The organism is Brevibacillus sp. NRS-1366 (assembly GCF_050467985.1).
The window spans coordinates 1-57153 of sequence record NZ_JBITPN010000029.1 but is presented as its reverse complement, the minus strand read 5'-3'; the positions used below and the strand labels follow the sequence as shown (position 1 = coordinate 57153).

At 48.5% G+C, this 57153-nt stretch carries 59 protein-coding genes and 1 riboswitch (1 of these 60 only partly in view); of the genes, 11 read left to right on the top strand and 48 right to left on the bottom strand.

What is annotated here, in order from left to right; genetic code table 11:
* Positions 1–708, top strand: partial view of a hemolysin family protein gene (locus tag ACIFQN_RS24055; RefSeq protein ID WP_429835571.1) — the 3' portion only. The gene continues 633 nt to the left of window position 1, outside the view; only the last 708 of its 1341 coding nucleotides appear in the window; its start codon lies off the left edge, out of view; its stop codon occupies positions 706–708.
* Between the two features lie 67 nt (positions 709–775).
* Here ACIFQN_RS24055 and ACIFQN_RS24050 read toward each other — a convergent pair whose 3' ends face one another.
* From ACIFQN_RS24050 to atoS, 6 genes are all read right to left on the bottom strand, one after another.
* Positions 776–1753 (bottom strand): cation diffusion facilitator family transporter, encoded by a 978-nt coding sequence (locus ACIFQN_RS24050; protein ID WP_429835570.1) that lies wholly within the window; start codon positions 1751–1753, stop codon positions 776–778.
* Positions 1754–1852: 99 nt separating this feature from the next.
* Positions 1853–2167, bottom strand: a complete 315-nt coding sequence (locus tag ACIFQN_RS24045) for a DMT family transporter (protein WP_429835569.1) — start codon at positions 2165–2167, stop codon at positions 1853–1855.
* Entirely contained in the window at positions 2164–2517 is a 354-nt protein-coding gene (locus tag ACIFQN_RS24040; protein WP_429835568.1) for a DMT family transporter, read from the bottom strand. Before ACIFQN_RS24040 ends, ACIFQN_RS24045 begins: the two co-directional genes overlap by 4 nt.
* 112 nt (positions 2518–2629) lie before the next feature.
* Positions 2630–2733, bottom strand: a riboswitch (guanidine-I (ykkC/yxkD leader).
* Positions 2734–2803: 70 nt separating this feature from the next.
* Positions 2804–4129 carry a short-chain fatty acid transporter gene (locus ACIFQN_RS24035; RefSeq protein WP_429835567.1) on the bottom strand — a complete coding sequence of 442 codons (1326 nt, stop codon included), beginning with the start codon at positions 4127–4129 and terminating at the stop codon, positions 2804–2806.
* Positions 4130–4300: 171 nt separating this feature from the next.
* Positions 4301–5695: a sigma-54-dependent transcriptional regulator gene (locus ACIFQN_RS24030; protein ID WP_429835566.1), complete on the bottom strand. Its 1395-nt coding sequence runs from the start codon at positions 5693–5695 to the stop codon at positions 4301–4303.
* Positions 5696–7561 (bottom strand): two-component system sensor histidine kinase AtoS, encoded by a 1866-nt coding sequence (gene atoS, locus ACIFQN_RS24025; RefSeq protein WP_429835565.1) that lies wholly within the window; start codon positions 7559–7561, stop codon positions 5696–5698.
* A gap of 60 nt (positions 7562–7621) precedes the next feature.
* On the opposite strand from atoS, the gene ACIFQN_RS24020 reads away from it, so the two are divergent.
* On the top strand, positions 7622–8083 hold the full coding sequence (locus ACIFQN_RS24020) for a low molecular weight protein-tyrosine-phosphatase (protein WP_429835564.1): 462 nt from the start codon (positions 7622–7624) through the stop codon (positions 8081–8083).
* A 284-nt stretch (positions 8084–8367) separates the two neighbouring features.
* Here ACIFQN_RS24020 and ACIFQN_RS24015 read toward each other — a convergent pair whose 3' ends face one another.
* The 14 genes from ACIFQN_RS24015 to ACIFQN_RS23950 all read right to left on the bottom strand — a co-directional run bounded on the left by ACIFQN_RS24015 (position 8368) and on the right by ACIFQN_RS23950 (position 23271).
* Positions 8368–9186 carry an alpha/beta hydrolase family protein gene (locus ACIFQN_RS24015; RefSeq protein ID WP_429835563.1) on the bottom strand — a complete coding sequence of 273 codons (819 nt, stop codon included), beginning with the start codon at positions 9184–9186 and terminating at the stop codon, positions 8368–8370.
* 101 nt (positions 9187–9287) lie between these two features.
* The gene (locus ACIFQN_RS24010; RefSeq protein ID WP_429835562.1) at positions 9288–9713 is read right to left on the bottom strand and encodes a PaaI family thioesterase; all 426 of its coding nucleotides are present in this window, start codon (positions 9711–9713) and stop codon (positions 9288–9290) included.
* Positions 9714–9997: 284 nt separating this feature from the next.
* Positions 9998–11272: a TRAP transporter large permease gene (locus ACIFQN_RS24005; RefSeq protein ID WP_429835561.1), complete on the bottom strand. Its 1275-nt coding sequence runs from the start codon at positions 11270–11272 to the stop codon at positions 9998–10000.
* Positions 11273–11276: 4 nt separating this feature from the next.
* Complete coding sequence (locus ACIFQN_RS24000) at positions 11277–11768, bottom strand: TRAP transporter small permease (protein ID WP_429835560.1); 492 nt, start codon at positions 11766–11768, stop codon at positions 11277–11279.
* Between the two features lie 60 nt (positions 11769–11828).
* The gene (gene dctP / locus ACIFQN_RS23995; RefSeq protein ID WP_429835559.1) at positions 11829–12860 is read right to left on the bottom strand and encodes a TRAP transporter substrate-binding protein DctP; all 1032 of its coding nucleotides are present in this window, start codon (positions 12858–12860) and stop codon (positions 11829–11831) included.
* A 17-nt stretch (positions 12861–12877) separates the two neighbouring features.
* The gene (locus ACIFQN_RS23990) at positions 12878–13993 is read right to left on the bottom strand and encodes an NAD(P)-dependent alcohol dehydrogenase (RefSeq protein ID WP_429835558.1); all 1116 of its coding nucleotides are present in this window, start codon (positions 13991–13993) and stop codon (positions 12878–12880) included.
* Between the two features lie 106 nt (positions 13994–14099).
* On the bottom strand, positions 14100–15134 hold the full coding sequence (locus ACIFQN_RS23985) for a zinc-dependent alcohol dehydrogenase (RefSeq protein ID WP_429835557.1): 1035 nt from the start codon (positions 15132–15134) through the stop codon (positions 14100–14102).
* Positions 15135–15661: 527 nt separating this feature from the next.
* Positions 15662–16663, bottom strand: a complete 1002-nt coding sequence (locus ACIFQN_RS23980; protein ID WP_429835556.1) for a LacI family DNA-binding transcriptional regulator — start codon at positions 16661–16663, stop codon at positions 15662–15664.
* Positions 16664–16847: 184 nt separating this feature from the next.
* Positions 16848–17924, bottom strand: coding sequence for a tartrate dehydrogenase (locus ACIFQN_RS23975; protein ID WP_429835555.1), 1077 nt, complete (start codon positions 17922–17924; stop codon positions 16848–16850).
* A 29-nt stretch (positions 17925–17953) separates the two neighbouring features.
* The gene (locus tag ACIFQN_RS23970) at positions 17954–19150 is read right to left on the bottom strand and encodes a 6-phosphofructokinase (RefSeq protein ID WP_429835554.1); all 1197 of its coding nucleotides are present in this window, start codon (positions 19148–19150) and stop codon (positions 17954–17956) included.
* A 17-nt stretch (positions 19151–19167) separates the two neighbouring features.
* Positions 19168–20604, bottom strand: a complete 1437-nt coding sequence (locus ACIFQN_RS23965) for an aldehyde dehydrogenase family protein (protein ID WP_429835553.1) — start codon at positions 20602–20604, stop codon at positions 19168–19170.
* A complete protein-coding gene (locus tag ACIFQN_RS23960) occupies positions 20601–21581 on the bottom strand; it encodes a transketolase family protein (protein ID WP_429835552.1) in 981 nt (326 codons plus the stop codon). Before ACIFQN_RS23960 ends, ACIFQN_RS23965 begins: the two co-directional genes overlap by 4 nt.
* Before the next feature lie 4 nt (positions 21582–21585).
* The gene (locus ACIFQN_RS23955) at positions 21586–22428 is read right to left on the bottom strand and encodes a transketolase (RefSeq protein WP_429835550.1); all 843 of its coding nucleotides are present in this window, start codon (positions 22426–22428) and stop codon (positions 21586–21588) included.
* Between the two features lie 282 nt (positions 22429–22710).
* Positions 22711–23271 (bottom strand): DJ-1/PfpI family protein, encoded by a 561-nt coding sequence (locus ACIFQN_RS23950; protein ID WP_429835549.1) that lies wholly within the window; start codon positions 23269–23271, stop codon positions 22711–22713.
* 144 nt (positions 23272–23415) lie between these two features.
* Here ACIFQN_RS23950 and ACIFQN_RS23945 point away from each other — a divergent pair, with 144 nt between their 5' ends.
* The 3 genes from ACIFQN_RS23945 to ACIFQN_RS23935 all read left to right on the top strand — a co-directional run bounded on the left by ACIFQN_RS23945 (position 23416) and on the right by ACIFQN_RS23935 (position 25068).
* Positions 23416–23820, top strand: a complete 405-nt coding sequence (locus ACIFQN_RS23945) for a winged helix-turn-helix transcriptional regulator (protein WP_429835548.1) — start codon at positions 23416–23418, stop codon at positions 23818–23820.
* A gap of 117 nt (positions 23821–23937) precedes the next feature.
* Positions 23938–24450, top strand: a complete 513-nt coding sequence (locus ACIFQN_RS23940; protein WP_429835547.1) for a hypothetical protein — start codon at positions 23938–23940, stop codon at positions 24448–24450.
* Between the two features lie 15 nt (positions 24451–24465).
* On the top strand, positions 24466–25068 hold the full coding sequence (locus ACIFQN_RS23935; protein ID WP_429835546.1) for a YqaA family protein: 603 nt from the start codon (positions 24466–24468) through the stop codon (positions 25066–25068).
* A gap of 88 nt (positions 25069–25156) precedes the next feature.
* On the opposite strand, the gene motB is transcribed toward ACIFQN_RS23935, so the two are convergent.
* From motB to ACIFQN_RS23915, 4 genes are all read right to left on the bottom strand, one after another.
* On the bottom strand, positions 25157–25966 hold the full coding sequence (gene motB / locus ACIFQN_RS23930; RefSeq protein WP_429835545.1) for a flagellar motor protein MotB: 810 nt from the start codon (positions 25964–25966) through the stop codon (positions 25157–25159).
* Positions 25959–26762: a flagellar motor stator protein MotA gene (motA, locus tag ACIFQN_RS23925; RefSeq protein WP_429835544.1), complete on the bottom strand. Its 804-nt coding sequence runs from the start codon at positions 26760–26762 to the stop codon at positions 25959–25961. The genes motB and motA overlap by 8 nt, the downstream gene beginning before the upstream one ends.
* A gap of 113 nt (positions 26763–26875) precedes the next feature.
* The gene (locus ACIFQN_RS23920) at positions 26876–27607 is read right to left on the bottom strand and encodes a ZIP family metal transporter (protein ID WP_429835543.1); all 732 of its coding nucleotides are present in this window, start codon (positions 27605–27607) and stop codon (positions 26876–26878) included.
* Between the two features lie 98 nt (positions 27608–27705).
* On the bottom strand, positions 27706–28308 hold the full coding sequence (locus ACIFQN_RS23915) for a flavin reductase family protein (RefSeq protein ID WP_429835542.1): 603 nt from the start codon (positions 28306–28308) through the stop codon (positions 27706–27708).
* A 298-nt stretch (positions 28309–28606) separates the two neighbouring features.
* Here ACIFQN_RS23915 and solA point away from each other — a divergent pair, with 298 nt between their 5' ends.
* Complete coding sequence (gene solA / locus ACIFQN_RS23910) at positions 28607–29755, top strand: N-methyl-L-tryptophan oxidase (RefSeq protein ID WP_429835541.1); 1149 nt, start codon at positions 28607–28609, stop codon at positions 29753–29755.
* 66 nt (positions 29756–29821) lie between these two features.
* On the opposite strand, the gene ACIFQN_RS23905 is transcribed toward solA, so the two are convergent.
* The 12 genes from ACIFQN_RS23905 to ACIFQN_RS23850 form a co-directional block, all read right to left on the bottom strand.
* On the bottom strand, positions 29822–30652 hold the full coding sequence (locus ACIFQN_RS23905; protein WP_429835540.1) for a protein-glutamine gamma-glutamyltransferase: 831 nt from the start codon (positions 30650–30652) through the stop codon (positions 29822–29824).
* Positions 30653–30790: 138 nt separating this feature from the next.
* Complete coding sequence (locus tag ACIFQN_RS23900; RefSeq protein WP_429835539.1) at positions 30791–31702, bottom strand: DMT family transporter; 912 nt, start codon at positions 31700–31702, stop codon at positions 30791–30793.
* Positions 31703–31744: 42 nt separating this feature from the next.
* On the bottom strand, positions 31745–32014 hold the full coding sequence (locus ACIFQN_RS23895; protein ID WP_429835538.1) for a hypothetical protein: 270 nt from the start codon (positions 32012–32014) through the stop codon (positions 31745–31747).
* A gap of 189 nt (positions 32015–32203) precedes the next feature.
* Entirely contained in the window at positions 32204–32902 is a 699-nt protein-coding gene (locus tag ACIFQN_RS23890; RefSeq protein ID WP_429835537.1) for an LrgB family protein, read from the bottom strand.
* Positions 32880–33275 (bottom strand): CidA/LrgA family protein, encoded by a 396-nt coding sequence (locus ACIFQN_RS23885; protein ID WP_429835536.1) that lies wholly within the window; start codon positions 33273–33275, stop codon positions 32880–32882. The genes ACIFQN_RS23890 and ACIFQN_RS23885 overlap by 23 nt, the downstream gene beginning before the upstream one ends.
* Positions 33276–33373: 98 nt before the next feature.
* Positions 33374–34258: a LysR family transcriptional regulator gene (locus ACIFQN_RS23880; RefSeq protein ID WP_429835535.1), complete on the bottom strand. Its 885-nt coding sequence runs from the start codon at positions 34256–34258 to the stop codon at positions 33374–33376.
* 18 nt (positions 34259–34276) lie between these two features.
* Positions 34277–35461, bottom strand: a complete 1185-nt coding sequence (locus ACIFQN_RS23875) for an ROK family protein (protein ID WP_429835533.1) — start codon at positions 35459–35461, stop codon at positions 34277–34279.
* 141 nt (positions 35462–35602) lie between these two features.
* Positions 35603–36523 (bottom strand): homoserine O-acetyltransferase MetA, encoded by a 921-nt coding sequence (metA, locus tag ACIFQN_RS23870; protein WP_429835532.1) that lies wholly within the window; start codon positions 36521–36523, stop codon positions 35603–35605.
* Positions 36524–36617: 94 nt separating this feature from the next.
* Positions 36618–37277 carry a hypothetical protein gene (locus ACIFQN_RS23865; protein ID WP_429835531.1) on the bottom strand — a complete coding sequence of 220 codons (660 nt, stop codon included), beginning with the start codon at positions 37275–37277 and terminating at the stop codon, positions 36618–36620.
* Positions 37278–37311: 34 nt separating this feature from the next.
* On the bottom strand, positions 37312–37740 hold the full coding sequence (locus ACIFQN_RS23860) for a hypothetical protein (protein ID WP_429835530.1): 429 nt from the start codon (positions 37738–37740) through the stop codon (positions 37312–37314).
* An 18-nt stretch (positions 37741–37758) separates the two neighbouring features.
* The gene (locus ACIFQN_RS23855; protein WP_429835529.1) at positions 37759–38103 is read right to left on the bottom strand and encodes a hypothetical protein; all 345 of its coding nucleotides are present in this window, start codon (positions 38101–38103) and stop codon (positions 37759–37761) included.
* Positions 38104–38266: 163 nt separating this feature from the next.
* Positions 38267–39715 carry a nicotinate phosphoribosyltransferase gene (locus ACIFQN_RS23850; RefSeq protein ID WP_429835528.1) on the bottom strand — a complete coding sequence of 483 codons (1449 nt, stop codon included), beginning with the start codon at positions 39713–39715 and terminating at the stop codon, positions 38267–38269.
* Positions 39716–39857: 142 nt separating this feature from the next.
* On the opposite strand from ACIFQN_RS23850, the gene ACIFQN_RS23845 reads away from it, so the two are divergent.
* Positions 39858–40502 carry an MOSC domain-containing protein gene (locus ACIFQN_RS23845; protein ID WP_429835527.1) on the top strand — a complete coding sequence of 215 codons (645 nt, stop codon included), beginning with the start codon at positions 39858–39860 and terminating at the stop codon, positions 40500–40502.
* A 21-nt stretch (positions 40503–40523) separates the two neighbouring features.
* Positions 40524–41210, top strand: coding sequence for a 23S rRNA pseudouridine(2604) synthase RluF (gene rluF / locus ACIFQN_RS23840; RefSeq protein WP_429835526.1), 687 nt, complete (start codon positions 40524–40526; stop codon positions 41208–41210).
* Between the two features lie 437 nt (positions 41211–41647).
* On the opposite strand, the gene ACIFQN_RS23835 is transcribed toward rluF, so the two are convergent.
* The 9 genes from ACIFQN_RS23835 to ACIFQN_RS23795 all read right to left on the bottom strand — a co-directional run bounded on the left by ACIFQN_RS23835 (position 41648) and on the right by ACIFQN_RS23795 (position 51216).
* Positions 41648–42865 carry a M20 metallopeptidase family protein gene (locus ACIFQN_RS23835; protein WP_429835626.1) on the bottom strand — a complete coding sequence of 406 codons (1218 nt, stop codon included), beginning with the start codon at positions 42863–42865 and terminating at the stop codon, positions 41648–41650.
* A 50-nt stretch (positions 42866–42915) separates the two neighbouring features.
* A complete protein-coding gene (locus ACIFQN_RS23830; protein ID WP_429835525.1) occupies positions 42916–44481 on the bottom strand; it encodes an ABC transporter substrate-binding protein in 1566 nt (521 codons plus the stop codon).
* Positions 44482–44508: 27 nt separating this feature from the next.
* Entirely contained in the window at positions 44509–46050 is a 1542-nt protein-coding gene (locus tag ACIFQN_RS23825) for a gamma-glutamyltransferase family protein (protein ID WP_429835625.1), read from the bottom strand.
* A gap of 81 nt (positions 46051–46131) precedes the next feature.
* Entirely contained in the window at positions 46132–46677 is a 546-nt protein-coding gene (locus tag ACIFQN_RS23820; RefSeq protein WP_429835523.1) for a chromate transporter, read from the bottom strand.
* Positions 46674–47276, bottom strand: a complete 603-nt coding sequence (locus ACIFQN_RS23815) for a chromate transporter (RefSeq protein WP_429835522.1) — start codon at positions 47274–47276, stop codon at positions 46674–46676. Before ACIFQN_RS23815 ends, ACIFQN_RS23820 begins: the two co-directional genes overlap by 4 nt.
* A 13-nt stretch (positions 47277–47289) precedes the next feature.
* Positions 47290–47739, bottom strand: coding sequence for an Lrp/AsnC family transcriptional regulator (locus ACIFQN_RS23810; RefSeq protein ID WP_429835624.1), 450 nt, complete (start codon positions 47737–47739; stop codon positions 47290–47292).
* Between the two features lie 57 nt (positions 47740–47796).
* Positions 47797–48708 carry an ABC transporter permease gene (locus ACIFQN_RS23805; protein ID WP_429835521.1) on the bottom strand — a complete coding sequence of 304 codons (912 nt, stop codon included), beginning with the start codon at positions 48706–48708 and terminating at the stop codon, positions 47797–47799.
* 3 nt (positions 48709–48711) lie between these two features.
* Complete coding sequence (locus tag ACIFQN_RS23800; protein WP_429835520.1) at positions 48712–49662, bottom strand: ABC transporter permease; 951 nt, start codon at positions 49660–49662, stop codon at positions 48712–48714.
* Between the two features lie 15 nt (positions 49663–49677).
* A complete protein-coding gene (locus ACIFQN_RS23795) occupies positions 49678–51216 on the bottom strand; it encodes an ABC transporter substrate-binding protein (protein ID WP_429835519.1) in 1539 nt (512 codons plus the stop codon).
* A 174-nt stretch (positions 51217–51390) separates the two neighbouring features.
* On the opposite strand from ACIFQN_RS23795, the gene ACIFQN_RS23790 reads away from it, so the two are divergent.
* The 3 genes from ACIFQN_RS23790 (at position 51391) to thrC (ending at position 54826) form a co-directional block, all read left to right on the top strand.
* Positions 51391–52386 (top strand): ABC transporter ATP-binding protein, encoded by a 996-nt coding sequence (locus ACIFQN_RS23790; RefSeq protein WP_429835518.1) that lies wholly within the window; start codon positions 51391–51393, stop codon positions 52384–52386.
* Entirely contained in the window at positions 52383–53345 is a 963-nt protein-coding gene (locus tag ACIFQN_RS23785) for an ABC transporter ATP-binding protein (protein ID WP_429835517.1), read from the top strand. The genes ACIFQN_RS23790 and ACIFQN_RS23785 overlap by 4 nt, the downstream gene beginning before the upstream one ends.
* 212 nt (positions 53346–53557) lie before the next feature.
* Positions 53558–54826 (top strand): threonine synthase, encoded by a 1269-nt coding sequence (gene thrC, locus ACIFQN_RS23780; RefSeq protein WP_429835516.1) that lies wholly within the window; start codon positions 53558–53560, stop codon positions 54824–54826.
* Positions 54827–54891: 65 nt separating this feature from the next.
* Here thrC and ACIFQN_RS23775 read toward each other — a convergent pair whose 3' ends face one another.
* The 3 genes from ACIFQN_RS23775 to ACIFQN_RS23765 form a co-directional block, all read right to left on the bottom strand.
* On the bottom strand, positions 54892–55866 hold the full coding sequence (locus ACIFQN_RS23775; protein ID WP_429835515.1) for a DUF4367 domain-containing protein: 975 nt from the start codon (positions 55864–55866) through the stop codon (positions 54892–54894).
* Positions 55847–56419: an RNA polymerase sigma factor gene (locus tag ACIFQN_RS23770; protein WP_429835514.1), complete on the bottom strand. Its 573-nt coding sequence runs from the start codon at positions 56417–56419 to the stop codon at positions 55847–55849. The genes ACIFQN_RS23775 and ACIFQN_RS23770 overlap by 20 nt, the downstream gene beginning before the upstream one ends.
* 243 nt (positions 56420–56662) lie before the next feature.
* A complete protein-coding gene (locus ACIFQN_RS23765) occupies positions 56663–56989 on the bottom strand; it encodes a DUF1904 family protein (protein ID WP_429835623.1) in 327 nt (108 codons plus the stop codon).
* Positions 56990–57153 lie beyond the last annotated feature (164 nt).

Genomic DNA, 57153 nt, shown 5'->3' with positions numbered 1-57153 from the left:
CACGTTTTTGACTTTTCCGAAACCTTGGCTCGGGAGACCATGATCCCTCGCATAGACATGGTTTGCTTATATACAACGAATACGTTTGAGGAAAATCTGGAGATCATCCGCACCCAACGCCATACGCGATTCCCCGTAGCGGATGAGGACAAAGACAACATCATTGGATTTGTCCATGCAACCGACTTTTATCTCGCGGCTTTGCAAGATGGTCAAGTCGAGCTGGATAAATTACTTCGCCCGGTTTTGACTGTACCAGAAACGATGGAGATTAGCACCGTATTGCGTTTGATGCAGAAAAAGCGTTCGCAGCTTGCCATTGTGATCGACGAATACGGTGGTACTGCCGGTCTGGTAACCATGGAAGACATTTTGGAAGAGATCGTCGGGGATATCCAGGACGAATTTGACGAAGAACGACCGGAGATTGAAAAGGTAGAGAACGGCTTGTCTGTATCCGGTATGCTCACCTTGGCCGATTTGAACGACCATATCCCGTTTGAGTTGGAGTCTGAGGACGTGGATACGATTGGCGGCTGGCTCTACAGTCAATTGGAAGAAGAGATTGCTGTCGGCGCTTCTGTCGAATGGGAAAATTACTTGTTCACAGTCAAATTCATGGATAACCACCGCGTCACCCGTGTCTTGATTACTCCGTTTGCGAAAGAGGGAGCAGAGACAACCGATCAGCTGGTGTCCGTCTCCTAATACCACAAGCGCCCCTCACCTGTTTTGCTGCAGGCGAGGGGCGCTTTTTACCTTTTCTAACGTCTTCTTACGTCGCTTCGAGCTTTTCTGTTCGATTCCAGTCACTTATGCCGTCATCTTCCAGAATGCCCATCGTTACATCGCTGATATCCGGGTCAGTGAGCAGGCTATCCCGTATCCGGTATTTGATATCGTCAGCTACTGCCAGTGTCAGACCTTCCCGCAGCTCGACATAACACTCTACATGGTAAAAGCGGCCTTCCTGAACAATCCGCAAACGGTTAATATCCGTAACATCCGGGTCAGCGAATATGATGCCAGCTACCCGATCCTCTACTTCTTTTGGCGCAGCTACACCAATTAATCCGACCATGTTATCATATCCGACTTTGAAGGCCACACCGATCATCAGGATGCCGATCAGGATCGTAGCAATCCCGTCCAAAAGGACAAAGGAGCTAAACTGCGTGACGATGACTGCGATCAGGGCGAATAGTGCCCCTGTGGTCGCGACGATGTCTTCATAAAAGACAAGCCGTGTGGGGGGTGCAGCACGTCCAACATTGCGAAAGGCTGCTGCTACCACTGCCCAGCCTTTCGCTTCTGCACGCGTTTCATGCACGATCTCATTCATTGCCTTTACCAGAACATAGCCATCTACTACGATCGCCAATAACAAGATAACGAAGTTGACCCAAAAATGGCTGGATGCAGCGGGTTCACGGATGAGGTGAACGCCTTCCATAATGGTCTCGTATGCCATGATCGTCACTACGATGACTGCAATCATGCAAAAGAGATTGATGACGCGACCAAACCCGGTCGGAAATTTGGGTGTAGGCTTTTTCTCTGCCAGAACACTGCCGAAAAAAACAAAACCCTGGTTTACTGCATCGGCAACCGAGTGCATCGCTGAAGCGAACATAGCTCCGCTTCCGCTGTACGCAGCAGCGAATCCTTTGACGATAGCAAGGCCCGTGTTCCCCAAGGCTGCCGTAGCCGATGACATATTTCCTTGTTTTAGAGTTGCCCAAAATGAGCTCATGCAGCTATATATCCTCCTCGCATGAAAAATCTGTCATTATCCGAACCTGTTCAATTATACTATTCCCTTGAAATGTTCGTTGTCGTTTTTTGTTCTGTGTTATGCAATTAATTTAAGCCCCGCCACTGACCCGATCACCAGGGCAATACAAAGGATACGCAGCTTATCCTTTGGCTCTCCGTAAAACAGCATCCCTACAAGGGCGCTACCGACTGTTCCAATCCCCGTCCAAACTGCGTACGCTGTACCCATGGCTATTTCCGTCATGGCAAATGAAAGCAGGACAAAGCTGAGTGTAAATCCGCCAATCAAGATAAGGAGGGAGGCTGCTGAAGGTCTACGATTTACCTGAGTGATCCCGATTACACCGACTACTTCAAACAGTCCGGCAAAAAGTAACGATACCCATGTCATGCCACTTCACCTTCTTTGCTTCGTTTATCTTCGTTTTCATGCGTCACCAATTTCAATCCGAGAATCCCGATCAAAAGCAAAGCGATCAGCCCCACCTTGGCCCAACTGAACGGTTCGCCAAACAGAACCATCTCACTGATGACGGTACCGGCTGTCCCCAAGCCGACAAAAACGGCATAGACCGTGCTGGTAGGCAGTTTTTTCCCTGAATAGACCAAGACTCCAAAACTAATGATGATGGCAATGGCGGTGACCGTCCACGTCAAAAAGCTGTCTGCGTGCTTAAGCCCCGTAACCCACATCACTTCAAAGACAGCAGCCACTACGACGAGCAACCAATTTTTTCCCATGCTGACAAGCTCCCTTCCTTTCCTGTATGGTTCCCCAAAAGATGAGCGCGCCTATGATAGCTAAAACTTTTTCACATGCAAAAAAAGCCGCGGGTGAATACCATCACAGATATTCTCCCGGGCTTTTATCCCTCCGTGTACACGAACGTGGTCGTGGGTTTTCTCTCGGTCCAGACCGGTATACTTACTGTCCGCGGAACCCTAGAAAACTCAAGATATACGATTATTTATTGGGGAAACTCTATATATTATAGCAAAAAACGAGTGCTTTGGCAATGAACCTGCCTCAAAAGACGAGGAAGCCCAAGCTGATGATAGCTCCTGTTATCAACAGCATCATCAAGCAGTATCCCATGATATCCCTCGCGCCAAGTCCCGCCAATGCCAAGACAGGGAGTGCCCAGAATGGCTGGATCAAATTGGTCCACGCATCTCCCCATGCGATGGCCATGGCTACTTTGGCATGAGAAACCCCGAGCTCAGTCGCGACTGGAAGCATGATCGGCCCTTGTACTGCCCATTGACCGCCTCCTGAAGGAATGAACACATTCAGCAAGCCTGCGCTCCAGAACGTGAACAACGGGAATGTGGTCGGCGTCGAGATGCTGATAAACCACTGCGAAATGCTTGCGGCCAATCCAGATGCGGTCATCATGCCAATGATCCCCGCGTAGAACGGAAATTGAACGACAATGCCAGTCGTTGTTTTGACGGCTTCATTCATCGCATCCAAAAACTTGCGCGGCGTTCCATGCAACAAAATCCCTAGAAATAAAAAGCCCATGATAACGATGTCGAGATTCAGCTTGAAGCCTTTTTCAGCAAAATACGCAATGATAAAAATGATTCCGAGAACTGAAACGAGAATGGAGATGATGCGGCTGTTCTCCAGCTTCGATGCAGGCGTGTCATCAGCTGCTGATTCAGTCGCCGCTGCTATTTCTTCCTGACCGATGCCCTCCCCTTTAAATACGATCGCATCCTTTTCCGCTGGCATCATCAGCCTGTTCACGATCGGGAGTACAATCATAATCGCTGCCACAATTGTTAGATTCATCGGTGAAAACATGGTGTCTGCCACAGGGATGACACCAATGATATCTTCCAGGCTATGACCTTCGGTAGCAATCGTCAACGGGACAGATCCTGCCAATCCTCCGTGCCAGACCACGAATCCGCCATACGCACTGGCAACAAGCAAGCGATAATCGACCTTTTCTACTTGGTTGGCTAGCACACGCGCCAGCAAAGCACTGATTACCAGTCCGAAGCCCCAGTTGATCCAGTTGGCAATACAGGAGACCAGTGTGACCAAGACAATGGCTTGACCAGGTGTCTTGGCGAGTGAACCTAAGGCATTGAGCCCCTTTTTACAAATAGCGGTGCTGGCTAGTGTATGACCGGTAATCAAGATCAACACCATTTGCATCGTAAAACTGAGCAAGCTCCAAAAACCGCCCCCCCAATAATTGACCATTTCCATTGGTGTTTTGCCATTGATGAAGATCCCGGCAATAAAGACGAGAAAAGTTAAAATGACTGCGAATAAAAAGGCGTCTGGCAAATAACGCTGCACCATTCTGACCGACGCGTTTGTTAAGGCTTGAAACATAAGGCATACCCCTTTCCATAAAAGTAGATCACTTCTACTTTCAAGTAAAGCAAGAGATGTGCCAGCGTGTGAGCATAAAAGAAACGAGTGAAATGAATGCGTTTTCATAACGTGTTTTCTATGCACTGACTACTTTTTGCACAGTCTGGCTCTTGTTTGCGCACTCATTCGTTATTCCCTTTCTTCAATCGATAAGTCGAGCCCGTACATCTCCAATTTGTAAAGCAGTGCCCTTCGTGAAATTCCTAGACGTTTTGCCGTTTGCAGCCTGTTTCCCTTCTCTTTTCTCAAAGCGCGATCAATCGCTTCCCGTTCTACCTCTTGAATGATCTCCCTCATCGTCCGGCCTTCAAAGCGAATTCCTCCAAGGATACTTGCCTCGCCTATTGCATTTTCTTTCAGGTGTGCCTGCACATGCTCGGGCAGAATGACACGCCCGCTTGCGAGCACAACGGCTCTTTCAATCGTATTTTCTAGCTGTCGTACGTTGCCTGGCCAGTGATACGAGAGCATCGCCTCTGTGGCCGCAGGAGATAGGAAGAGACCTTCCTTTCCCATTTCCCTTCCATATTTATCGAGAAAATGCCGGATGAGCAGCGGTATGTCTTCTTTTCGTTCTCTGAGCGGCGGCATGTGAATCGGAACGACGTTAAGCCGGTAATACAAATCTTCTCGGAACAGCTCTTGCCTGATCCGTTCCTGTAAATCTCTGTTGGTGGCAGCAATGACGCGCACGTCTACAGAAATCGGCTCAACACCGCCTAATCTGATGAACATACGGTCTTGCAAAACCCGGAGCAGCTTGACCTGCAATGCGGGACTCAACTCCCCCACCTCATCTAGGAAAAGAGTTCCTCCATCTGCTAATTCAAACAAGCCATGCTTGCGACCGACTGCTCCAGTAAATGCCCCCCGCTCATAGCCAAACAACTCGCTCTCTAACAGGTTTTCTGGAATAGCCCCACAGTTAACAGGAATCAGAGGCATATCGGCGCGCGGACTATTGGCATGAATTGCCCTGGCAATCAACTCTTTTCCCGTTCCGCTCTCTCCCTGAATCAAGACAGTTGCTTTGGACATGGCTACTTTTCCAACCAGCTTATACACGTCTTGCATCGCGGGGCCCAGTCCAACCAAGCTAGCGCCGCTGGTGCGCTCTTCTTTCTGCACCTGATCGCCCTCTTGCTCTTCCATTGGTTCTGCGTGCATGAGTGCGTTTGCCACTACTTGCTTCACCGACAATAGATCAAACGGTTTTTGGACATAATCAAATGCCCCCAGCTTCATCGCTTCCATGACATCACCTGCTGAACCGTAAGCGGTCATCATCACGACTTTGGGTTGTTTACCGGCTTTCTGCTTTAGCCGACGCAGTGTCTCCATACCGTCAAGCTCTGGCATTCGCAGATCCAGGAGCATGACTTGTGGGCAAAAGCTCTCTACCTGCTCTAACCCTTCTATGCCACTGGCTGCTTCTCCCGTTTCATAGCCCATTTTGCGCAGCGTCATGGACAACGCCTTCCTGACGTTGGTTTCGTCATCTACGACTAACACCCGCCTTTTCATCTATATCCCTCCTTCTTTTCTGACTGGCAGCACCACGGTGAATCGCACACTTCCTGACAGGTTTTCGGCAAATATATGACCCCCATATGCTTGTACGATCCGTTGGGAGATAGCGAGTCCCAGTCCCGTTCCCGCCGGTTTGGTCGTATAAAAAGGCTCAAAGACCGATAGCAAATGCTCTTCCGCAATTGGTTGACCTTCATTTGTCACATGGACATGAGCATAGTCGCCTTCTCTTTTCGTTCCGATCTGTATGACTCCACCCTCCGGCATCGCTTGCAGCGCATTGAGCAAAATATTTAAAAACACTTGCTTTAATAGCTCCGGAGATGCCTGCACCAAAGGCACATCATTCTCGTGCGCTTGCTGTACTGTGATTTGTTTGCCAGTAATGCCAGGTTCTATCAGCTTCAGCGACTGGTGTATCACTTGCAAAAGATGAACCGGTACATTCGGCTCCTCGCTGGGACGAGAAAACAGCAATAACTCGTCCGCAAAGCGATTCAACCGTTCCACCTCTTCTACAATAATGGCAGTATACTCACGACTGTCATGCTCTTTTGGCAATTCTTCCTCGATAATTTGCGCAAAAGCTTTAATCGACGTAAGCGGGTTGCGTACCTCGTGGGCAATACTAGACGCCCACTCTCCAATAACCGCCAAACGCTCTGCTTGGGCAAGCCTCGTCTCCATTTGTTTCCACTCCGTCCTGTCTTCCAACACGACGATTGCCCCTAGTACTTCATCCATTGGGCTCTTCCAAATCGACGTGCTGACCTTTAGACAAAGGGTGCCTTTTTCGTGGTGATGGTGCAGCCACTGTGCATCTCGAATCGTTCGACCGTTTTGGAGAGTCTCGGACAAGATGTTTCGAAATGTCTCACTCCCTGCAAAAGCCTCTGTATATAACACTCCCCTCGCCTGCTCTAAGGAAAGCCCGATCAACTGCGCGGCCGAATAGTTCCAGGCTGTAATTCGTCCTCGTTGATCCAACGCGATCACTCCGCTATCCATGCTGTCCATGATCGTTTCTGTATGGCTGCGGCTGGTTTGCAGGTCACTTGCCAGTTTGTTGATGGCTCCAGAAATCTCTCCTGGCTCGCCATCAAGCTTTTTCATGCGAAAAGAAAGATCAAAGCTCAGCTTCCTAAGCCCCGACTTAATCTCTGCCAAAATCACCTCCAGGCGATGCACGACCAATCCGCTGGCTACGGCTGCGATGACACAGCCAATACCTAAAATCGCGTAAATTCCTTGTCTCATCCCTGCCAACTGTACGTCTATGTTAGTCATAAGTTCATTTGCCCAGGCATACCCGATTACTTGATCGCCTCTAATAAGCGGAATCATGGCATTCATGATATTTCCCCGCACTTGCTCTCCGATGCTCACCTCAATCTGCCTTGTTTGCATGACAGAGCGTCCCGGGTGATTGGCTCCTATCGGCTTTCCGACGTGCAAACGCATTTCCTTGCTAGGCCCGTATGTGATGATGGAATCCAGCCCGGCTGCATAATATCCAACGCCAATACCAGGATGTGCGGCAGCGATCCGATCTGTAAGCGGTTCCAACTTCCTGTTTATTGCTTTAATTTTATCTTCGCGGGAAGCCCCTGATAACCCTAGCTCTATTACCAGCTCGTCATAATCTTTGGTAAGTGCAAAATCTAATTGCTGCGTGATAGAGATCAGCTTTTGCTCCTTTTCTTTCAACAACGCTTGTTCTGCTGCTTTCAATAGCACGATCCCAGTAATGACAATCGGAAGTACAGTAACAGTGATAACAGAAGCAACAAAGCGGATGCGGTAGATGTACGATTTCACAATCCAATCCTCGCCTTTTTTGGAAACTTCGATAGTATTCACACTTATGTTATTCTATCATACAGAGATTGAAAACGACGGTACGAGGAAAGGAGTACATACATGACACACGTATTATTTGTTTGCCTCGGCAACATTTGCCGCTCGCCGATGGCAGAGGCTGTCTTTCGCCACCTCGTGGAGCAAGAAGGCCTGTCCGGACAAATTTCGATTGATTCTTGCGGAATTGGAGGCTGGCATGCGGGGGAGCGTCCGCACAACGGAACACAGAAAGTGCTGACTCAAAAAGGGATTGCCCATGACACCCTCCGTGCCCGTCAAATCACTTCCCGGGATTTTTTGGACTACGACTATATTGTCTGCATGGATGACGAAAACCTGAGTGCGCTAAACCGGATGACCCCCGCCGGCAAAAAGGTGTACCGCCTGCTCGACTTTGCGCCATCCACCAAGGAACAAAATGTGGAGGACCCTTATTACACAGGGCGCTTCGAGCATGTATACGAGCTCGTTCTGGCCGGATGCCAAGGGCTGCTAGAAGAGATAAAAACGAAAAAAGGATAGCCCGTCATGCGGCTATCCTTTTATTAAATTTGAAAAGTTTCCAAAAAGTACCCGTTATAGACTCTGGCTGGCCGAGGAAACAGGAGAAATAAGCGGAAGATCTTGGAACAACAGCAAAGGCTCCATGAAAAAAGAGAAACACACCTTTAAGCGTCCACCTCTGAAAAGCTTCCTGAAGCGGCTACTTTGGACGCGGTTTCCCTTTTTTCATGGAGCCGGACAGGGATGACCTCCAGTAGTTGTTCCAAGAATCTGGAGCGTTTTCTCCTGTTTCCTCCCCACCACTAAACAGCGAACTTTTCTTCCTCCATCTGCCGACTCAACCAGTTCACCGTACTTGCAATTAAGCGATTGTAGCTATCCGCCGATGAGAAGGTATGGTCTCCCCCAACGACAACCTCTGTCTCGCAACGTCCTCTCCTGCGCAAACGAAGCTCATGCTCATAGTGGAACATCGAATCGACTGTTATGACGTCGTCCCGGTTTCCATGCAACAGCAATGCGTCTCCTTCAAACTGCTTGGCTTGGCGCAGGGGCAACGAGCCTTTCAGCGAAAGGAAAAAGCGATCTGATAACAAGTAGCCGCCATGATCCGTAACCCCATCGGAAAGGGCCTCCTCATATTCCTGCTCTCCCACAATACGAACGATATCTTCATAAGGGCGGGCAACCGCTGCCCACGTAACAAGGGAATGAATGCGTTTATCCTGGCTTGCAGTAAGCACCGAAACAGCTCCTCCAAGACTATGGCCCAAGAGACTCACTCGCTCATGGTCCACCTGTTCCTGTGAAAAAGCGTAATCGAGAACGTCGCGAGTCTGCTTCAGCAAAACATCCAGCCCACCTGCTCCGTAGTCCCCACCGCTTTCGCCACATCCCCCATAATCAAACCGCAATACGGCAAAGCCATGTACAGCCAGCTCTCTGGCGGCTTTCACAAACAAACGGTTCACCCCGATCCGGCTGCCGATAAAGCCATGGCAAATAATAACGAGAGGGGATTTCGCACTCTTTTTGCCAGTAGGTATTTCCGGATCATGCCAGGTCGCTGCGAGCGAAACATCGCCGCTTGGAATATGAATGGTCCGTTCCAAAGAACTCACCTCTTTTTTATTTTTAGTATTCCGAGTAGTTTACTGAGTTATTACGTTCATTATCCCTTCTTTCTCCCTGTTTGTCAAGAATGACGCTCTGTCCCAAACCTCTAAGCCTCCATAATCATGACAGAAGATACTGAGGAAGCTACCTTCTTGCCATCCTGCGTGAGATCGGCTACCAGATAAGCTACCGATTTTCCTAACCGCTCTACCCTTGCTTCAATCTCCACAACTCCCTGAAAGGCTGGGCGATGAAAGGTCGTTTGCAAATTGATGGAGGCAAATCGTTGATCATCGTTTAGGCAGGAGGCGATCGCATATGCCATCATGATGTCGGCTGCAGCAGATAATAAGCCGCCCATTACTACTCCGTTTCCATTGATGAACAAGGATGAAACCTCCCAGCGTCCTCTGGAAATCCCTTCCTCCGCATAATAGGCATGTACCTGAAGGGTAGTATCACATGGGGGTGGGGCATTTCCTTTTCTCACAACGTCGACTAAATCACTAATAGTATAATTTTTTTCTGTCATGTTGGACCTCCACTACTATTTAGAAAATATAATTTATTATAACAAAAGCCGTTCGGGGGTTGGTGGAGGCGTCCCAAAGAACTTCGCTTTTTTTCCTTTTTCCTCGTCCAGCCGTAGTTTTCACTCTAACCGTTTAGTGGGTATTTTCAGGGCGACTTTGGGAAGTGCTACGCAGCTGAAAAGCCTCGGACTCCTGGCGACGGATCTCCGAACAAGAAAAAGACACCTTGAACAGACCTGTGGGTAGAATCGCTTACCCGTGTCTTATCTCAAGGTGTCAATCCTCATTTCATTAAGGAAGGTATCCAGGTGGACAACGATGGAATGAAAGAAATGACCAGCACGTCGACGAACAGCAGGATGATCAGAGGGACGGCTGCCCGGGCGATTTTGCTGATGGATAGTCGCGATATTTGTGCGACGACGAACAGGTCGATTCCTACAGGCGGCGTCACCAGCCCGATGGCGAGATTAACTACCATAATCGTCCCGAAATGAATCGGGTCAATGCCCAGGTTCACGGCCGTACTAAACAAGAGCGGCACGAAGATGAGGATGGCTGCGCCTCCGTCCAAAAACATCCCGGCCAAAAGCAGCAAAATGTTGACCATGATAAGAAACATATATTTATTCGTTACCATTCCGGAGACGAAATCGTACACCATATCAGGCACGCCTGTGATGCTGACAAAAAAACCGAACAATCCCGCAGCTCCAATCACAATCATAATGACTGAGCTGGCCAGGGCAGAGTCACGCAATGTTTCCATCAGTTGCTTCAGGCTGATTTCCCGATAAACGAGAAAACCTACGACAAAAGAGTAAACAACTGCCACAACTGACGCTTCTGTAGGAGTAAACACACCGGAATATATGCCGCCCAGGACGATAACCGGCATTACAATCGCTAGGATGGCTTCTTTAAAAGATTTTCCAACGTCGCTGTAGCTTCTCTTCTCCATCCCGTGATAACCGCGTTTTTTCGCAATAATGTAGGCGCTGACCAGAAGGGACAACGTGATGAGAAGCCCTGGCAAAATACCCGCCAAGAACATGTCCCCGATGGATACTTCCGCAGCTACCCCGTATAAAATCATCGGAATGCTAGGCGGAATGATGACACCAAGTGCCCCTGAAATTGCCTGATTGGCAGAAGCATATTCCGGATGATAGCCTCTTGCCACCATTGCAGGAATCAAGATGGAGCCGATCGCAGCAGTCGTCGCCGCTCCCGAACCGGAAATGGCGGCAAAAAACATCGAAGTAATAATGGCTACCATAGCCAGTCCGCCTGTACGATGTCCGACGAGAGCACCAGCAAAATTCACCAGTCGCTGCGACATTCCGCCAGCTGACATGAGATTCCCCGCCAGGATAAAAAACGGAATCGCCATCAAAGGAAATGAATTGAGCGCCACAAAGATTCGTTGGGGAACGATTTGCAACGGCAGGGAATCGTGCATCCAAATCCCTGCAATGGTCGCCAAGCTAAGGGATGAAGCAATCGGCACACTGATAAAAAGAAGAACCAGCAAAGCCACAAAGAAGACAATCAGCATGATTTCACCCCTTTTCTCCAATAAACTCTTTGATGATGCTGGAAAGGGAATTCAGGAGCATCAGTCCCCCTCCAATTGGCAAGGATATATATACCCAAAACATGGACAGCCCGGTTCCAGGTGCGATCTGTCCGGCAAAATTTTGTGCCAGCTTCCAACCGAACACGATCAGGATGTAATAAAAGACGAAGGAAATGAGATGAGTAGCAATCTTCAGCCATTTCTTCGCACGATCACGCATCAGCTCCGGCACGATCTCAACCGCAAGCAGGCTGCCTTTGCCAAGCGCGACCGCTGCCCCGACCATAATCATGAAAATCATCAGGAATCTCGACAATTCTTCCGACCAGGCAAGCGACGAGCCCATCACATAGCGGGCCACAACCTGCCAAAAGATCAGAATCGACATGACGCCGATGATGACTGCCAGGCACCATCCAAAAAATTTATTCAGTGCATCTATCAGTTGCGTATACTGATGCAAGAGGTTTCTCATCTTCTGCACCCTTTCTCGTAAGAAGGGAGGCAACCCATGTCACCGCACTTCCTTCCTGCGTTATTGCTTGTAATTGCGGACCTTATCAATCATTTCCTTGCCGATTTGCGGCGCCCATTTCTCATAGACGCTCTCTACCTTGGCTTTAAAGGACTCCTTGTCCGGCGTCGCTACAGTCACGCCATTTTCCTTGAAGAAAGCAACAGCTTCATCGATCTTGTCTTGGTTTGCTTTTCTCCCAATCGGCACGGCGTACTTGGCTGCTTGCTTCACGGCTTCCTGCTGCTCAGGCGTCAACGATTCGAACTTCGCTTTGCTGATTGCCAGTGGAGCTGGTGAAAATCTGTCTTCAAGCAGTGTCACCTGCGATTGAACCTCGTAAATTTTGGAGGACTTGATCGTAGCCGGCGAATTGGAATGACCGTCGATTACTTTTTGCTGCAATGCGGTAAATACTTCTGTCCAGGCCATCGGGGTAGGGTCTGCCCCATACGCCTTCCACGTGTCGATCTGAACTTCATTTTCCTGAACGCGAATTTTCATATGGGCCACGTCATTGACCGTCTGAATGGGTTTGTTGGAAGTTGTGGAGACGAAGCCGTTTTCCATCCAGCCCAGAATTTTCACATTGGCTGCCTGTTCAAATTTTTGTGCAAGTTCATCCCCAAGGTCTCCATCGAGCACAGCATGGGCATGGTCGAGGTCGTTAAACAAAAACGGAAGGTCGAACATATTGAATTCCTTGACCCAGTTGCCCATCGGCCCCGCTGAAATCAAGCCCATGTCCAACGAGTTGAGCCCCATCATTTCAAAGACTTCGCGCTCTCCCCCGAACGTGTTGTTGTAGTGGATTTTGACGGACATCTGTTTGTTTGTGAGCCGCTCCAGCTCTTCTTTAAAGGCTTTTGCCGCAATATCGAATTTGGCTCCTTCCGGCTCGGGAATGCTCAGATTCAGGACGATCTGATCGCCTGAACCGGTAGCAGAAGAACCGCTCGCTCCAGTAGAGGAAGACGTGCCCCCTCCTCCGCACCCCGCCAAAGTCAGGGCCAAAGCTGCTGTCACACACATCCACTTCATCGCTTTTTTCATCACTTTTTCCTCTCCCCTCAGGGTTGATCGTTACTGCTTGGATTCGGATACACGATAACCTTCAAACTGCCGCTCTTGTTGGTGCGAGCCTGCTCCATGGCCTGCTGAAGCTGATCCAGCGAGTAAAAATCAGTGAGCAGTTCACTTGTCGGAAAAGCTCCTTCTGCCAGGAGAGCAATCGCCTGCGGATACGTGTTTGTATACCGGTACACGGCGTACATGTCGATTTCTTTTTGCAGCATGAGGGTGATGTTGAGCGGTACCTCTTCTGCTGCCGGGAAGCCGATTACGACCAACGCTCCGCCCCGTTTGATCAACGGAACTGCCGATTGCAGCGCTTTTTCGTTGCCCGAGGTTTCCAAGATCGCATCGACGCCCTCGCCGCCTGTCACCCCAGCGATCACGTCATCGACAGACTGCTTCGTGATGTCGACCACATGTGTTGCTCCCATCTTGGTTGCAGCAGCCAGACGCAATGGCTCCACATCGCTTGCGATAATGGTCGTGGCCCCAAATGCTTTGGCGGCCATCACGGTCAAAAGTCCGACGGGTCCCATCCCGAAGACAGCGACCGTGTCACCCGGCTTGATTCTGCCTCGTCTCACAGCATGAATTCCGACAGACAATGGCTCAGCCAAGGTTGCCTGCTCAAAGGACAAGCTGTCAGGCAGCGGAAAGAGGAAATCTTCCCTGTGCTTGAGATATTGAACAAAAGCTCCTTTTACCGGAGGCGTGGATAGAAACTGGACTTCAGGGCAAAGATTGTAGCGCCCCTCCTTGCACCACCTGCAGCTCATGCAGGTGGTGCCCGGTTCAATCGCCACCCGGTCTCCTACCCGAAAACGTTTCACACGCTCCCCGACGGATACCACGATACCTGCGCATTCATGGCCCTGTATGTGCGGGTATTGGACCATCCTGTTGCCGATCTTCCCGTGGGCGTAGTAATGAACGTCAGAACCGCAGACGCCGACCGCCATCACCTTAACCAGCACTTCTGTTCCGCTTACCTGCGGAACTGGAATCTGCCTAATACCCACTTCCAGTACACGATCGAGAAATCCCGCACTCATTGTCTGCGGAATATGGTGTTCCCGCTCTTTTTCCTGGACTTCCAGCATGGTTTTCCCCATCCTTTCCCTCCTGCAGCGATTTTCAAGAAATTATCCAGATTTGTAAAGTAAGCGCTTAACCAATCAAATTTTAATGGCACACTCCCTAGGACAACAGGGCAGACCGTTATTCCCCATAGTGAATCAAAACTTTGCCCGCAGTCTTCCTCTCGCACTTCTGAAAAGCTTCCTCCCATTTATGAAGCGGCATAATGTCTGTGATGATAGAAGAAAGATTGATTTTTCCTTGTTTCAAAATGTTCATGACCCGGTCCCATGTCTGCATGGAGTGAGCCAGGGAGCCAAACACCGCAAGCTGCTTGTAGAGAATCGTATCGAAATCCAGCGTGATCTCCTTCCCTACAATCCCGACCTGAATGTAAGTGCCTCGCTTTTTAAGCGCTTTCAAACAACTGCTAATGGACAGTCCCACACCTGCACATTCCACCGCTACATCGACGCCGCTTCCTCCCGTTTGCTTATGTAGGATGGCCTCTAGATCTTCCACGCTCACATTGACGACGAGATCCGCGCCCAGCTTACGTGCCAGATCGAGCCGCAGCACATCCGCATCCGTACCGGCAACAATGACCTTGCAGCCTTTCATTACCAACAGGGAAAGGCACATCAGACCGATTGGACCTGGGCCGGACAAGAGGACCGTATCTCCAACCCGAATCGTCGTGAGCTCCTCGATTGCCTGCACTGCGCAAGCGAGAGGCTCGGAAAGCGCCGCTTCCTCCAGACTCACTTCTGCTGGAATTTTATACACCATATCTTCCCGGACGTGAACGAAGCGGGTAAAGCTTCCGTTCACCCCGTGCCCCATTCCTCTGCGGTCCGGGCAAAACATGTAATGCCCGACTCTGCAATAGGAGCAGGTGCCGCATGTAATCGCAGTGGATGGCAAGATTGTTACCCGATCACCGACCTGGCAGGAGGTCACTTCAGCCCCCACCTCTGCTACAACCCCGGAAAACTCGTGCCCCATGATGACAGGCGGATAATTTTTAAACGTGTCATGATAGATGTGGAGATCTGTACCGCAGATGCCAGTATAAGCCACTTCAATCTTGACTCCGTCTGGCTGGCAAACCGGCTCTGGAACCTCCCTTACCTCTACATTGCCGAGACCTGGACTTGCCTTTACGAGTGCTTTCACGAACAGCAACCCCCTTGATAATCTAGCCTTATTCAATTGGTAAAGCGCTTTACTTTCTTTATGTTTTGAATTATAGACTAAATTGTTATGAAATTAAAGATATTTGCACTAGTTTTTTATTTTTAGTACGCCTGTCAGGTCTTTATTAAGAAAACCTTTATCGAGGTCTCCTCAAGGAGGAGCGACCGCGTTTTAGCGGAAGGTTATTCTTGCTGAATCAGGAAGCGGATGCGCGAAGTTATACTTTCTGATTCAGTAAGAAAACCTTTATCGAGGTCTCCTCAAGGAGGAGCGACCGCGTTTTAGCGGAAGGTTATTCTTGCTGAATCAGGAAGCGGATGCGCGAGGTTTATACTTTTTGATTCAGTAAGAAAACCTTTATCGAGGTCTCCTCAAGGAGGAGCGATCGCGTTTTAGTGGAATGTTTTCATGCGCTCCAGAATTCATAAGCGTAGCCCTTATAAATTCTTATACGTTCAAAAACGCGCTCCCTGATAAATGAAAGGAACGCGCCCTAAGGGATTCTCCTACGACTCGTAGCGTGCTGTCGAGTCGCGAACGATTAATTCTGGCAACAAGACGACCCGCTGCCTATGCCTTTTTTGTCCGTTGATTTCTTGCATGAGGAGATTCATAACCTGTGTCCCCATGTCCCTAATCGGCTGGGCAACCGTTGTCAGAGGGGGATCAGTGACGGATGCCCATACGGTATTATCAAAACCCACGACAGACAGGTCACGCGGGATAGAAAGTGCCTGCTCCCGTGCGGCCTGTATGGCTCCCATCGCGAGCAAATCATTGCAGGCAAAAATCGCAGTTGGACGATTTTTCTGTTGCAAAATTTGCTCAGCCAACTGCTTGCCGCTCTCGACATCCGACTCACTGACGTATTCGACTTCACTCGGATAGGCGATCCCCGCTTCTTCCAAAGCCTGCCTGTAGCCACGCATCCGTTCGCGGTTGCTCCACAAGTCCCTTGCGATAATCGCGATATTGGTATGTCCGAGTGCCAGCAGATGAGAGGTCGCCTGATACCCTCCCAGAAAGTCGTCTACCGCAACCGTATCTACCTCAAGCGACGGAATCTCCCTGGCGATAATGGCTGTCGGAACCTTCTGCTTGATCAAATCTTTGACAGTCTCAATGTTTTCGAAACCGGAAGCCAGGATGATCCCATCCACACTTTTTTGCAACAGAAGTGAAATATACTTGGCCTCTTTTGCTGAATCGTAGTCTGAACTGCAGATGACCAAATTGTAGCCCAGCACGTGTGCCCGATCCTCAATACTGCGAGCGATTCCGGAGAAAAACGGATTCGCCAGATCAGGAATCATCAGCCCGATTGTATACGTTGACTTTCCCGTTAATGCAGAAGCAACAACACTCGGTTGATAGTTCAATTGTTTCATAATATTCAATACATTTTCCTTGGTTTTCTCGCTGATCCGTCCTGTATTGTTGATCACCTTGGATACGGTAGCAATGGAGACACCAGCTTCTCTTGCAACATCGTAAATAGTGGGTTTCATGAAATAACCTTCCTATCAATTGGTGGTTGCTTCTCTGTTACTTTCTCCTCCTTTGTCAACACAAGAATGTCCGATAGAGCATGGAGGAAAGCGCTTTATCAACCAGTATACAGGAATGAAATTCCCTTCGCAACCGGCATGGCCCCTCCCTCCGGCGTCATCCGTTTCACATCAGGAAAACAAATCAGGAACGGATAAGATTGCCCAGTGCGCTGCGAACCGCGTCTCCGACTTCAGAGGTTGTCGATGTACCCCCCATATCAGGCGTCAACACCGTTTTTTGCACCATGACCTCTTCGATCGCAGACAGCACTTGGCGTCCCCAATCCTCGTGCCCGAAAAAATCGAGCATCTGGCTGGCCGACCAGACCGCAGCAAGCGGGTTGGCGATTCCTTTTCCTGCAATATCAGGAGCAGAACCGTGAATCGGTTCAAACATGGACGGGTACTTCCGCTCCGGATTGATATTCGCTCCGGCAGCAAGCCCCATGCCTCCCGCTATCGCCGCTCCCAGGTCCGTCAAAATATCCCCGAACAGATTCGAGGTCACGACGATTTGGAAGCGTTCCGGCTCTTTGACGAAAAACATGCTGGCTGCATCAACCAAATAGCTTGCTGTCTCCACATCCGGGTATTCTTTTCCGACCTGTGCAAAAATCTGATCCCAAAACACCATGGAATAGTTCAGGGCGTTCCCTTTGCTGATGCTGGTCAGTGTCTTTCCGCTCGCCCTCGCCACTTCATAGGCATACCGAATGATTCGCTCAGTCCCTTTGCGTGAAAAAACGCCTGTCTGCAGTACTACCTCATTTTCTTGTCCGGGAAAGAGCCAATCGCCCGCCCCTGCATACTCGCCTTCGGAGTTTTCCCGTATGACCAGCATGTCGATACTCTCCCGAGAGACATCTGCTAGCGGGCAAGGAGCTCCTCTCAGGAGTTGAATGGGACGCAGGTTGACGTACTGGTCAAATCCTTTCCGGATCGTAAGCAACAAATCCCACAGCGAAACATGGTCCGGTACGCCCGGATAGCCAACGGCTCCCAAGTAAATAGCGTCAAAGCCTGCCAACTGTGCGAGGCCGTCCTCGTCCATCATCTTGCCGTGCTTCACATAATACTCGCATCCCCACGGAAAGTAGGTAAAGTCAAAGCGAAACTTGCCAGACAACTCTGCTGCACGATCAAGAATCTTGACGCCCTCTGCGATCACTTCCGGTCCGATCCCGTCACCTGATATCACCGCGATTCGGTACGTTTTCAAGCTGAACACCTCCATACTGTAGTGCTTTTTTATATCGTTTCATAGACTGGCAGGCCATTGTTCATCGGAACGAACATTTCACCCTGTATGAGCGGCTCAAGATAATGATGGAAGCCTTCCGTTACCTTGCAGGTTTGCTCATTATACCATTCAATGGGAAATGCTTGTTCACGACCAGCCACATCCTCTAAAAGAACTTGCTCGTACGAAACCTCGTAAGGAAAATTTCTAATGCGGTGCAAGGCTACCATCACACCTGACCGACCTTCCAGCGCCCATCGCAGGGCAACCTTTCCGGCTTGGTATGCCTCGTCTGCATCTCTTTTGGATGAGATTAGCATACCGCTTCTCTGCCAGATTCCAGGCAGAACATTGCGGGCATTCAAGCTCGTGTGTTGGTTTACCTTTTGTGCAAGATACGTACTGACTCCTCCGAGCTGCGGCCGCCCGACAGGGTCTTGTGCCAATGAATCCTCTGCAAGCAGCCTTCCAGATCGGTCGCGAATTCCCTCTGAGACCACCGCGAGAACGGATCCGTTTTGCTCATAGCTGGCAGTAATGTCTTGCAAAAACCGCTCGAGGGAAAAAACCGACTCGGGAATGTAGATCAAGAGTGGAACAGCAGCTTCAGAGCGAGTCACCAGGGAGCTGGCCGCAGCCAGCCAACCTGTATTTCTACCCATCGTCTCCACAATGGTCACTTTCTTGCTTCGCGGCTGACTCCTGATATCCATAGCAATATCGAGCACGCAGGTCGCGATGAATTTCGCTGCACTTCCATATCCTGGAGAATGGTCGGTTAGAACGAGATCGTTATCGACGGTCTTGGGGATGCCGATTACTTGCAGGTCATATCCGATCCTCTTTGCTGCTGCGTCAATTATGTGAGCTGCTCTCATCGAACCATTCCCGCCAATATAGAAGAAGGAGCGGATGTCATGCCGACGCATTTGCAGGACGATTTGTTCCACGTCAGAATCCTGCAGCTTGTAACGCCAGGAACCAAGCGCAGCACCTGGGCTGCAGCGAAGGCTGTTGACCTTCGTCGCAGGTAGTCCTGACAGCCCGACATAATCTCCATGCAGCATCCCGTATATCCCGCGCCTGGCCCCGTATATTTCTTGGACCGCCCCTGATTCCTTTGCTTGTGTCAATATACCGCAAAGCGAATTGTTAATAACGGCTGTCGGGCCTCCAGACTGAGCGATGAGACAATTTCCTCTCACGGATGCCAACTCCCTTTTTACTCATCCAGATTAATTACGACCGTGACGGTTTCCATCATCTCCTGCATGGCATACGCCGGCCCTTCCTTGCCCAGCCCGCTTTCCTTCACTCCGCCATACGGCATGTGGTCAGCCCGGAAGCAGCACGTATCATTAATGATCACACCACCAACTTCCAGCAAATAAGGCAGCCGGTGCGCCAGACTGAGCGATTTCGTATAGACGCCTGCCTGCAAGCCGTATTTCGAATCATTGACCAGCCCGATCGCTTCCTCTATGGTGCTATAGGTAGAAATGGAGACAACTGGAGCGAACACCTCTTCATCTACTACCTTCATTCCTTTTTGTACGCCCGTCAGGACGGTTGGCTGGAACAGGCTTCCGTTACGCTTGCCACCCGTGATGAGCTTTGCCCCTTGTTCCACCGACTCCTGTACCCAGGTCTCAATCCGGCTGGCTTCTTTCTCGCTGATCATCGGACCGACATCGGTAAGCGGATCGAGGGGATCACCTACCCGAAGGTTCGAAACATGCCCGAGGAAAGCCTGCATGAATTCCTGCTCGATGCTCTCATGAAGGAAAATGCGCTGTACGGAAATGCATATCTGACCAGCGTGGGCAAAAGCCATCTTGGCAAGCTTGGCTGCCGCTTGCTGGATATGCGCATCCTCATGGACAATCGTCGCCGAGTTAGAGCCCAACTCCAACGTCACCTTGCGCATCCCGATCGTCTGCTGGATATGCTTCCCGACTTCAGGCGAACCGGTAAAGGTGTAGAGTTGAATGCGCGGGTCCTTGAGAAGTCTTTCTCCGACCGTTGAGCCGCTCCCAACAAGGCATTGCACATAGCCCTTGGGTACGCCTGCCTTTTCCAGCAATTCGCACAGCTTCAATGAAGTCACCGCTGTATCGGAAGCAGGCTTGATGATAATGGGATTCCCTGCGGCAAGAGCGGGAGCTACTTTGTGTGATACCAGATTCAACGGAAAATTGAACGGCGTGATGGCGCAGACGATGCCAATTGGCTTTTTCACGGTATACATCATTCTGGAACCAATGCCCGGTGAAGCCTGGCTAGGAATCATACTTCCCGTCAAATATCGCGCTTCGTTGGCAGCCAGTTGAAAGGTATTGGCCGAGCGGAGTACTTCTACTCTGGCATCCGTAATCGGCTTACCGCCTTCTTGCGCTATAATTGCCGCAATTTCATCGGCACTCTCTGTCAATAGCTCGGCAACCTTCATCAGCACCTGGTACCGATGCTCCACAGCAAACGGAGTCGACCTCAATACCCGCTCTGCGGCGGTGACCGCACTGTCTACTTCCTGGTCGCCCGCCATACTGATTTGCGCGAACAATTCACCGTTATACTTGTTGTACACCTGATGTGCCCGGTTGGTTTCCACCCACTCTCCCGCGATAAACAAACGCTCTACAGCCGTTCCCGTCGTCATACTCTCATCCCTCCCCCGCCGTTTTTCTTTGCGATCGCTTGCTTGGTTACCCGGACCACGTCGGCCGCTCCAATCTCATATTTGGCCAGCAGCTCCTCATTTGATCCCGACTCCGAGTTGCGGTCACGTACACCCACGCGCAGCATGGGAACAGGATGGTGTTCAACCAGCACCTCTGCTACCGCGCTTCCCAATCCTCCGTAAATATTGTGCTCTTCGGCAGTGACAAGCACGCCTGTCCTGGCTGCGGCAGCAATGATCGCATCCTGATCGATAGGCTTGATAGTAGGCAGATGAAGCACGGCTGCCGAGATCCCTTCCTGCTCCAGGCTGGCGGCGGCTGCCAATACCCGACTGGTTTGCGTGCCGGTCGAGACGATCGTGACATCTGTTCCTTCCTTTAGCGTGATGCCTTTACCAAGCTGAAACTTGTACGTTTCTTCGGAAAAGAGCTGTGGCAACGGATCGCGCGCAACCCGTATGTAAACGGGGCCGTTGTACTGATGGGCAAACAACATCATTTTTTTCAATTCAACCGCATCTGCTGGAGCTAATACGATCATATTGGCCAGACTTCGCATGATGGCGATGTCTTCAAGGGCCTGATGTGTCTTTCCCGTGCATCCTGTTAAAAGTCCGCTGTACGCACCGATCATTTTGACATCGAGCTTGGGCTGGGCGATCGATATGGCGATTTGATCCAAAGCCCGTTTGACGATGAAAGCGGCAAAGGAACACACCCATGGCTGAAAACCAACAGTCGCTAGTCCAGCGGCAACACCCAGCATGTTTTGCTCTGCAATGCCCATCTGCAAAAACTGCTTCGCGTTGTTTTCTGCAAGCTTGTCGATTTTGGTGGAGTTGGCCAGGTCTCCATCCAGCCCCAGTACCCTCTCGTCAGCGGTACTCAGCTCCAACAAGGTTTGCCCAAAAACATCCCGCATCGCTACCTGTTTGTCTGTTTGAATTTGGATCATCTGCCTACGCTCCCTTCCCGATTTCTTGCAACGCTTTTTGCAGTTCTTCGCTTGTCGGAACCTTGGAATGCCACAAATAGTTGTTCTCCATGAAGCTGACGCCTTTTCCTTTGACGGTATGGGCAACAATCACCGTTGGCGTTCCCTTGTTCTGTTTTGCCTGCTTCACAGCGGAAAGAATCTCTTCCATGTCATGTCCATCAATCGTGATGACATTCCAGCCGAATGCGTTCCACCGTTCCTGCGGTGCATGGACAGGCAAATCACGGGCGCCGTCCGCTCCATTCCAGCCGTATTGCTGAAGCTTGTTGTAGTCAAGGATGACAATCAGATTATCCAGGCCGTAACGAGAAGCGATATCTGCTGCTTCCCACACCTGACCCTCCTGTGATTCTCCGTCCCCCAACATGCAATAGGTGTAGAACGATTCATTTTTCAGCTTCGCTCCCAACGCCATCCCCACCGCAGCCGATATCCCTTGACCGAGAGATCCTGTAGACATATCCAGCCCTGGAAGAACATTCATGTCAGGATGGGCTTGCAATCTGGAATCAATGGCATCGAACGTTTTCAGTTCCTCGACAGGCAGATAGCCTTTCACAGCGAGTACGCTGTACAGCCCGATAGCGGAGTGGCCTTTTGACAAGACAAACCGATCACGTCCTTCCCAATCTGGCTGATCCGGTCGAATGTTCATACTGTCGAAATAAAGAGCGACCAGAATGTCTGTAGCTGACATCGGTCCGCCAATATGTCCAGCGTTGGCATGATGAACGCTTTCCACAATTAATTTTCGTACCTGTGCAGCTTTACTACTAAGCTCGGTCAGTTTACTCAGATCACTCATCTTTTCCCCTCCTTAAAGACAGGTAAAGCGCTTACTCAAATTTCAAAAAAGACATCCTCGCATGAAATGACGAGGACAATCACCCATTGGTTAACCGCTTACCCTTTCAGAAGATATTATATGTCACTCGTTTCAAAAAAACAAAGTGTATTTTCTAAAAATTCTTTCGTATTTTTATCTTCTGCATGACAAAGCTCTTGATTTCATTCACTTTCTTCTCAAAAAAAACCCTCTCCCCAGTTCTCTCCTTTTCAATCATGGTAGGGAGATAGGGAAAGGGCTTTACGCCAACGCGTTTACTTGTTTGACAAACTCTTTCATTAAGGACGGCAGGTCGTTCCACGCATGGCCGGAAATCAGATTGCGATCCACATGGAAGCGGGTTTCGACATACTTCGCACCTGCTGCTTCAACCTCCGGACGGCAAGCAAAGTAGGCGGTCATTTCCCGGCCTTTGATCTCCTCTGCAATCACGGTAAGTGCCACGCTCGCATGACAGAGGATCATGATTGGTTTATTCTTTTGAAAGAAGTGGCTTGCAATCCTGGCAAAATCTTTATGGAGACGAATATGCTCGGGAGCACGTCCACCTGGAATGATCAGAGCATCATATTGTTCAGGGTCAATCTGGTCGAATGAAGCATGCGCTTCAAGCTGATACCCTCGTTTTTCCGTAAACGTTTGCCAGTCTTCAAAATCGTGAACCACGGTATGGAGCCATTTTGTATCGGTTGGTGAAGCGATCGTGACTTCAAATCCTTCCTCCAAACAACGATAATAAGGATAGTATGCTTCCAAGGCTTCTACTGCATCGCCTGTTACGATCAATACTTTTTTAGACATTATAGCGCCACTCCTTTACAATAGAGAATGTTTCGACATGAATTATTATAGGTCGACAAAACGAGCAACATAAGAATGCACTTTTTTGTGCGGTGGTTACAAAAAAGATACTATTGCTACATTGTTGACTGCGAGGGGAATGGAATGTCCGACTTACGAAAAGAGACCCAGGAAAAAATCAGGAATGGAGATTTTACCTGTTCCAAGGAACTGACCTTATCGATATTCAGCGGAAAGTGGAAAGTCGTGATTCTCTGGCATCTGGGAGTAGAAGGACCACACCGCTTTAGTGAGCTTCAGCGTTTGTTCCCCAAAATTACACATAAAATGCTGACCAGTCAGCTAAAAGAGCTGATGGAAGACGGGATTGTTCATCGGGAGGTATTTCCGGATGTACCACCTCGAGTAGAATACTCCATGACTGCGCTCGGGATGACCTTACTGCCGATTATTGAAATGATGTATGAGTGGGGCGAAAAACGGATGGAGGATTTGAAGCTGGAAATTGGGGAAAGCCAACCAGTTGAGGAACCTACGTCGAGAACATAAATAATCCGCCTCAGGTCCAGTAGAAATATCCGCCGTGGGTACGTTTTTGGATAGCCAATGATTTTCGGATAATAGAGACATTGCGACTATCCAAAAAAGCGTACGGATGTGAACTCGATGCTGGTCAAAGAGAAACCAATCTATATTGTCCTCTCCGATACAGGTACGTTATTTACACGAATGATCCGGTGGTATACGAAAGCTCCTTTTAACCACGCTTCGATCGCTTTTGATCCGCAGCTCAATGAGGTCTATAGCTTTGGCCGAAAGGATCCCCGGAATCCATTTGTCGGCGGCTTCGTAAAAGAAAATGTGCGTGATGGATTGTTTAAAGATGCTACACTAGCGGTATATCGCTGCTCCGTCAGCGAGTGCCAATATAAAAAAATCCGTGATATCGTAAGTCGTTTTGAAGGAGAATCGCATCTATACAAATATAACTTGCCTGGTTTACTCGGCATACTGCTGAATATTCCGGTCAAACGAAAGTATGCCTTTTTCTGTTCGCAATTCGTTGCTTCTGTGTTCGAGCAAGCTGGTGCAAGGCTTGTGCAAAAATGCTCAGCACTCACTACCCCGGCGGATCTGGAGCGGTCGAGTGAGCTAGAATTGATGTTAAAGATAGGGTAAAAAAAGGAGAAATAGATGGTTCAGAACACTTTGGATTTTTTAATGGAATATGGCATTTGGGGAATTGTCATACATTCCTTCGCAGACGCAATCATCTTCCCGATTCCGGTTTTCTTTCTTCAAGTATCACTGAGTATGATTGATCCTTCATCAGCTTTATGGATTGCAACCTTCGGATATTTCGCGTGTCTTCTCGGTACCCCAGTCGGTTATTTCCTTGGTAAATTTTTGGGCAAATCGATCCTCTATAAAATTCTCAAAAAAGAGTGGATTGATTCGGCAACAGCGATGTTTCAGAAAAAGGGCGAAGCGGCCATTTTCGTCGGTTCGTTCACACCTATTCCGTTTAAAGTGTTTACCATTTTGTCAGGCTGCTTGAACTTCCCTTTATGGAAATTGATTGGCTATGCTGCTATTGGACGGGCCGTCAAATTTTACGTGGTCGGGTTCCTGTTTTATTTTTACGGGCGTATGGCGGAAAGTATGGTAGATGACGTTTCGCTCTATATATTTCTCATCATGATTCCGATCGTGCTGGTGGGATTTCTTTTGAAAAGAAAGTATAACAAAAGTCGACAGTTGAAAGAATTGAGCAAACAGACTAGCAGTGATTCATAAAACTCGTCAAAAAGCCGCTGACCGACAGGCTGGATGGATAAGAAAAAAGGGATAGCACAGAAGCGCTATCCCTTTTCCTTTTCTATTTCTATGGATCCATACTATTTTTCGGAGGAGAGGCCAGATCGCGTAAAATTGCTACCTCTACCCGCCGATTTTTGGCTCTGCCCTCTGTCGACGTATTCGGAGCCACCGGATGGTACTCGCCCATTCCTGTCGCACTAAACTTGGTCGGATCGAGGCTTTGGTTTTCCAGCAAAACCTTCAGGAAATTGACGGATCGCTTCGCACTCAAATCCCAGTTGGAAGGAAATTCAGGACGATGAATCGGCACGTTGTCCGTATGGCCTGTGACTGTTACTTTTTTCGGATGAGGAACCAGCATGCCCGCCATCTCCGCTGCGAGCTTCCTCGCCTCCGGCTTCAGAACGGCGCTACCCGAATCGAACAACGCATTGTCCAAGATCGTAATCAGAAGTCCCTCTTCTGTCAGCTTGGTCTGGAGCTTGTCCTGCAGCTTGTTTTGCTGAATGTACCCTTCTAGCTGGGTCTGCAGTTTTTTCAGATCTTCCGTCTCTTTGCGAACAGCCTCTTCCAGCTTTTTCTCTTCTTCCGTCTTCTCTTTTTCCGCTTGCTGTCCACCCTTATGTATGGTTTGCTGTGCCATGTTTGGATCTAGTGGAACCGGACTTGGTTGGTTCAGAACGCCAACACCACCGTTCAGCGCAATGTTAAAGGAGCGAACCATTTGATCGAACTTCTTGGCATCCATCTCACTTGATGCAAATAACACGATAAACAGAGCGAGCAGAAGGGTGAGTAGGTCAGCGTATGGAATCAGCCAAGACTCGTCCATATGCTCATCATGCTGAGCATGTCTTTTTGGTCGCTTAGCCATTTACCGCCGCTCCTTCCTCCTTCTTCTCTTCCTTCAATTCGGCACGCTCCCGGAACGGAATGTACACAAGCAGCTTTTGCTCGATAGCAGCCGGAGAGACTCCCGCCTGAATAGATAAAAGTCCTTCGACCATAATTTTCTTAATTTCAATTTCTTGTTTGGATTTTCGTTTCAGCTTGGTAGCGAATGGATGCCACAGGACATATCCCGTAAAAATCCCGAGTAGGGTCGCTACGAACGCGGCTGCAATAGATATACCCAGCGCATCAATATCACTCAGATTGCCAAGTGCTGCAATCAGCCCGACTACCGCCCCCAATACCCCGAGAGTCGGCGCATAGCTACCGGCTTGGCTAAAAATGAGTGCCCCTGCCTGGTGGCGTTCTTCAATGGCATAGATCTCTTCATTGAGGACATCGCGAACAAAATCTGGCTCTCCGCCGTCGATGATCATCTTCATACCGTTTTTGAGGAACGGGTCTTCAATTTCATCGGAAGTGTTTTCCAGAGCCAGCAGACCTTCCCGACGGGCAATTGATGCCCAGTTCATAAACTGACCAATCAGTTCTCTTTTTGCAGGGAGTTGTTGCTCTTTAAAAAGAACCTTGAAAAGGGCAGGAACCTTTTTCAGTTCTGACATAGGAAATGCATTTAAAACAGCGGCAGCCGTACCCACTATGATAATCATGAACGCTGCTGGATTCAGTAATGCACTGGGACTCGCATGCTTCAAGATCATCCCGACAACTACTGCGACAATACCTAGTACGATACCTATCAAGGTAGACTTTTCCATCGTGACACTCCCTACTTCCATAATCGAAATCTATCTATATATGGTTTCGGTATTTTTGGCTTGTTTTGTGAGGGGAAGTTACATAAAATCCGTACTCTTTTAGAAAAACGGGCTTAGCCGAACAACTGAACCATGCCAATCATGACCAAAAGACCGAGAATAAACGAAAAAGTAGCCGAACGCGCATGACCGTCTCCATGGCTCTCCGGTATCAGTTCTTTGTATACGATAAACAACATGGCCCCTGCCGCAAACGAGAGACCGTATGGAACCAGCCCTTCTACAATCCCGGTGAGATAATATCCGATGACTGCAGATACGATCTCCACAGACCCCGTCATCGTCGCGAGCAAGAACGCTTTGAATTTGCTCACCTGCTGATTGATGAGAAAGAGCGCAACCAAAAATCCTTCTGGCGCGTTTTGCAGACCAATGGCAAAGGCAATCAAGCCACCCAGCCCCGCCTGCTCACTCGAATAACTCACCCCTACAGAAAGCCCCTCTGGAATATTGTGCAGGGTGATCGCCGATATAATTAACAAGGCTTGCGAATCCATGGAAATATTCACTCTTGTATGTTCTAGATCGATGTGCGGAATGAGGCTTTCCAAAATGGTTAGCATCAAGGTTCCGGTAATAACCCCGAGGCAGACGATCAGAAAAGGCGCATTATTCATCGCCTGCGGAATCAAGCTGAAAGTAGATGCAGCCACCATGATTCCCGCCGTAAAAGCTAATAAAATATCGCGCCACCGATGCGTAACCGTTTTGAAAAAGAGTATGGGCAGAGCACCCGCACCTGTGGCCATAGCGGATAGAATGCTTCCCATCAAAAGTTGTTCCATTTCGGTACCTCCACGTCTTGATTACGCTCTTTCAAAATGATACCACTAAGCCTAATCGGAAGGTAATGAAAACACGAAAACGCCATGCGACTGGCGTTTTATGTTTCGGAGCGGTAGGTCTTGCCCAGCTCGCTTCCCAAACCGTAATAATGGCGGAAATTGTAGATCAACGGATTCCATGCATGCGGATTTACGTGATGCTCTCCCTGTACAATCTGTTCATCTGCATGCACCACTCTCACCTCTGTCTCAACGATAGCAAACATTTCGGCATAGTCGGGAATACGGATGCTATGGACGATGGCTTCCAGTTGAAGTGGGCATTCGTTGATTCGATCAGGACGAACTGTCTCGGACTGGACCTGTGTCAAATTTGCCGCACGGAACTTGTCGGCCTCATGCCGAAATCCGAGCTCTTTTTTATATGGAGGCATGGGGTCACGCCCTGTCAGCGGAGCAAGCGCCTCCACCTGTTGCCACATGGACGCGTCTGCCAGATTAATCACGCACTCCGGTCGATGTTGCAAATTTTCCAATCCCTGTGATCCGAGTCCGAGCCCCAGAATCACGTAATTCCCCAGTGCCCAGGAGGAAGAGATCGGACTTATATTTGTAGTGCCATCTTGGTTTTCTGTGGTCAAAAGGACGACAGGAGTACCGTAATATAATATTTTGGGTCGGATGGAAATATGGCTCTTCATGAAAGATGCCTCCTTTAGCTAGAATGAATTCTTTCGTGTTTTCATTCTAGCTGAAGCTTATTTCCATCCCGCTCGAAGTATGAATACGATACCTTACACTTTAAAGCGTCCAATCATATGCTGTAAGTCTTCAGCCATTCTGGACAACACCGTGGCAGAGGAACATTTTCTTATCCACAATGTCTATCGGTACATGAAAATGAATTCTCGATTTTTGATTGTGCCTGTTAGATAATAGAGAAAACTCACAGAAGAGCGAATTCAATCGACACAGCCGAGAACATGGGGAGGATTGGTTATGCAGCATTTTGACGTAATTATTGTCGGCGCGGGTTCGATGGGTATGTCAGCCGGCTATTATTTGGCGAAACAGGGTGTTAACACCCTCTTAATCGACGCCCATGACCCGCCGCACACAATGGGCAGCCACCACGGGGATACACGAATTATTCGGCATGCGTATGGAGAAGGCAAGCAATATGTCCCGCTTGCCTTGCGAGCGCAAGAGCTGTGGCGACAATTAGAAAATGCGTCGGGAGCTGCCCTTTTTGCCCAGACTGGTGTACTGACTGCAGGCCAAAGCGATTGCCAATTTTTGCAAGAGGTGAGAGAGAGTGCAGAGCGCTACTCCCTGCCGCTCGAAGTACTCAGTCCCAAAGAGGTGAGCACTCGCTGGAGCGGGATCCAGCTACCTGACGATTTCTCCGCTTGTCTGGAACCTGCTTCCGGTGTCCTTTTTCCGGAGAAGTGCATAAAGGCGTACCGTGATCTGGCAATCGCCTCTGGTGCAAAGCTGCTTACCGGCACAAGGGTAACAGGCTTATTAACCGAGGGTGACGAGGTCATCGTCCAGACCAACAGTGAAAACTACCGTGCTCAAAAAGTTCTGCTTTCTGCAGGTGCCTGGAATCCTTCATTACTTGCTTCACTCGGCTTGTCCGTGCCGCTTGTCCCTACCCGAAAAACAGTTGCGTGGTTCGGGGCTGACGAGAGCTTGTACAGCTCTGAACGCTTCCCTGCGTTCATATTCGATTTGGACGATTCCTCGTTTTACGGATTTCCCAGCTTTGACCGGACAGGAGTTAAAATTGGCCGCCACGACGGCGGACAGACCATCCATCCCGATCAGCTGGATCGTACATTCGGCACCTTTTTATCCGATGAAGGGGATGTCCGATCGTTTTTGGAGACCTACATGCCGCAAGCAGCAGGTCCTCTCCGCGACGGTAGGGTCTGCATGTACACGATGACACCGGATGAGCATTTCGTCATCGACCGTCATCCTGATTGTCCGCAGATAATCATTGCGGCTGGCTTCTCCGGACACGGCTTTAAATTTGCTAGTGCAGTAGGTGAAGCGACCAGCCAACTGCTCTTGAACGAAACCACAGTCCACGACCTCTCCATGTTTTCCCTTTCCCGCTTTTCTGAACAGTCGCAAGGGTAGCTGTTCACACAAAAAGCCTCTCGCCATGCATACGGCTTGAGGCTTTCCTCTTCGCTCATATGGTTGTCACCATTCCCACAAAAGGGCGCCGATCTGAGCGGTAATCTGACTGTCTTCATTTTGTGCCTGGTCTTGAAACCGCAGGCCCTGTTGGCTGTTATCGTAGGGGAATAAATTAGCAAAGCCCGGGCGTGTCGCTTGATGTACCAAATAGGCTGAGCGTATAGCCCCCACCCTTCGTTCTTCATTTAAAAAATCTATGAGCGATTCTGCTGTCCGAATGCCTGCCCCGTGTCCATAGTACAGCCCTCTGCCGAGATCAACCACATTTTCCCCTTGCCACTCAGGCGTGGCGGGGTTGTAATCCGGATTGGCAAAATACAAAATGTCTCCGGGTAAAAACGTATTGGTTCTCGTTGTACGCAGGTCAAGATCTTGGTCATAACGCCAGTCGTACAAAAGGATATCTGCAAACAACTGCTCAAAATCGGCTGGACGAATTGACCGAAGAACAGCGTGGTATAAAATAATGACCATCGCCGTGGCACACTCTGTCGCGTATTTTCTGCCCTCTTGAAATATATTGATGATCCCCTGCGAGGGCAAAATTCCCTGCCGCAAACGAAATCCGCCCAGCTCCGTGCGATTCCAATACGCCGCATTGCTTCGCGCATTTTCGAACGTGGAAAAGGCCAATCCGCTTTCGTTCAAGGCAAGAGCCGAACGCACCAGATGGTCCCTCATCTTCAATTCAAATCGGAGCAGGTCCGCTGAAGGATATTCAAATACCTCTGGACTTTCCGCCATTTTTCTCACCACTTCACGCTGCACGGCATTCAATCCCCACTCCGACACCAAGACAGCAGGGTTGATCTGACTTCCGGCTATCCAAATCATGGGCAACCTCCTTTGCGCACGCCATCCCTGTTATGTGTATGCGCATGCCCATGTCCATGTGTGAGGCATTCTCTTTGGACGGGAGCCCAGGCATAACGAAATAATCCCCCGCCCATTATGGGAACGGAGGACTCGTTGTTAGCTTTCGACTTGATTTAATGCAGGCGTGGTTTTCAAAGGTACGGATTTGAGACGTGAAAATAAATAACAGCCGATGATGACAATGACACTCCCGAGCAATTGGATCAAACTCATCCGCTCGCCAAGCAAAAGGAATGCAAGGATGGCCGTAAAGACAGGATTGAAGTTAAGAAACATGCCTGCCGAGGTAGCGCCCACTTTTTGCACGCCGATGTTCCACAACACCATGCTTACGACCGTCGCCAGCACACCCACATAAATCAGTGACAGCCAAAACGACCAATTCGTATCAGTGACCGTAAACGTCCCTGCATTAAAGGGCAGCATGAGGGCCACCCCGAAAATCCCAGAGTAGATAGTAGACATTAATGGAGAGACGGTCTTCATCGCCCAGCGCCCGCATACGGAGTAGATTCCCCACATCGCGACAGCCGCGAGCATCCAGAGATCCCCTGTATTAAAATGCAACTGCGACAAGTGCCCAAAATCTCCCTTGCTCAGTACGACTAGTACGCCCCCGAAGGAAATGAGCATGGCCAGAATCTGCAGCGGCCGAATTTTTTCACCGATCAGCAAAAAGGAAAAGATGGCAATCGAAACGGGGTTTAACGTTGATAACAGCCCGACATTCGTCGCATCCGTTCGCTCCAGTGCCCAAAACATGAATAGATTGAACAAGGCTACACCCGTTACCCCCATTACAATCAAGGGAATGACCGCTTGTCTGGTAGGCAGGATCCGTTTTTCGTAGATCCAGACTACTGGCAACAAGCAGGCAATGGCGATGAGCCAACGCAAATTGGTTAGCGTCAAGGACGAAGCGTGCCCGACGAGAAATTTACCAACAACGAAGTTTCCTCCCCAGAGGAAGCTGGTACATAGCAATAGAACCATATAGAGGGGTTTCATGATGCCTCCTGCCAAGATGTAAGTCGTGTAATCCGTTCTCTATCATACACCTTTCTTGGCGGATTGGGCGGTCGTAATCCATTTTTCCATAAAAATCAGCTCGTCAGTTGCATACCCTAAACGCCTGTAAAAATGAAAAATGTCCCTGCTGTAGTGGAGGGGAGGAAACCGGAGAAAACGCTCCAGGTTCTTGGACACCTGCATGGAGGACATCCCTGCCCGGCTCCATTCCAAAAGGGAAACCGCGTCCAAAGTAGCCGATTCCGGGAGTTGCTCAGAGGTGGACGCTAAGAGCTGTTTCCCTTTTTCCATTGCGCCTGGGTTGGTGCTCCAAAGACCTTCGCTTTTTTCTCCGGTTTCCTCTCACCAGCCTTGATTCTTCAACGAGCATTTCAACCAACAAAAGAAAACCACTTAGGTAAGCTAGATAAGAGTTCTAGATTTCTAGACTCCTCAAACTTATTTTATAAACCAAAAAGGAGCTTGCAAGAAGCCCCTTCCCTACACAGCCATCCAAGTCATAATCACTGGCATCAGCATAAAAGCCCAGACAACCGTAATGATTGCCCCAGCAATAACGGCAAGCGTAGAGCTGCTTCCTTCAAGCTCTCCCCGTTCAAATGACTTTACCATTCCCAAAGCATGGGCACCCATTCCGTACATCAATCCGATCGAAACAGGATGGCGCAGCCTCATTCGCTTGATAATAGCGGGAGCCAGAAAGACGCCAGCAAAACTGGTCAGCATGCCGAACACAGCAGTCATCGTCGGCATTCCGCCAATCGTCTCAGACAGGCTTACTGCGACAGGCAATGTAATCGAACGAGGAATTACACTGATCGCCGCCTCTTTTCCCAATCCGAGGAGCATCGTCGTAGAGACACCAGCAACAATCGCAATCAATGAGCCTGTCATGAGACTGAGCAGGATCATTCGCCGATGCGTCATCAAAACCGACCAATTGCGGTACAAGGGTACTGCGAAAGCAACGGTAACGACTCCCATCATTTCACTGATGACAGAGGTTCCCTCGCTGTACGCCTGATACGGAATGTCTGTGAGTAAAAGCAGGATGATTAATCCCAGTGGTGCCAAAATAGCTGGAGATAATAGCATTCCCGGCTTCTTTTTATTCACACGTCTTGCCGCATAGAAAAAGAGGATCGTCAAAAGAAAGCTACACGTTTTCCACAGGATCACGCTGCCCCACCTCTCTATGCTTCCATTTGAACAGCCGCTCAGCAACAACGCCTGTTGAAACCATCACCAAGGCAGAGCCGCTCACGACGACGATGAGAACCAGTACGCCTTTGATCCCGAACAACCACGGATATTGCATGATGCCAACCAAAGACGGCACGAAGAACAAAATCATTTGGGAAAACAGCAGTGTCGCTCCGGCTTCAACCCATTGCAAACGCACCCAGCCCATATGCAGGCATAAGAAAAGTAAGCAAAGTCCAATCAAGCTTCCCGGGACAGGAAGATGCAAAGCATAGGCCGTTCCTTTTCCCAGCCATGTAAATCCTAGCAACAAACCTATCTGCAAGAGAGCATGCAGCCATTTTTTCATCGAGACCACTCCGGTTCCTTCTAGATGGTACCTTCATTCTAATCGGTCTCGTTTCTATTCGTAAAATACATAATTATTATAAACTCTATTCCAATCAGTTATGGAGAGAGCTGTTTTTCAACAAAAGCAATAAAGGCCCTCGCCGCATGGGAAAGGTATCCCTCTTTACGATAGATCAATGCATACTGCCAGTCGATAACAGGAAACGAGATGTTGACCGTACGCAAATTACCGTTGTTCAAACGGCGCACAATTGACCGGGGTACGAGGGAAATCCCCAGCTCGGTTGCCACCATCTCCCCGACAAAATCCCACAGGGAGCTCATATACGCTACGCGCGGCTCAAACCCGGAGCGCATACAAGCCTGCTTGACCACATCGTGAATCGCATATTCCTCTGTAAACAAAATGAACGCTTCATCCCGAAGGGCGTCCAGCCTCACTTCTTCTTGTCCTGCCAGCCAATGCTCCTGGTAGACAATGGCGACTAAATCTTCTGCCACCAGCGGCACCGCTGTGAACTTGGTTGTATCCACCGGCAGAACAGTCAGCCCTACATCTATTTTCCCCTGCTCCACCTGGATTTCCAGTGGCTTGGCGCTGTACTCCTTCATTTCGATATCAATGCCCGGGTACTGCTTTTTGAATAAAGCAATAGCATTAGGCAGTAAAAATGACCCGACGGTAGGCATCATGCCCATTTTGACACGTCCACGCTGTACGTTTCTCATTTCAGCTATAGAAGATGACATGCTGTCCATCAACTGCAGCACCTTTGTCGCATGCTCGAAAACCAGCTCACCCGCATCCGTCAGGTCCATTTTTCTCTCTGTGCGGTCCAGCAAAATCACACCCAATTCCTCTTCCAGCGCCTTCATCATTTTGCTGATGGAAGGCTGCGAGACGTGCAGCGTGTGAGCAGCCTTCGTAAAGCTTTTTTGCTTCGCCACTTCGACAAAATAGTGTAGTTGCCGGATATCCATTACGAATGCCCCCGTTGCTTATTCTCCTGCCCAGCTCCCCGAGAGTGGGGCGAAATGCTGCATCGCCAAAGCACCAGCTCCCATGACAATCGCATCTCCCCTCAGCTCTGATGGAATGACCTTGAATTTGCCTTTGAAAGGTTCCCAGATCACTTGCTCGCTATGCTCTTCTACGAGGTCAACGATCTCTCTGTAATTCTCCACCAGATCACCGCTCAAAATGACCGTATCCGGATTGTACATGCAGGCGATGTTGTTAATCGTAATCCCGATGTACAGTGCAGTACGGGAGACGATCTCCTTTGCCCAGCGCTCGTTGTTTCTCGCTGCTGCGAAAACCTCACGCACGTCCGAAACATCGCTCACACGGCGTGCTTCCAAGATCAGCGAATTCTCGTCAACATACGTTTGCAGACAGCCTCGCTTACCGCATTCACAGAGGTTGCCGTTTGGATCGAGTGTAGTATGTCCAAGCTCTCCGGCACTATTGGACCCCCCACGAAAAACCTCTCCGTTGATGATGAGCGCAGACCCGATCCCTGTACCAATCCCGATCAGGGCTGTCTTGTTCGAGCCTTTGGCAGATCCATACAAGTACTCCGAGAGGATTTTTACCTTGAGGTCGTTATCCATCACGGTTTTGATCTGCAGCTCTTTTTCAACCAGGCTTGCAAACTCTACGTCCTTCCACCCTAGTGTGGTAGAAAGCTGGACAATGCCCTGCTCATAATTGATGACACCCGGTACTCCAATCCCTACCCCAATCACTTTTTCATATGGAATACCTTGTCCCTCGATCATCCCGCGAATTTCCCGACAAATCAGGTCTGCCGTCTCCCCTGGAGTAGACTTTTGGGCCTGATGGTCGACCCGGTGGTGTACTGTCACTGTTTCACTAAAATCCATAATGCCAAAATTGATCCGCTTCTTTTCGATGTCCACACCAATCGTATAGATTGCACCCGGCTCTATATCCAGCATGATGGCCTTCCTGCCTACACCCGAAGAGGTAAGATCCGTTTCGCGAATGACTCCTTCCTCGCATAATTCACTGACAAACCTGCCGATGGAAGTAGCACTCATTCTTGTTATTTTCGTAATTTCGGCGCGAGAAATAGGCCGCTGTTTTTTAATAATATCTAAAATCATCAGCTTGTTATGTTGCTTGATTACATCCTGATCCTGCTTCACAATTTTCTTCATAAAAAATAACCCCTCTTACATTTGTCTTTCCTGCTGTGAGCATCCTTATCTATATAATCCTCACACTACCTGTCAGTCTATCGTTCGTCAACGGCAAACAAAACAACCACCCGATTCTCTCGGATGGTTGCTACCTTGACGTTACCTATTGTTGTTGTTTAAATCGTACGGTGTCTCTTGGTAAACGTAATAGTTCAGCCAGTTGGAGAACATCAGATTGGCATGGGCACGCCATGTGACGATTGGCTGACGGGTTGGGTCGTCCTTTGGATAGTAATTCCGAGGAACAGCAATGTCCAGCCCCTTGTTCACATCTCTTTGATATTCATCCTGCAACGTCGTCGGATCGTACTCCGAATGTCCTGTCACAAAAATTTGGCGTCCATCCCGTGTAGCTACAAGGTAAACCCCCGCCTCGTCCGACTCAGACAAAATCTCCAGCTCAGGCACCTTTTCGATGTCTTCCCGGCGGTTTTCCGTGTGACGGGAATGAGGGATGTAGAAGTAATTGTCGAAACCGCGCAGCAGCTTTACATTTTGCCTGTTAATCGTATGCGGGAAGATCCCGAACATTTTTTCCGGCAGTGGATGCTTGGGAACCCCGAAGTGATGGTAGAGACCGGCCTGTGCGCCCCAACAGATATGCAGCGTGGAGGTCACATTTTGCATTTTCCAATCGAGTATTTCCTTTAGCTCCGGCCAATACGTGACTTCTATGAAATCGAGTTGCTCCACAGGCGCGCCTGTGATAATCATGCCGTCGAACCTTTGATCCTTGATTTCATCAAACGTCTTATAAAACATGGATAAGTGCTCTTCTGACGTATTCTTGGACGTATGGCTAGACATATGCAACAGCACGATTTCCACCTGCAGGGGCGTATTCCCCAGGAGGCGAAGCAGCTGTGTTTCCGTCGTTTCTTTCACTGGCATCAGGTTGAGTATGACGATGCGCAACGGCCGAATATCTTGTGTGAAGGCTCTGCTATCCTTCATGACGAAGATATTCTCCTGGGCTAGTATTTCCGTTGCTGGCAACTCGTCGGGCAATTTGATTGGCATGAGTATCCCCCTTTCCATCCTTTGTAAAACAGGCAGAAAAACAATAATCCGACAAATTCGACAAAAATACTTACCTTCCTGCTAGGAAATGAATTCAATTTTTGAAAAACCTGATGAGTCTGAATCTAGCTGCTTTCCTCAGATGGAACCACTCGCAATATTTGGAAAAAAGCTGTTTCTTTGTCTCTAGGTCGATCATAGGGAAAAGCTTGTCAAAGGCGTGCGTATAAAAATCCAATAGATCTAATTCCATACTCTGCACTTTATTAATCAATTCATTATACCTAAATTCCACATAGAACAGCTTGTCTCTTTGTTGATTGGAAAGATCTTTTTTCTCTGTGTCAAAGGGATCGTCAGACCAGACACGAACCCACTCCTCGCCATACTCAATCGTGGGGGAGGGATCATGGCCCAGCCACGGATTAGACTTGGCTACTATGTCTTCGTATACTTCCCTCCACCCCTCCAAGCCGCAGCAACAGCTGGGCAAAATTTCTTTGTCTTTATCAGTAAAGGCGAGGCCACCGCTCAGGATCGCTTCATCTAAGAGGAGAAGCTCCTGAACGATCTCAGATGGTTCTTTATCGTCTACGTTAATATGGTTGTATCCACACAGCAAGTTCAAAAAGAGAATAGCGTCCTGTTCACTCGAATCCTTGGAAAGGTACACGGTTTCCTTGTATTCGGCTGGTGGCAACCATTTGAGTTGGTTATGAAAAGGGCTTGTGATAACGGCTCGAACGGATGGCATGTATGTAACTCCTTTATTGGTATGTGGGCGTTAGCTACTTCTGCGTGGTACCTTCTGTAGCACCGAATAACCCCATTAGCAATGTGAATCCAGCTACAATCGAAACGATATCGTTATCGATTACTTTCCACAACCAAGGGGCAATGAGTATGTCAAAGGGAAACGAAAGATCGAAAGTATAGACAATCGGGTAATAAGCAGTGAGCAGCAGACAAGGAATACATACGCACAAAAGTAACGGGAGATTCACTTGAAACGACCACCTTTTTACGAAGAGCAAAGATAGATACATTCCAAACAGGAACGCTGAACCTGCAGAAAACCATACAAATGGCGTAGAATCATAGGTCGAGGCAACATGCTCCTTGATCATGTACCCACAGTCGAAAGCCAAATATGCGAGGACTACGAGACCAACGAACCAAATTGCTTTCCAGACGAATTTGGACCAGTTGACGAGCATTGTCATTCCTCCTTACGTTTATGCGGATTCTTCATACACCTTATGTTTTTTGAAATGATGGTCTCGTTTTAATTGATTTTTCAAAATGATGAACGTCTTGAATACTCCTAACACTTTTATGGAGTTATCGGTGTCATCATAAATTTCGGTTTTCGCAATCATAAGAAATGGCAACGTCCTGGTGCTACTTCCCATAGGATCTAACGTTGAATGAATGCAGTCTCGTGCGTCGCAATTAATTCTTTGCTCAGAAATCAGCCACTCCTGGTACTCTCGGCCGCTTGGGACGGTTTGCTCCATGACCATGTAAAGAATCCCGATTCCGATAAGAACAGCGTTCACGCTCTTTCGAAAAATGCTCATTTGTCCTTGCCCCTCTTTTATAAAATGAAGGCCTGAGAGAATCCTCCATGTACCACCTTTCCATATACTCATTACCTTACCATTATTTACTTTATTTGTAATTCAATAAAAAAACAAAAACACCCGGCGCATCGCGAGGACACACCGGGTGAAGCATAATGCCTTACTTCTTCATATACTCTTTCATCAATTTCGCTTTTGTTTCCCAAACATCTTCACTCACATATAAACGATAGTGCTCAGGATTGAGCATGCGCAAGTATTCTGGCCAGAACAGCTTCAGTTGTTCTTTGTGATAGTCGCGAATCTGCTCGAGCGTTGGCAGATCATACACTTGCTCTCCATCCACGAATACAGGGATCAGCAATGCTTCAGCTTTGTACGCTTCCAGCTGTTTATTTAAATAAGGATGGCTTGGATTTATCAAATGAATAGGCTCGCCTTCTGTCACCTGCTGTTCTTCAGGGAAGCAGAGATAATCGGCGATCGCTTTGCCCGTTTTAGGGTCGATCAACCGGTACATATCCTTGATTCCAGGTGTCGTCACTTTTTCTGGATTGGCTGAGATCTTGATGGTTGGCTGGTAAGCTCCATCCTCGCCTTCCCGCGCCACCAGCTTGTAGACACCGCCCAGCGTAGGCTGATCCGCTGCCGTAATCAGCTGTGTTCCCACACCCCAGCTATCTACCCGTGCACCCTGCACCTTGAGGTTCATAATCGTATGTTCATCCAGATCATTGGAAGCGACGATCTTCACCTCAGAAAAGCCAGCATTGTCCAACATCTCACGCGTTTTACTGGACAAATAAGCGAGATCACCGCTATCTAGGCGTACCGCGGAGAGTGAAATACCGTGTTCTTCGAGTCGCTTGCCCACAGCAATCGCATGGGGAACACCGCTTTTCAGCGTATCATACGTGTCCACCAAAAGCGTTACCTGGCCTGGCAATGCTTCGGCAAAACGCTCAAACGCTTCTTCCTCACTCTCAAAGCTCTGCACCCAAGAGTGTGCATGTGTACCTTTGGTGGGAATCCCAAACATTTTCCCTGCCAGCATGTTGGACGTAGCGTCAAATCCAGCCAAATAAGCGGCACGCGTTCCCCACAGAGCTGCGTCTGCTTCCTGCGCGCGTCTCGTTCCAAATTCCATCAATATGTCATTTCCCGCAACATTCTTAATGCGAGAAGCTTTTGTCGCAATCAGTGTTTGATAGTTCATGTAGTTGAGCAGCGCTGTCTCAACCAGCTGGGCCTCCATGACTCGACCCTCCACGCGGATCAACGGCTCATTCGGGAAGACCAGGGTACCTTCCTTTACCGAATAGAGAGATCCTGTAAAGCGCAGCGTACGCAGCTCTTCCAAGAAGCCGGGATCATATTGCTCCTCCTGCTCCCTCAAATATTCCAGATCACTCTCTTCAAAACGTAGGTTTTTGATATAAGCGATGATCCGCTCCAAACCTGCTGAGACGGCATACCCATTGCCAAAGGGGAGCTTGCGGAAGTAAGCTTCAAACACCACTTTGCGGTTGTGCGTCCCGTTTACCCAATGAGCGTACATCATATTAATTTGATATTTATCTGTGTGTAAAACCACACCTGATGATTGCATCTCACATAAGCCTCCTGTGTCTTCCTTTCCATCATCATACCAGAACCGCTCGTTTCTGTCCCATTGTCTGTATCGGCTCCTCAGGGATATGCTATAGTATGTTGTAGATTGGAATGAAGCGCGCATACTGGGAGTGGATAAAATGCTGGACAGAAAAATTGTTTATGTGAGCAAGGGATTGCCTCAAAATAAATTATATAACGGGAAAGAATTCGTATCCGGAATCTGGAAAGATCAAACAGAGCGCCTCGTTGTCCGCTCCATCAAAATTGATGAGGACGACGTAGCAAATCCGGCATACCACGGCGGCCCGGATCGGGTGATCTGTGCGTATCCTTTTGAACATTATGCCCATTGGGAACAGAAATTTGGCCAGCCACTGGCAAAAGCGGCGTTTGGTGAAAATTTGACCCTCCTTGATATGAAAGAAGATCAGGTGTGCATTGGGGACATTTATCAAATCGGGGAGACGATCCTCCAAGTAAGCCAAGGCCGTTATCCCTGTGCGACGATTAACAAACGAAACAACAATAATTTACTGCTCAAGGCTGTTGTCGAGATGGGCTATACCGGCTATTTTTTTCGCGTCCTGCAGGAAGGAACCATCTTCGCAGATTCCGCCATTACACAGCTATCAGCTCATCCGAAACAAATAACGGTCTCCTCCATCCATCATCTGTACTTTCATGACAAATCTCCTGATCCGAAGACACTGGAACGGATGCTTGAGGTAGAAGAGCTCGCCTTGCCATGGCGCAAAAAACTACTAGAAAAACAGCAGCAATAACGATAATGAAAGGAACCCCCAATGCGAATCAACAAATTTATTAGCGAAACCGGTATTTGTTCCCGAAGAGAAGCGGACAAATTAATCGACGCCAAGCGCGTAACGATCAATGGAAAGACAGCTGAGCTGGGAAGTACGGTTCAGCCGGGCGATGACGTGCGTATTGACGGGAACCCACTCGGTACCAAAAAGAAAGATGTCTACATCGTTTTGAACAAGCCCGTGGGAATCACCTGCACGACCGAATTGCATGTCAAAGGGAATATCGTCGACTTTGTGAACCACCCGGAACGAATATTTCCAATTGGGCGCTTGGACAAGGATTCTCAGGGCTTGATTTTGCTTACGAATGACGGAGATATCGTGAACAAAATTTTACGGGCGGAAAACAATCACGAGAAAGAATACATCGTTACGGTGGACAAGCCGATCACGGCCAACTTTTTGCACGGAATGGCAAATGGCGTGAGGATTCTCGGAACGGTCACCAAGCAATGCAAAGTGACGAAAATCAGCGATCGTGTCTTTACGATCATTTTGACGCAAGGTCTCAATCGTCAAATCAGGCGTATGTGCCAAGCGTTTGGGTATCAGGTCAGGCAGCTCCAGCGCGTGCGGATCATGAATATTACCCTGGGGAATTTGAAAGTCGGGCAGTGGCGCAACCTGACGAGCCATGAACTGAAAGAGTTGAATAAAAATCTGTAGGAAAAACGCGGGAGGATCGGGCTGTAGTGGAGGAGAGGAAACCGGAGAAAACGCTCCAGCTTCTTGGGCCCCCTGCTTGGGGGTCATCCCTGTACGGCTGCATGGAAAAAACGAAACCGCGTCCAAAGTAGCCGATTCAAGCGGTTTCTCAGAGGTGGACGCTAAGAGCGTGTTTCGTTTTTTCCATTCCGCCTAGGTAGGGTCCCAAAGATCTTCGCTTTCTTTTGGGTTCTTCCTAAGGAGTCTTTCGACCAACGTGATGTAATGCTACCTTGCGAGTTGCTCTTATTTAGAAACTGCTCTCCCACCATACACGAAGGAGAAGCATGTTTCCAGGCGGAGCGGCTACCGCTTTTACGCTCCCCTGCGAATCGTTACGGAGCGAACAGCCCCCTGCCCTACAATAATCAGGTAGGCAGGGGGCTGTTTTTGGAAATCTACGTCCTTGCTTTTTCTTCAATCGGCTTTGGCTTGATGGCGCCATCTGAGAGATAATTCAAAGCAGCGGATATGAATAGCTGACCAATAGAGTGCATAGACCTCTCATCCACATCAAAATTCGGGTGGTGATGGGGGTATGATGCTCCAATCTCCGGATTGCCTCCTCCTGCAAAGAAAAAGGTTCCCGGCACTTTCTGCAGATAATAGGCGAAATCCTCGCCTCCCATACGGGGGTCCAAGTGTTTTACCTTTTCTTCCCCGACGATTATCCTTGCCAAATCTTCCACTCTTTTTGTTTCCTCAGGATGGTTCCATAGCGCAGGATACCCTCTGCGGTATTCATACTTTGCAGTAGCTCCAGCGCCTTCGCAGGTAGATTGTGTCAATTGTCCGATCGACTCTTCAATTAAATCGCGAACATCTGCATCGAAGGTACGGACCGTTCCTGCAATTTTTATGGATTGGGGTATTACATTAAAAGCTTGTCCCCCTTGAATAGTTCCTACCGTAACCACGGCTGACTTGAGCGGATCGACACGCCGGCTCACGATTTGCTGTAAATTCAGAACCAGTTGACATCCCACTACGAGAGAATCCACACTTTTATGCGGATATGCCCCATGCCCGCCTTTTCCAGAAATCTCAATCTCAAACGAGTCCGCAGCCGCCATGATATACCCTTCTTTAACACCGATAGTGCCTACCGGATGATCAGACGACACATGGGCTCCATAAATCACGTCTACGCCATCCAGACACCCGTCTTCAATCATCTGTTTGGCACCACCGGGGAGCACTTCTTCAGCAAACTGATGAATAAAAACGACGTTTCCCTCTATATATTCCTTCGCTTCGCTTAATACTTTGGCTACTCCAAGTAAGGCTGCTGTATGGATGTCATGGCCACAAGCGTGCATGACGCCGGGGATACGGGACTTGTACGGGACGTCTTTTTCATCCTGGATGGGAAGAGCATCAAAGTCAGCGCGCAATGCGACTGTTTTGCCCGGCTTTTCTCCCCTTAAAATTCCAACCACTCCATTTCCGCCAACTCCTGTTCTTACTTCCAGCCCCATTTCGGTTAGAAAATCGGCAATTTTTTGGGGAGTGTTCACTTCTTGGAAGGAAAGCTCAGGATACATATGAAGATCCCTGCGCAGTTTCACCATCTCTGGATAAACCTCTTGGAGTCTGGCAAACCATTTTTGCAGCATCATACCACTCACCTCGCGTTTTGGATTTGTCTATCTCAGGGAGATTTCGCTTATTTCTTGCTCAAATTGACAGTACGAATGACACCGTCCGGAACAAATTGGAATCCTTCGACTGACTTGGAAATGCCAAGGACGATGTTCTCATGATAGAAGTAGACGTACGGAATTTCGTCGTTAATGATTGCCATGAATTTGTCGTACAATTCTTTTCGCTTTGCCTGATCGGCTTCTGTTCGAGCCTCGGCCAACAATTTGTCCACTTCCGGATTGCTGTATTGTGAGAAGTTCCGCGGTCCATTCGTGACAAAAGCATCGTATGCCTGTTGATCCGGATCAGGGCTGCCGCTCCAGCCCAGTACAGATGCGTCAAAATTTCCTTTTGTAGACTGATCAAGCAGGGTTCCGAATTCTACTTTTTCGAGATTTACCTGGATACCAGCCGGTTTCAGCATGTTTTGAATCATCTGTCCAACCTGTTGGTACACAGGAGTCGGATCAGTCTTTAGGGTGAAGCTAAATCCATCGGGCACTCCTGCCTTTTTCAAGAGCTCTTTCACTTTTTCCAGATCAGGTTTTGCCGCTTTGTCACTGTCGCCGTAAGCAAAATGTGCCGGAGCAAACGGTGAATGCGCAGGAGCACCCGCTCCGTTTAACACAACTTTCGTGATTGCCTCTCGATCAATTAGCAGGTCTACCGCTTGGCGCAGCTCTTTCTTATCAAATGGAGGCTTTTTCGTATTCAGATACATACCTCGATAGGCATAGCCCGGTTCGTTAATCGCTCCGACATTTGAGTCGTTCTTTACATTTTCGAGCTCTTTATACGGAAATTTGTTTGTAAGATCGACCTGACCGCTTTTTAGATTCATCAGGGCAACGTTCGTATCGTTAATCACCTTGTAGACAACCTTGTCTAATTTCGGAAGCCCTTTCTGCCAGTAATTCGGGTTTTTTTCCAACGTAACCGAGGTGCCTTTACTGCGTTCCTTGAATACAAAAGGCCCCGTTCCTACCGGATTGTTGAGAAATTCCTCTCCGTATTTCTTTACCGCCGCCGGAGATACAATCATGCCCGCCCGTCCTGCCAGGTTAGCCAGAATGGGAGCGAATGGATTTGACATTTCCAATTTAACGGTATTTGGATCAACAACTGTGACTTGACTGACCTCAGCGAGGTCTCCCTTGCGTAGAGATCCCTTTTCCATGTTGCGTTCCAGGTTAAACTTGACAGCCTCTGCATTGAAGTCTGTTCCGTCATGAAACTTCACGCCCTGGCGAAGGTGAAACGTGTAGGTCTTGTTGTCATCACTTATCTCCCACTTTTCTACCAGCATAGGGACGACATTTCCATTCGAATCAATCTCTACTAACGGGTCAAAAATACTTTGCAGAACGATTCTCTCTACCAATGCGCTGGAAATAGTCGGATCCAATTTAGGCGGGTCCGCATCCAAAGAAATATTGAGTGTTCCATTTGACTTGCTTGTGTTTGCATTTTGATTTGGATTTGGACTTGTGCTCGTATCACCACTTGCAGCTGGTTTCCCGCTACATCCAGTCAGTAAAAGAGAGCCTGCCAAAAAGATGGATATTCCCATTCCCCATTTTCGTTTCATTCTCGTGCCTCCTAATTATCATCGAAATTACCACGCAGCTATTTGGCCGTCCGTACGGGGTTCTGTTCCTCCCGAAAGGACTCCATTCTCATCAGTCCAAATGATTTGTCCACGGCCAAATTCGCTGGCTTCTAGTTCCCATTTCACATCATGGCCTCTGCGGGCGAGTGATTCTACGATATGCCGCGGCGTAGAATGCTCCATGAGTACCGTTTTTCCTTCTATCCACTGCCATCTTGGGGCATCCAAGGATGCTTGCGGGTTCAGGTGGAAGTCAACGGTATTCATCACGACCTGAACATGTCCCTGTGGCTGCATGAAGCCTCCCATCACACCAAATGGGCCTACCGGTTTATTATCTTTCGTCATAAAGCCAGGGATAATGGTGTGGTACGGTTTCTTTCCGGCATCCAGGCAATTGTCGTGTCCCGGTTCCAATCGAAAATTATGGCCCCTGTTATGCAGCGCGATTCCTGTACCCGGTACAACCAATCCTGAACCAAAGCCCATGTAGTTGCTTTGGATAAACGACACCATATTGCCTTCACCATCCGCTGTGCATAAATAGACCGTTCCTCCTTTAGGGGGGTGGCCTGGTTCGGGCTGCAACGCTTCTTTTCCAATTTGACGTCGGCGTTCTTCTGCATACGCATCTGAGAGCAAATCTTCCACTCTTACAGACATCTTGCACGGATCGGCTATGTATTTTTGCCCATCTACGAATGCCAGTTTCATCGCCTCAATCTGCTTGTGATAAGTGTCCACTGTATCGCGTTCCGAAAATTCATACCCCTTTAAAATGTTCAGTGCCATCAAGGCCACTATGCCATGTCCGTTCGGGGGAATCTCCCATACATCATATCCGCGGTAGTTCACGCTGATTGGATTCACCCACTCTGGTTTAAAAGCCGCAAGATCCTCCCCTCGTAGATAACCACCATATTGACGAGAGAATTGATCAATCTTTTCAGCAAGTTCTCCGCGGTAGAATGATTCTGCTTTTGTTTCCGCGATGGACTGCAGCGTCCTGGCATGATCGGGTGAGCGCCAGAGCTGGCCAATCTCGGGCGCTTTTCCTTCCGGAGCGAAGGTGTCAAACCACCCCTTAAATTCGTCCCCCTTCAAATTTTGCGTGTACAGTTTATGCGACTTTAGCCAGTTTTTACCGAGTGTTGGTGTTATCGGATACCCGTTTTCCGCATAATCAATCGCTGAGCGCAACACTTCTGTCAGAGGAAGCTTGCCGAACTTTTCCGATAATTCCACCCAAGCTGCAGGTGCACCTGGGACCGTTACCGGAATAAATCCGTATTTAGGAATTTCCTCGATCCCAGCCTTTTTTAAAGCCTCCACGGAAATGCTTTGTGGAGCCTGGCCGCTTGCATTCAAGCCATGCAGCTTTCCCTTTGTCCAAACCAGCGCAAATGCGTCTCCACCAATGCCATTTGAGGTCGGCTCTACGACAGTCAAGGCAGCCGCTGTAGCAATAGCAGCATCGATGGCATTTCCACCTTTTCTTAAAATCTCAAGCCCTGCTTGAGCCGCAAGTGGTTGGGAAGTGGCAACCATGCCATTCTTTGCATAAACAACTGAGCGACTGGATGAATACGGATAGGACAATGCATCGTATTTCAAATGATATCTCTCCTCTTAGACTACTATCGTTTGAGACAAAACCAGGCTTCCGTATACGAAAGCAGCAACAATCACCAATGCCGGATGGATGCGCCCCTTTGTCATCGCCCAAAGTGCGACCGCCGCAATCCCCAGAGATTGCCAAATTCCAATCGTCTCTACTGAAACTTCCCCCATTTCCCAAGTAAGCAAGACCATCATGATGGCGATCACCGGTTGAACTAACAGCGTCATTCCTTTCACCACAGAGGAATGCCGATATTTATTCAAAATTCGCAACAGCAGGATCAAAGCGACCGCTGAAGGAGCTATCGTTGCTATTGAAGTAATCACCACTCCTATCCATCCGGCCTCTTGGTAACCGACGAAAGCAGCGATTTTCGTGGCGATCGGACCAGGTAAGGCATTTCCCACTGCCAGAACATCGGCAAACTGTTCATTCGTCATCCATTCGTAATGATTAACCACCTCTTCTTGCAGCAAAGGAATGGAAGCGGGGCCTCCACCATATCCCAATACATTCGCTACAAAGAATCCCCAAAACAGTTCCCACCAAGTCATAATGATATTCCTTTCCCTTGCTCCTGCTCCCGCTTACGTTTTAGACGACTCATCCACTTTAAATGAAAGGCCCCGTAAACCAAGAAGATGGCTACAACGATCCCAGGATGTATGTCGAGCACATGAAGTAGCAGAAAGGTGATCAGGAAGCAGCCAATAGCAACTCCTTTTCCAAGACCTTGCCACGCTTTCGATGCGAATTCATAAGCCATCAAGGCGAGCATGACGAAAATGACCGGTCGCACTGCTGCAATCATTCCGGCAACCACTTTCGAGTGACTGAGGGCATACAAAGTGCCTAATAACCCTATCATGGCGACACTTGTCGGCAAAACGTGAGCAAGAACTGCTACAACGCCACCGAGACTTCCTTTTAGCTTGTATCCCAAATACGCGGCCATCTTCGGGGCAATCGGACCAGGAAGAGCGTTAGCCAGAGCCAGAATCTCTCCAAATTCGTCATCTTCCAGCCAACGGTATCTGGTAACCGCTTCATAACGGATGAGGGGGATGACAGAGGGACCACCGCCATAACCCAAGACTCCTGTACGCCCCATGGCGAATACGAGTTCTTTGTATACGCCAATCCCCTTAGCCATAGAGCTCACTCCCTTACAATTTCATTCCCATTCTGCTCTTGTATCGTTTCAGCAGCATCTGTGTCTCCACCCGAACAATCCCGGGCATTGTGTACAGCGTTTCAAGCAGAAATTTCTCCATTTCCTGGTTGTTTGCAAATATCCCGTGCATATGAAGCGTACTTGGCCCCGTCATATGATAAAGGCTTGTGACGGCAGGCTCTTTAGCTAATTTTTGCGCCACTTCATCGAGGTATGGAGGCTCGATATCTACGTTAAAAAATGCAGAAACTTGAATTCCAACTTTCACAGGATTAATCACCACAGTAAATCGCTCGATCACGCCCGCTTCGGCTAAAGCGTTGATACGTGATTGCACGGCTACACGGGAAAGTCCAATTTTTTTTCCTAAATCCGTATAGGAGATCCGGCCGTTCTCATGCAGCGCCTCTAAAATTTGTCTGTCAATGTCATCTAGCTCCATAGGCGGGATTTCTTTTGATTCGGAATAGTCGTATACCACTTTTTTCCCTCCCCTTTTTTATCGCTTTAGCTTCGGATCCAGAACTTCCCGGATTCCGTCACCCAGAAGGTTAAAACCAAGAACGACAATGAAAATAGCCATCCCCGGCCAAAATGCCAGCATAGGTTCAATATTGAGGTAGCCCTGTGCGATATTGAGCATGGAACCCCAACTCGGTTCTTCCGGCTTTGCCCCTAGCCCCAAATAAGAGAGCCCCGCTTCCGCAATAATGGCTGAAGCCATCGCCAACGTAATCTGCACAAGGATAGGTGCCATGCAGTTTGGCAATACATGCAGGAACATCACACGCCAATGGTTTGCGCCAATGGCTTTCGCCGCTTGCACGTATTCAAGATTGGCAACAGTCATTACTTGCGCACGGGTGATACGGATAAACGAGGGCAAAAAGCCTATACCGATAGCAACCATTGCATTGTAAAAACCGCCCCCAAGCGCAGCAGCCATGGCTAGCGCCAGTATTAAAGACGGGAATGCCTGCATGGCGTCAACAATACGCATGACTACCCATTCATCCCAGACCCCTCTAAAGTATCCGGTGATAAGTCCAATCGGTATTCCCAAAACGACCGCAATACCTACTGAAATCACGGCCGCTTGAATAGATAGCCGCGCACCGTAAACAAGCCTTGAAAAAGTGTCACGTCCGAGATCGTCCGTACCGAGTAAATGGCCATTGCCAGGTTTCTGAAGAACGGCAGAGTAATCCTGGTCATAGATGGGATCGTGCGTTGCAATCAACGGTGCCAAAATAGCTGTCAGCACTAATATGCTGAATATGATTGCCCCCAAAACAGCAAGCTTGTTTCGTGCAAAACGTCGGCTGAAAACACTCCATTTGCTCTCTCTTTTGCTCGTTTGAATCGTTTGTGACAATTCCAGATTTTGAGTTGGATTCACAGTCTGACTCATTTACTATGCCCCCTTCCCAACCTTGATACGTGGATCAATGATTACGTATAAAATATCGACCACCAAATTGATAATGACAACCAGAAGGGCCGATACAAGAATCGCTCCCTGCACCGTAACAAAATCGCGGTTGTAGATGGATTCCACAATTAATTTTCCAAACCCCGGAATAGAGAAAATAGACTCCGTGATGACAAGCCCCCCTAAAAGACCTGCAATAATTAAACCGCTTGTGGTTACAACGGGCACCATTGCATTTTTTAGAGCATGACGAATGATGACCACCCATTCTTTCAGACCTTTGGAATAGGCAGTGCGTATGTAGTCCGCATGCATCACTTCGAGCAGACTGCTTCGCATCATTCGCATGAGAACCGCTGCTTCGCGCAATCCGGTTGCGACCATCGGCATGATCATCGCTGCCAGATTGGCCATTGGATCTTCAGCGAAAGGAACATACCCTGACGCTGGTAACCAGCCTAGATTTACGGCGAACAAGACAATGAACATCATTCCAAGCCAGAAATGCGGAATGGACATGCCTCCCAGCGCAAACATGGTGCTGGAATAATCGACCCAGCTTCCTGGGCGCGTCGCCGACAAAATTCCCGCGGGGATGGCAATCACTATAGCTACGATAAACGTACCGATCGTCAACTCGATGGTCGTAGGCAATCGCTGTATGATCAAATCCGAAACAGGACTGTGGTCAACAAGGGAGCGGCCCAAGTCTCCCTGGAGAACTCCACCAAGCCACTCTACGTATTGAATGACGATTGGTTTGTTGAGACCAAGTTCTTCACGGAGGGCTTCTACCGCTTCCGGAGTCGCCTCCTGGCCGAGAATCACAGTCGCGGGGTCGCCAGGCAGCATGTGCATCAATGAAAACACCATAATGGTAACCAGAAGAACAACAGGGACTGCCAATAAAAGCCGCCTGATTATTAGTGCCATCGTTAACCTCCTTAATTACTTGCTCAGTTCAGCCGTTCGAATTAAACCGTCCGGTACGTATTTGTACCCTTGGACCGACTTGGACATACCCGATACGATATGTTCATGATAGAGATAGATTTGCGGCACTTCTTCATGCAGGATCTTCATCACCTCGTCATAAATCGCCTTTCTTTTTCCCTCATCCATTTCCATGCGGGCAGCATTCAATCGTTGATCCACTTCCTGATTCGAGAAGTGCGAATAGTTCTGCGGGCCATCTGTTACCAAGAAATCATAAATATTTTGGTCGGGATCGGGGCGCCCGCTCCAGTTCAGTATGGTCGCCTCCATATTTCCGGTTGTTAATTGTTCTAGCAGGGTTCCAAGCTCCACTTTCTCAAGCTTTACGTCAATTCCAGCGGGCTTTAGCATGTTCTGAATCATCTGCCCCATTTGTTGGGAAGATGGTAGAGGCTCGAGCTTCAGAGTGAAGGAAAAGCCGTTTTCAACGCCTGCTTTCCGTAACAGATCCTTCGCTTTTGCCACATCCGGCTTTTCGGCCTTGTCACTATCGCCATAGGCAAAATGCGATGGCGCAAACGGAGAATGAGCAGCAGATCCCGCGTTGTTCAGAACTACATTGACAATGGCATCGCGGTCTATCAACAAATCAAAAGCTTGACGCAGCTCCTTCTTGTCAAAGGGAGGCTTTGTTGTGTTCAGATAAACACCGTAATAACCTTGGGATACTTCATTAATCACTTGAAGATTCGGTTCGCTTTTTACGTTCTCGATCTCTTTAAAAGGAAGCTTGCTTGTCATGTCTACTTGTCCGCTTTTCAAGTTCATCAAGGCCACATTTGAGTCGCTCATGATTTTAAATACTACTTTTTGGAGCTTCGGAAGACTCTCTCGCCAATAGTTCTCATTTTTCTCCAAGGTGACAGTGGAGCCTTTGACCCGCTCCTTATAGATAAATGGACCGGTTCCTACCGGATTGTTCATAAAGTCTTTCCCAGCTTTTTTGGCTGCCTCAGGAGACACCATCATTCCCGTACGGTCAGTCAAAACAGCCAAGAAGGGAGCATAAGGCTGTTTCAAATGGACTTTCACTGTATAAGGATCAACAGCAGTTACTTTATCTACTGATTTCAGCTCATTTCTTCTGACAGAATCCTTATCCATATTCCGTTCAAAATTATAGGTAACTGCTTCTGCGTTAAAATCTGATCCGTCATGGAACTTAACACCTTGACGCAGCTTGAATGTATAGGTCTTGTTGTCACTGGATATCTCCCAGCTCTCGGCGAGCATCGGCACAATTTTCCCGTTTTCATCCAAATCGACTAGCTTATCAAAAATGCTTTGCAACACCATTCGATCTACAAAAGTACTCGAGTACGCTGGATCCAGCTTGGGAGGATCCGCATGCAGCGCGATGTTCAGAATACCGCCTGCGCTTGCATCAGTTGAACTTGTGCTTTCCGTTGGTTTTTCATTACTTGAACATCCCGCAAGCAAGAGGGCCCCTGCAAGAATTGCAGTCAATCCAAAATGCAAGACCTTTCTCATTGTTGAGCTTCCCCCAATACGATTCATTTAGAAAGCATTTTCGTGTATTTGCTTTCGTTTTGTATTACTATACGATGTTCATTTTTCTAAATCAACAGAAAATTGCATCTTGACCAAACATTTAGTTTTATGAGAAGTTTATATAAATTCACTCTTTTATGAGGTGAGAAATAAATGGCGAACTTGTTGGAAATTAAAGGACTAAAAACCCAATTTATGAGTGACGGGCGCATCATTCCCGCTGTTGACGGTGTCGATATGATTATTAAAAAAAGGGAAACCCTTGGCGTTGTAGGAGAGTCGGGCTGCGGTAAAAGCGTGACATCTTTATCCGTGATGCGTCTTCTTCCCAAAACAGGGGCTAGAATTACAGAAGGGGAGATCCTTTACAACGGTAAAAATCTATTAAAACTGTCAAACGATGAGATGCGAAACATCAGGGGCAATGAGATTGCGATGATTTTCCAGGAGCCAATGACCTCTCTCAATCCTGTCTATCCGATTGGCATCCAGCTATGTGAGGCAGTCATGCTGCATCGTGGATATACAAAAAAGGAAGCGCGCGAGCATGCGATCGAAATGCTCAAAAAGGTGCATATTCCTCGTGCCGAAACCATTATTGACGACTATCCTCACCAGTTATCGGGGGGAATGAGGCAGCGTGTCATGATCGCAATGGCCATGTCCTGTGATCCTGATTTGTTAATAGCTGACGAACCTACTACGGCCTTGGACGTAACGATTCAGGCGCAAATTCTTGATCTGATGCGCGAATTGAGGAGTAAACAAGGCACATCCATCATGCTCATTACTCATGATCTGGGGGTCGTTGCCGAAATGTGCGACCGTGTCGTGGTTATGTATGCCGGACAAGTGGTAGAGCAGGCTGATGTAGTAACCTTATTTGATAATCCGTCTCATCCATATACACAAGGTTTGATGAGGTCAATTCCAAAGGTCGATGTAGACCAGGCACGTCTGGATTCGATTCCCGGAAATGTTCCTCTACCGGGCTCTGTGAAACAAGGCTGCCGGTTTGCTTCCCGTTGCGAACATGTGGAGGCCAAGTGCCTAGCTGAGTCCCCCCCTCTTTTTGAACTGGAGAACGGACAGTTAAGCCGCTGCTGGCTACATGAGGATTCTAGCGTCAAGGAGGTTGCCGTCTCATGAACAAGCTGCTGGAAGTAAAAAATCTGAAGAAATACTTTCCCATTCAAACCGGAGTTTTTCATAAAACACAAAGTTTTGTAAAGGCGGTTGATGATGTCTCCTTTGACGTATATGAAGGTGAGACATTAGGGATCGTCGGAGAATCTGGGTGTGGCAAGTCCACAACTGGACGTTCCATCATCCGATTAATTGAACCAACGAACGGGCAAGTGATTTTTCAAGGCAAAAACCTGTCAGAGCTCAAAGGCCATGACCTGCAGAAGATACGCAGAGATTTGCAAATTGTTTTCCAGGACCCATACGCCTCGCTAAATCCACGGATGACAGTCGGTACGATTCTAGAGGAGCCCTTAAAAATTCATGGTCTTGGATCTGCGGTTGAACGCAGGGAACGAGTGAAGGAGCTTTTAACGATTGTTGGTCTAACCGAGTATCACTACGATCGCTATCCGCACGAGTTCTCAGGCGGGCAGCGGCAACGCGTCGGAATCGCACGGGCTTTGATTACCAGACCCAAGCTTATTGTGGCTGATGAGCCAGTATCCGCATTAGATGTATCCATTCAGTCACAAATCCTTAATCTGATGAAAGATTTACAAGAACAATTTGGATTGACCTATATGTTCATTTCCCACGACCTGTCCGTCGTTCGTCACATCAGTGACAGAGTTGGCGTTATGTACCTGGGACGTATGGTAGAGCTGGCACCAAAACATAAGCTTTATGCAAATCCCAAACATCCGTATACGCAAGCTTTGTTATCTGCTGTCCCGCACCCAAATCCAAAGGAGACCAGGGAACGTATCACCCTGTCAGGCGATGTCCCCAGTCCAGCGAACCCTCCAGCAGGCTGTGCATTTCACACGCGCTGTCACGCTTGTATGGACATTTGCAAAACGGAAAGGCCAGAGCTTAAACCATCCTCAGACGGGCATTTTGTTGCCTGTCACCTCTATTAATAGAACCCCGGCAGAAGTCAGAGCTGCCGGGGTTCTTGTTATGTTCAAAGGTTTGTTTTTTAAATTTTTTGCATTTACCAAAACTTTGATTTACATGCCCTTCTTCGCCGATTACTATAAAGGGCATAAGTCGGCTGCCCGGCGGCGGACAACTATAGAGAAAAGAGGTGGAGAGATTCTCCCATGCTCTTTTAAGGGTGGATCTCATAGCAATGAAACTCGTTTGTGTAGATTGCAACCTGGAAGTATCGTCTGACTTGTTTGACTATCAATGTAAGTGCGGCGGCTTGTTTGACATCGTTCACGATACTGCGAATGTAGACGCTGAGTATTTAAAGCGTGTCTTTCATGAGCGTCTTTCAGAGCGTATGACGCCTTATGCCAGCGGTGTATGGCGTTACAAGGAACTCATTTTCCCTGAGCTGGCAGACGAGTACATCACCACCAAATACGAGGGAAACACAGGTCTTTATGCTTCTGAACTGATCAAGTCGTATACAGGCGCAAAGAACAAGGTCTGGCTCAAGGCGCAAAGCGAAAACCCGAGTGGCTCGTTCAAGGACAACGGAATGACAGTGGCGGTATCACACGGTCGTTCCTTGGGCTATCAACGCTTCACCTGCACATCTACCGGGAATACTTCCTCCTCGCTTGCCATGTACGCCGCTATGGCACAGGGGGAGTCCTATGTTTTTGTTCCGAATAAAAATATCTCTTTAAATAAAGTGCTCCAAACTTTGGCATATGGGGCAAACGTCATCAGCTTTGACGGGACCTACGATGATGGCATCCGTTTTTACGAACGCCATAGTAAGGAGCTTGGTCTTTATATCTGCAACTCGATTAATCCATTCCGCATCGAGGGACAAAAAAGTATCGTGTATGAAATTGCCCAATCTCTGGACTGGAATCTGCCGGACTGGGTCGTGATTCCGGGCGGTGCTCTCAGCAACGTAACCGCTTTGGGGAAAGGCTTGCAGGACCTGAAAAACCTCGGCTTTATAAGCAAGCTCCCTCGCGTGGCCTTGGTGCAAGCCGAAGGAGCCAGTCCATTCCATCGTATGGTGGCCGAGGGGCGCACAGAGCTGGTTCCAGAACCGGCACCTTATACGCGTGCCTCCGCTCTCAACATCGGCAATCCACCGAGCTGGAAAAAAGCGCTCCGCACTTTGGAGGAAACGAACGGTGTTACCTGCTTCGTAACCGACCAAGAGATTCTCGACGCCAAAGCGTGGGTGGATAAGAGCGGAATCGGCTGTGAGCCAGCTTCTGCTGCTACAGTCGCAGGATTGCGCAAGTTGACTCTGCAGCAAGTGATCGACAAGGACGAGACAGCGGTGTGCATCTTGACGGGAAACATGCTGAAAGATACAGATGCCCTGCACGAATATCATTTGGGTGAATCACCATCATCAAACTATCCAAATAAAATTGTTTCCGCACAGCTTACATTAAATGAGATTGGCGCGATGCTTTTATAGATATCGTTTCTTTCAGAGAAAGAAAAAAGGACCAAACTTTCGCTGGTCCTTTTTTTGTTACTCTTTTATTTCGCCTGATTGATTTGTTCAGCCATCTTGATCAATTCTTCTTTCGTGCTTACACTCATCTTTGCTCTCAGGTTATAGCTTACCTTTGTGCCATTTTTCACCCATTGCAAAGAGTGAAAGGATTCTCCATGATTTGATGACGGGTGGAAATAGACGCCTTCATTGTTGCCAATCATGACCTTCTCAAAGACCGAATCTATTGCACCTACCCTTTTCTTCTCGTCATCCAGGATGGAAACATCTAAAAAACTACTCCCTTTTTGTCCCTTGTATTCAATCTCAGCATCCCGGAACTTATCCGATAACGGAATCGGTTTTACCACGTAATCTTTTTTCGTGTTTTCTAATTCCGCCTTCATTGCTTCCTGATCGTATTTGTCACTGGGCAGGTAGCTCGCTTTTCCCTCTGCAAACTTGAATTCAGTCCCTATCTCTACGGGGATCTTGAACAGATGGCCTACCTTTTGCTCCATGTCCTTCCAGGTTGTATAGGTAAAAGGCTTGGCTCGTACATCAATGAAAGGCTTACTGTATGGGTTCGCTTGCAACTGAAACTCTGTCAGCGGCCAATAGATGGCAATCGCATCGCCAGGGTTTAATCCATCAACGATTTGCTCCCCAATATCTAGCTGTCTCATTAGCTCATCACTTCTATTATTGATGCTATCCTTTTGTGCGGGCGTTAGCTGCTGCTTTAACTGCTGCTGTTGTACCTCGCTCATCTGTTCAATCTCTAACACCACTTCGCCTTTCTCGTTTTTCAACTGAATCATTTCCATGCCCGCCCAGACGGACGAAGCTCCTGCCAGCAATCCTACTGTGAGTAACAACCCGATTTTCTTTTTCACGACTTTTTCCTCCTGTTTTTTCTTGGCATAGACTGCTGCCATGACTTTATCTTTCACATCGACTTTAGGGACTGGCTTTGATAAAAGCATCTCTCGCATGCGGTTAAAAGGATTTTTGTCCATTATCTGCCACCCCTTTCGCCGTTGGAAAATAACGTTGACACTTTTTCAGGAGACGCTCGAACTGCTTGCGCAAGGCCGCAGGTTTTTTGTCCAGGAGAATCGCGATTTCCTCGTACTCTTTTTCCTCCAGCACCCGCAAGATCATGAGCGTTCGCTCCTCGGCGGACAATCGTCTCCATATGTGTTCCAGAGGCTCCCCAAAGTAATCACGATCAATCTGATCCTCCACGTAGTTGCGTCCATCCTGATCCCGGCTGTATAAAAAGGGCAGCAGACGGCTCAGTTTCCTGCGCTTCAACACATTGGCACAATGATTGTAGGCGATTCGATAAAGCCACGCGGCAAACGACAACGAGTATGTGTACTGTTCAAGATGCTCGTAAGCGCGAAACAGCACTTCTTGAACAGCGTCTTCTGCATCCTGGCGATGACCGAGCATGTGGTAGCAGTATGTAAAGATCGGTTGCTGATAGTGGTCGATAATGATTTCGTATTGCTCCAGAGAACCTGCTTTTATCTCTTTTAGCAGACTCTCTATCTCTGTTTTTTCCACGAATTGCCCTCCTCTCACTATGAATAACAACCAATGCTCACCATATGTGACACCTTTTTCATCTGCCAAAAGAAAAAGGGCCGTTCCATCAATCTCGTACAAAAAGCTCGTACGATGGAAGGAACGCCCCTTATTCCATGTAAAAAGATCGGCAGACTGGAATGTATCATCATTTTTATCTGCTCTCTTGTCGAATCCATTTTATTCTTTCCCGGGAAATCGACAGCGCCTGTCGGCTCAAATTTAGAAATGTTCTCCGTTGGCATAATAGCTTTCTTTTTGATAGGCGACAAATGCCATTTCAACCTCGGGAATGCCCAGGGAGAGGACGTGCTTGGTCACGATTTGGGCGAATTGATCACGAGTCTCTTGTCCCCTTTCGAACCAAGCCACTTCAATGAAAGGAAAAGATTCCACAACCTTACCTGCAAAAACGCCTGTAGTGTGCAGGCATTCGATTGTAAAATTATCTGTGCCGCATTGGCAAAGAACGGCCAGCTCTGTGGCGAGCGGTTCGCTGATGGTTGCCATTTGCTCTGCTTGAATCCCTCGAACGATGAGATGTGGCATGATCATTTCTCCTTTTGTGTGAAAAAAATTCGTTTTCACCATCATATCGCCCAAACAAGCATCTGGGTAGTCAAAACCGATGATTACAATCAGATTACAAAGATTTGACAATCCCACCCCTAAAGGGGCAAGGTCACTAAAGTGACTGGGATTCTTAGCTAGTT

Coding starts and splice junctions, on each gene's coding strand:
- ACIFQN_RS23990 (WP_429835558.1), bottom strand. CDS start 13,993: ATGGGGAAAACCATGCTGGAAGTCCAGGAAAAAGAGCGGGAACACCAT.
- ACIFQN_RS23765 (WP_429835623.1), bottom strand. CDS start 56,989: ATGCCACATCTCATCGTTCGAGGGATTCAAGCAGAGCAAATGGCAACC.
- ACIFQN_RS24045 (WP_429835569.1), bottom strand. CDS start 2,167: ATGACATGGGTATCGTTACTTTTTGCCGGACTGTTTGAAGTAGTCGGT.
- ACIFQN_RS23900 (WP_429835539.1), bottom strand. CDS start 31,702: ATGAAACCCCTCTATATGGTTCTATTGCTATGTACCAGCTTCCTCTGG.
- rluF (WP_429835526.1), top strand. CDS start 40,524: ATGCGAATCAACAAATTTATTAGCGAAACCGGTATTTGTTCCCGAAGA.
- motB (WP_429835545.1), bottom strand. CDS start 25,966: ATGGCTAAGCGACCAAAAAGACATGCTCAGCATGATGAGCATATGGAC.
- ACIFQN_RS23885 (WP_429835536.1), bottom strand. CDS start 33,275: ATGAAAAAATGGCTGCATGCTCTCTTGCAGATAGGTTTGTTGCTAGGA.
- dctP (WP_429835559.1), bottom strand. CDS start 12,860: ATGAAAAAAGCGATGAAGTGGATGTGTGTGACAGCAGCTTTGGCCCTG.
- ACIFQN_RS24005 (WP_429835561.1), bottom strand. CDS start 11,272: ATGCTGATTGTCTTCTTTGTGGCTTTGCTGGTTCTTCTTTTTATCAGT.
- ACIFQN_RS23845 (WP_429835527.1), top strand. CDS start 39,858: ATGCTGGACAGAAAAATTGTTTATGTGAGCAAGGGATTGCCTCAAAAT.
- ACIFQN_RS24010 (WP_429835562.1), bottom strand. CDS start 9,713: ATGACAGAAAAAAATTATACTATTAGTGATTTAGTCGACGTTGTGAGA.
- solA (WP_429835541.1), top strand. CDS start 28,607: ATGCAGCATTTTGACGTAATTATTGTCGGCGCGGGTTCGATGGGTATG.
- ACIFQN_RS24020 (WP_429835564.1), top strand. CDS start 7,622: ATGACACACGTATTATTTGTTTGCCTCGGCAACATTTGCCGCTCGCCG.
- ACIFQN_RS23880 (WP_429835535.1), bottom strand. CDS start 34,258: ATGGATATCCGGCAACTACACTATTTTGTCGAAGTGGCGAAGCAAAAA.
- ACIFQN_RS23835 (WP_429835626.1), bottom strand. CDS start 42,865: ATGCTGCAAAAATGGTTTGCCAGACTCCAAGAGGTTTATCCAGAGATG.
- ACIFQN_RS24035 (WP_429835567.1), bottom strand. CDS start 4,129: ATGTTTCAAGCCTTAACAAACGCGTCGGTCAGAATGGTGCAGCGTTAT.
- ACIFQN_RS23855 (WP_429835529.1), bottom strand. CDS start 38,103: ATGAGCATTTTTCGAAAGAGCGTGAACGCTGTTCTTATCGGAATCGGG.
- ACIFQN_RS23795 (WP_429835519.1), bottom strand. CDS start 51,216: ATGAGAAAGGTCTTGCATTTTGGATTGACTGCAATTCTTGCAGGGGCC.
- ACIFQN_RS23895 (WP_429835538.1), bottom strand. CDS start 32,014: ATGGAAAAAGGGAAACAGCTCTTAGCGTCCACCTCTGAGCAACTCCCG.
- ACIFQN_RS23915 (WP_429835542.1), bottom strand. CDS start 28,308: ATGAAGAGCCATATTTCCATCCGACCCAAAATATTATATTACGGTACT.
- ACIFQN_RS23945 (WP_429835548.1), top strand. CDS start 23,416: ATGTCCGACTTACGAAAAGAGACCCAGGAAAAAATCAGGAATGGAGAT.
- motA (WP_429835544.1), bottom strand. CDS start 26,762: ATGGAAAAGTCTACCTTGATAGGTATCGTACTAGGTATTGTCGCAGTA.
- ACIFQN_RS24040 (WP_429835568.1), bottom strand. CDS start 2,517: ATGGGAAAAAATTGGTTGCTCGTCGTAGTGGCTGCTGTCTTTGAAGTG.
- ACIFQN_RS23850 (WP_429835528.1), bottom strand. CDS start 39,715: ATGCAATCATCAGGTGTGGTTTTACACACAGATAAATATCAAATTAAT.
- ACIFQN_RS23815 (WP_429835522.1), bottom strand. CDS start 47,276: ATGGCTAAGGGGATTGGCGTATACAAAGAACTCGTATTCGCCATGGGG.
- ACIFQN_RS23940 (WP_429835547.1), top strand. CDS start 23,938: ATGCTGGTCAAAGAGAAACCAATCTATATTGTCCTCTCCGATACAGGT.
- ACIFQN_RS23820 (WP_429835523.1), bottom strand. CDS start 46,677: ATGACTTGGTGGGAACTGTTTTGGGGATTCTTTGTAGCGAATGTATTG.
- ACIFQN_RS23860 (WP_429835530.1), bottom strand. CDS start 37,740: ATGCTCGTCAACTGGTCCAAATTCGTCTGGAAAGCAATTTGGTTCGTT.
- ACIFQN_RS23810 (WP_429835624.1), bottom strand. CDS start 47,739: ATGGAGCTAGATGACATTGACAGACAAATTTTAGAGGCGCTGCATGAG.
- ACIFQN_RS23775 (WP_429835515.1), bottom strand. CDS start 55,866: ATGGACAAAAATCCTTTTAACCGCATGCGAGAGATGCTTTTATCAAAG.
- ACIFQN_RS23950 (WP_429835549.1), bottom strand. CDS start 23,271: ATGTCTAAAAAAGTATTGATCGTAACAGGCGATGCAGTAGAAGCCTTG.
- ACIFQN_RS23805 (WP_429835521.1), bottom strand. CDS start 48,708: ATGAGTCAGACTGTGAATCCAACTCAAAATCTGGAATTGTCACAAACG.
- ACIFQN_RS23785 (WP_429835517.1), top strand. CDS start 52,383: ATGAACAAGCTGCTGGAAGTAAAAAATCTGAAGAAATACTTTCCCATT.
- ACIFQN_RS24050 (WP_429835570.1), bottom strand. CDS start 1,753: ATGAGCTCATTTTGGGCAACTCTAAAACAAGGAAATATGTCATCGGCT.
- ACIFQN_RS23965 (WP_429835553.1), bottom strand. CDS start 20,604: ATGACGACGGGAACGGCTGTAGAGCGTTTGTTTATCGCGGGAGAGTGG.
- ACIFQN_RS23790 (WP_429835518.1), top strand. CDS start 51,391: ATGGCGAACTTGTTGGAAATTAAAGGACTAAAAACCCAATTTATGAGT.
- ACIFQN_RS23920 (WP_429835543.1), bottom strand. CDS start 27,607: ATGGAACAACTTTTGATGGGAAGCATTCTATCCGCTATGGCCACAGGT.
- ACIFQN_RS23830 (WP_429835525.1), bottom strand. CDS start 44,481: ATGAAACGAAAATGGGGAATGGGAATATCCATCTTTTTGGCAGGCTCT.
- ACIFQN_RS23980 (WP_429835556.1), bottom strand. CDS start 16,663: ATGAAACCCACTATTTACGATGTTGCAAGAGAAGCTGGTGTCTCCATT.
- metA (WP_429835532.1), bottom strand. CDS start 36,523: ATGCCAATCAAATTGCCCGACGAGTTGCCAGCAACGGAAATACTAGCC.
- thrC (WP_429835516.1), top strand. CDS start 53,558: ATGAAACTCGTTTGTGTAGATTGCAACCTGGAAGTATCGTCTGACTTG.
- ACIFQN_RS23875 (WP_429835533.1), bottom strand. CDS start 35,461: ATGAAGAAAATTGTGAAGCAGGATCAGGATGTAATCAAGCAACATAAC.
- ACIFQN_RS23935 (WP_429835546.1), top strand. CDS start 24,466: ATGGTTCAGAACACTTTGGATTTTTTAATGGAATATGGCATTTGGGGA.
- ACIFQN_RS23800 (WP_429835520.1), bottom strand. CDS start 49,662: ATGGCACTAATAATCAGGCGGCTTTTATTGGCAGTCCCTGTTGTTCTT.
- ACIFQN_RS23825 (WP_429835625.1), bottom strand. CDS start 46,050: ATGGTTGCCACTTCCCAACCACTTGCGGCTCAAGCAGGGCTTGAGATT.
- ACIFQN_RS23955 (WP_429835550.1), bottom strand. CDS start 22,428: ATGAGTGATCTGAGTAAACTGACCGAGCTTAGTAGTAAAGCTGCACAG.
- ACIFQN_RS23905 (WP_429835540.1), bottom strand. CDS start 30,652: ATGATTTGGATAGCCGGAAGTCAGATCAACCCTGCTGTCTTGGTGTCG.
- ACIFQN_RS24000 (WP_429835560.1), bottom strand. CDS start 11,768: ATGAGAAACCTCTTGCATCAGTATACGCAACTGATAGATGCACTGAAT.
- ACIFQN_RS23865 (WP_429835531.1), bottom strand. CDS start 37,277: ATGCCATCCGTTCGAGCCGTTATCACAAGCCCTTTTCATAACCAACTC.
- ACIFQN_RS24030 (WP_429835566.1), bottom strand. CDS start 5,695: ATGAAAAGGCGGGTGTTAGTCGTAGATGACGAAACCAACGTCAGGAAG.
- ACIFQN_RS23960 (WP_429835552.1), bottom strand. CDS start 21,581: ATGATCCAAATTCAAACAGACAAACAGGTAGCGATGCGGGATGTTTTT.